Annotated in this window: 58 protein-coding genes, 1 tRNA gene and 1 pseudogene (1 of these 60 only partly in view); 46 read left to right on the top strand and 14 right to left on the bottom strand. The window is 48.2% G+C overall.

What is annotated here, in order from left to right:
* The 4 genes from QXV08_RS00720 to QXV08_RS00735 form a co-directional block, all read left to right on the top strand.
* A partial coding sequence (locus QXV08_RS00720) for a hypothetical protein (protein WP_342821369.1) occupies positions 1-357 on the top strand: 357 nt, incomplete at its 5' end.
* A gap of 1 nt (position 358) precedes the next feature.
* Positions 359-1,876: a radical SAM protein gene (locus QXV08_RS00725; RefSeq protein ID WP_342785750.1), complete on the top strand. Its 1,518-nt coding sequence runs from the start codon at positions 359-361 to the stop codon at positions 1,874-1,876.
* 49 nt (positions 1,877-1,925) lie between these two features.
* The gene (gene metG, locus QXV08_RS00730) at positions 1,926-3,437 is read left to right on the top strand and encodes a methionine--tRNA ligase (RefSeq protein ID WP_342785752.1); all 1,512 of its coding nucleotides are present in this window, start codon (positions 1,926-1,928) and stop codon (positions 3,435-3,437) included.
* Positions 3,438-4,436: an ROK family protein gene (locus tag QXV08_RS00735; protein WP_404990993.1), complete on the top strand. Its 999-nt coding sequence runs from the start codon at positions 3,438-3,440 to the stop codon at positions 4,434-4,436.
* 105 nt (positions 4,437-4,541) lie between these two features.
* Here the strand turns inward: QXV08_RS00735 and QXV08_RS00740 are convergent, their stop codons facing one another.
* On the bottom strand, positions 4,542-5,876 hold the full coding sequence (locus tag QXV08_RS00740) for a hypothetical protein (protein WP_342785756.1): 1,335 nt from the start codon (positions 5,874-5,876) through the stop codon (positions 4,542-4,544).
* Between the two features lie 139 nt (positions 5,877-6,015).
* Here QXV08_RS00740 and QXV08_RS00745 point away from each other — a divergent pair, with 139 nt between their 5' ends.
* Both QXV08_RS00745 and QXV08_RS00750 read left to right on the top strand, forming a co-directional pair.
* On the top strand, positions 6,016-7,014 hold the full coding sequence (locus QXV08_RS00745) for an isoaspartyl peptidase/L-asparaginase (protein ID WP_342788078.1): 999 nt from the start codon (positions 6,016-6,018) through the stop codon (positions 7,012-7,014).
* A gap of 2 nt (positions 7,015-7,016) precedes the next feature.
* Positions 7,017-7,625 carry an HAD family hydrolase gene (locus QXV08_RS00750; RefSeq protein ID WP_342785760.1) on the top strand — a complete coding sequence of 203 codons (609 nt, stop codon included), beginning with the start codon at positions 7,017-7,019 and terminating at the stop codon, positions 7,623-7,625.
* Here the strand turns inward: QXV08_RS00750 and QXV08_RS00755 are convergent.
* Together QXV08_RS00755 and amrS are read right to left on the bottom strand one after the other, a co-directional pair.
* Complete coding sequence (locus QXV08_RS00755; protein WP_342785762.1) at positions 7,592-8,377, bottom strand: ATP/GTP-binding protein; 786 nt, start codon at positions 8,375-8,377, stop codon at positions 7,592-7,594. The genes QXV08_RS00750 and QXV08_RS00755 overlap by 34 nt on opposite strands.
* 6 nt (positions 8,378-8,383) lie before the next feature.
* The gene (amrS, locus tag QXV08_RS00760; RefSeq protein ID WP_342785764.1) at positions 8,384-9,466 is read right to left on the bottom strand and encodes an AmmeMemoRadiSam system radical SAM enzyme; all 1,083 of its coding nucleotides are present in this window, start codon (positions 9,464-9,466) and stop codon (positions 8,384-8,386) included.
* A gap of 52 nt (positions 9,467-9,518) precedes the next feature.
* Here amrS and prs point away from each other — a divergent pair, with 52 nt between their 5' ends.
* The 11 genes from prs to QXV08_RS00815 all read left to right on the top strand — a co-directional run bounded on the left by prs (position 9,519) and on the right by QXV08_RS00815 (position 20,744).
* Positions 9,519-10,421 carry a ribose-phosphate diphosphokinase gene (prs, locus tag QXV08_RS00765; RefSeq protein WP_342785766.1) on the top strand — a complete coding sequence of 301 codons (903 nt, stop codon included), beginning with the start codon at positions 9,519-9,521 and terminating at the stop codon, positions 10,419-10,421.
* Between the two features lie 20 nt (positions 10,422-10,441).
* Positions 10,442-11,452, top strand: coding sequence for an RsmD family RNA methyltransferase (locus tag QXV08_RS00770; RefSeq protein WP_342785767.1), 1,011 nt, complete (start codon positions 10,442-10,444; stop codon positions 11,450-11,452).
* Positions 11,442-12,191, top strand: a complete 750-nt coding sequence (locus QXV08_RS00775) for a ribonuclease Z (protein WP_342785769.1) — start codon at positions 11,442-11,444, stop codon at positions 12,189-12,191. The genes QXV08_RS00770 and QXV08_RS00775 overlap by 11 nt, the downstream gene beginning before the upstream one ends.
* A gap of 256 nt (positions 12,192-12,447) precedes the next feature.
* Positions 12,448-12,738 (top strand): hypothetical protein, encoded by a 291-nt coding sequence (locus QXV08_RS00780; RefSeq protein ID WP_342785771.1) that lies wholly within the window; start codon positions 12,448-12,450, stop codon positions 12,736-12,738.
* A gap of 34 nt (positions 12,739-12,772) precedes the next feature.
* A complete protein-coding gene (locus QXV08_RS00785; protein ID WP_342821379.1) occupies positions 12,773-13,375 on the top strand; it encodes an IS607 family transposase in 603 nt (200 codons plus the stop codon).
* Positions 13,347-14,639 (top strand): transposase, encoded by a 1,293-nt coding sequence (locus tag QXV08_RS00790; RefSeq protein ID WP_342821370.1) that lies wholly within the window; start codon positions 13,347-13,349, stop codon positions 14,637-14,639. Before QXV08_RS00785 ends, QXV08_RS00790 begins: the two co-directional genes overlap by 29 nt.
* A gap of 222 nt (positions 14,640-14,861) precedes the next feature.
* A complete protein-coding gene (locus QXV08_RS00795; protein WP_342786577.1) occupies positions 14,862-15,842 on the top strand; it encodes a deoxyhypusine synthase in 981 nt (326 codons plus the stop codon).
* A gap of 3 nt (positions 15,843-15,845) precedes the next feature.
* Positions 15,846-17,201 carry a tRNA(Ile)(2)-agmatinylcytidine synthase gene (locus QXV08_RS00800; protein ID WP_342786535.1) on the top strand — a complete coding sequence of 452 codons (1,356 nt, stop codon included), beginning with the start codon at positions 15,846-15,848 and terminating at the stop codon, positions 17,199-17,201.
* 144 nt (positions 17,202-17,345) lie between these two features.
* The gene (locus QXV08_RS00805; protein ID WP_342786536.1) at positions 17,346-18,542 is read left to right on the top strand and encodes a pyridoxal phosphate-dependent aminotransferase; all 1,197 of its coding nucleotides are present in this window, start codon (positions 17,346-17,348) and stop codon (positions 18,540-18,542) included.
* A 187-nt stretch (positions 18,543-18,729) separates the two neighbouring features.
* A complete protein-coding gene (locus QXV08_RS00810) occupies positions 18,730-20,139 on the top strand; it encodes a pyruvate carboxylase subunit B (protein ID WP_404990992.1) in 1,410 nt (469 codons plus the stop codon).
* 11 nt (positions 20,140-20,150) lie between these two features.
* On the top strand, positions 20,151-20,744 hold the full coding sequence (locus QXV08_RS00815; RefSeq protein WP_404991025.1) for an HD domain-containing protein: 594 nt from the start codon (positions 20,151-20,153) through the stop codon (positions 20,742-20,744).
* Between the two features lie 56 nt (positions 20,745-20,800).
* Here QXV08_RS00815 and QXV08_RS00820 read toward each other — a convergent pair whose 3' ends face one another.
* Positions 20,801-21,649: a M55 family metallopeptidase gene (locus QXV08_RS00820; protein ID WP_342786539.1), complete on the bottom strand. Its 849-nt coding sequence runs from the start codon at positions 21,647-21,649 to the stop codon at positions 20,801-20,803.
* A gap of 112 nt (positions 21,650-21,761) precedes the next feature.
* Here QXV08_RS00820 and rpiA point away from each other — a divergent pair, with 112 nt between their 5' ends.
* Together rpiA and QXV08_RS00830 are read left to right on the top strand one after the other, a co-directional pair.
* Positions 21,762-22,493, top strand: coding sequence for a ribose 5-phosphate isomerase A (rpiA, locus tag QXV08_RS00825; protein ID WP_342786578.1), 732 nt, complete (start codon positions 21,762-21,764; stop codon positions 22,491-22,493).
* 5 nt (positions 22,494-22,498) lie between these two features.
* Positions 22,499-22,930, top strand: a complete 432-nt coding sequence (locus QXV08_RS00830; protein ID WP_342786540.1) for a metal-dependent hydrolase — start codon at positions 22,499-22,501, stop codon at positions 22,928-22,930.
* 83 nt (positions 22,931-23,013) lie between these two features.
* Here QXV08_RS00830 and QXV08_RS00835 read toward each other — a convergent pair whose 3' ends face one another.
* Positions 23,014-24,495: a hypothetical protein gene (locus QXV08_RS00835; RefSeq protein WP_342786541.1), complete on the bottom strand. Its 1,482-nt coding sequence runs from the start codon at positions 24,493-24,495 to the stop codon at positions 23,014-23,016.
* 63 nt (positions 24,496-24,558) lie between these two features.
* On the opposite strand from QXV08_RS00835, the gene QXV08_RS00840 reads away from it, so the two are divergent.
* The 8 genes from QXV08_RS00840 (at position 24,559) to QXV08_RS00875 (ending at position 31,156) form a co-directional block, all read left to right on the top strand.
* Positions 24,559-25,428 carry an ATPase gene (locus QXV08_RS00840; protein ID WP_342786542.1) on the top strand — a complete coding sequence of 290 codons (870 nt, stop codon included), beginning with the start codon at positions 24,559-24,561 and terminating at the stop codon, positions 25,426-25,428.
* 27 nt (positions 25,429-25,455) lie between these two features.
* Positions 25,456-26,391, top strand: a complete 936-nt coding sequence (locus tag QXV08_RS00845) for an initiation factor 2B (RefSeq protein WP_342786543.1) — start codon at positions 25,456-25,458, stop codon at positions 26,389-26,391.
* Complete coding sequence (locus QXV08_RS00850; RefSeq protein ID WP_342786544.1) at positions 26,388-27,386, top strand: ribose 1,5-bisphosphate isomerase; 999 nt, start codon at positions 26,388-26,390, stop codon at positions 27,384-27,386. Before QXV08_RS00845 ends, QXV08_RS00850 begins: the two co-directional genes overlap by 4 nt.
* Positions 27,387-27,393: 7 nt before the next feature.
* Complete coding sequence (locus QXV08_RS00855) at positions 27,394-27,693, top strand: hypothetical protein (protein WP_342786545.1); 300 nt, start codon at positions 27,394-27,396, stop codon at positions 27,691-27,693.
* A gap of 5 nt (positions 27,694-27,698) precedes the next feature.
* Positions 27,699-28,058, top strand: a complete 360-nt coding sequence (locus QXV08_RS00860) for a metal-sulfur cluster assembly factor (RefSeq protein ID WP_342786546.1) — start codon at positions 27,699-27,701, stop codon at positions 28,056-28,058.
* 85 nt (positions 28,059-28,143) lie between these two features.
* Positions 28,144-29,526 carry a serine--tRNA ligase gene (serS, locus tag QXV08_RS00865; protein ID WP_342786547.1) on the top strand — a complete coding sequence of 461 codons (1,383 nt, stop codon included), beginning with the start codon at positions 28,144-28,146 and terminating at the stop codon, positions 29,524-29,526.
* Between the two features lie 119 nt (positions 29,527-29,645).
* Positions 29,646-31,049 carry a DUF402 domain-containing protein gene (locus QXV08_RS00870; RefSeq protein ID WP_342786579.1) on the top strand — a complete coding sequence of 468 codons (1,404 nt, stop codon included), beginning with the start codon at positions 29,646-29,648 and terminating at the stop codon, positions 31,047-31,049.
* 22 nt (positions 31,050-31,071) lie between these two features.
* Positions 31,072-31,156: transfer RNA gene (locus QXV08_RS00875), tRNA-Leu, on the top strand.
* Position 31,157: 1 nt separating this feature from the next.
* Here QXV08_RS00875 and QXV08_RS00880 read toward each other — a convergent pair.
* Positions 31,158-31,478 (bottom strand): zinc ribbon domain-containing protein, encoded by a 321-nt coding sequence (locus tag QXV08_RS00880; RefSeq protein WP_342786548.1) that lies wholly within the window; start codon positions 31,476-31,478, stop codon positions 31,158-31,160.
* Positions 31,479-31,721: 243 nt separating this feature from the next.
* Between QXV08_RS00880 and QXV08_RS00885 the strand changes: the two genes are divergently transcribed.
* From QXV08_RS00885 to QXV08_RS00900, 4 genes are read left to right on the top strand one after another with little or no spacing between them, the layout of a single operon-like run.
* Complete coding sequence (locus QXV08_RS00885) at positions 31,722-32,414, top strand: hypothetical protein (RefSeq protein WP_342786549.1); 693 nt, start codon at positions 31,722-31,724, stop codon at positions 32,412-32,414.
* Complete coding sequence (locus QXV08_RS00890; protein ID WP_342786550.1) at positions 32,411-33,142, top strand: hypothetical protein; 732 nt, start codon at positions 32,411-32,413, stop codon at positions 33,140-33,142. Before QXV08_RS00885 ends, QXV08_RS00890 begins: the two co-directional genes overlap by 4 nt.
* Positions 33,142-33,912: a mechanosensitive ion channel domain-containing protein gene (locus tag QXV08_RS00895; RefSeq protein ID WP_342786580.1), complete on the top strand. Its 771-nt coding sequence runs from the start codon at positions 33,142-33,144 to the stop codon at positions 33,910-33,912. The genes QXV08_RS00890 and QXV08_RS00895 overlap by 1 nt, the downstream gene beginning before the upstream one ends.
* Before the next feature lie 59 nt (positions 33,913-33,971).
* A complete protein-coding gene (locus QXV08_RS00900) occupies positions 33,972-35,150 on the top strand; it encodes a permease (RefSeq protein WP_342788083.1) in 1,179 nt (392 codons plus the stop codon).
* Here the strand turns inward: QXV08_RS00900 and QXV08_RS00905 are convergent.
* The gene (locus QXV08_RS00905; RefSeq protein ID WP_342786552.1) at positions 35,147-36,028 is read right to left on the bottom strand and encodes an EamA family transporter; all 882 of its coding nucleotides are present in this window, start codon (positions 36,026-36,028) and stop codon (positions 35,147-35,149) included. The genes QXV08_RS00900 and QXV08_RS00905 overlap by 4 nt on opposite strands.
* 169 nt (positions 36,029-36,197) lie before the next feature.
* On the opposite strand from QXV08_RS00905, the gene QXV08_RS00910 reads away from it, so the two are divergent.
* The gene (locus QXV08_RS00910) at positions 36,198-36,986 is read left to right on the top strand and encodes a slipin family protein (protein WP_342786553.1); all 789 of its coding nucleotides are present in this window, start codon (positions 36,198-36,200) and stop codon (positions 36,984-36,986) included.
* Positions 36,987-37,002: 16 nt separating this feature from the next.
* Positions 37,003-38,349 carry an NfeD family protein gene (locus QXV08_RS00915; protein ID WP_342786554.1) on the top strand — a complete coding sequence of 449 codons (1,347 nt, stop codon included), beginning with the start codon at positions 37,003-37,005 and terminating at the stop codon, positions 38,347-38,349.
* Here QXV08_RS00915 and QXV08_RS00920 read toward each other — a convergent pair.
* The gene (locus tag QXV08_RS00920) at positions 38,342-39,811 is read right to left on the bottom strand and encodes a DUF2139 domain-containing protein (RefSeq protein ID WP_342786555.1); all 1,470 of its coding nucleotides are present in this window, start codon (positions 39,809-39,811) and stop codon (positions 38,342-38,344) included. The genes QXV08_RS00915 and QXV08_RS00920 overlap by 8 nt on opposite strands.
* Positions 39,812-40,307: 496 nt before the next feature.
* Here QXV08_RS00920 and QXV08_RS00925 point away from each other — a divergent pair, with 496 nt between their 5' ends.
* The 6 genes from QXV08_RS00925 (at position 40,308) to QXV08_RS00950 (ending at position 45,783) form a co-directional block, all read left to right on the top strand.
* A complete protein-coding gene (locus QXV08_RS00925; RefSeq protein ID WP_342788084.1) occupies positions 40,308-41,270 on the top strand; it encodes a MoxR family ATPase in 963 nt (320 codons plus the stop codon).
* A complete protein-coding gene (locus tag QXV08_RS00930) occupies positions 41,267-42,499 on the top strand; it encodes a DUF58 domain-containing protein (protein ID WP_342788085.1) in 1,233 nt (410 codons plus the stop codon). Before QXV08_RS00925 ends, QXV08_RS00930 begins: the two co-directional genes overlap by 4 nt.
* Entirely contained in the window at positions 42,499-43,140 is a 642-nt protein-coding gene (locus tag QXV08_RS00935; protein ID WP_342786558.1) for a hypothetical protein, read from the top strand. The genes QXV08_RS00930 and QXV08_RS00935 overlap by 1 nt, the downstream gene beginning before the upstream one ends.
* 20 nt (positions 43,141-43,160) lie before the next feature.
* A complete protein-coding gene (locus tag QXV08_RS00940) occupies positions 43,161-43,349 on the top strand; it encodes a hypothetical protein (RefSeq protein ID WP_342788086.1) in 189 nt (62 codons plus the stop codon).
* 52 nt (positions 43,350-43,401) lie between these two features.
* Positions 43,402-44,319 carry a hypothetical protein gene (locus QXV08_RS00945; RefSeq protein ID WP_342788087.1) on the top strand — a complete coding sequence of 306 codons (918 nt, stop codon included), beginning with the start codon at positions 43,402-43,404 and terminating at the stop codon, positions 44,317-44,319.
* A 69-nt stretch (positions 44,320-44,388) separates the two neighbouring features.
* Positions 44,389-45,783, top strand: coding sequence for an FAD-dependent oxidoreductase (locus QXV08_RS00950; RefSeq protein ID WP_342786561.1), 1,395 nt, complete (start codon positions 44,389-44,391; stop codon positions 45,781-45,783).
* A gap of 3 nt (positions 45,784-45,786) precedes the next feature.
* Here the strand turns inward: QXV08_RS00950 and QXV08_RS00955 are convergent, their stop codons facing one another.
* Positions 45,787-46,893: an MFS transporter gene (locus tag QXV08_RS00955; RefSeq protein ID WP_342786562.1), complete on the bottom strand. Its 1,107-nt coding sequence runs from the start codon at positions 46,891-46,893 to the stop codon at positions 45,787-45,789.
* A 492-nt stretch (positions 46,894-47,385) separates the two neighbouring features.
* Here QXV08_RS00955 and QXV08_RS00960 point away from each other — a divergent pair, with 492 nt between their 5' ends.
* The 4 genes and pseudogenes from QXV08_RS00960 (at position 47,386) to QXV08_RS00975 (ending at position 50,606) form a co-directional block, all read left to right on the top strand.
* A complete protein-coding gene (locus tag QXV08_RS00960) occupies positions 47,386-48,393 on the top strand; it encodes an ABC transporter ATP-binding protein (protein WP_342788088.1) in 1,008 nt (335 codons plus the stop codon).
* Complete coding sequence (locus QXV08_RS00965; protein ID WP_342786564.1) at positions 48,377-49,189, top strand: ABC transporter permease; 813 nt, start codon at positions 48,377-48,379, stop codon at positions 49,187-49,189. The genes QXV08_RS00960 and QXV08_RS00965 overlap by 17 nt, the downstream gene beginning before the upstream one ends.
* The gene (locus tag QXV08_RS00970) at positions 49,186-49,986 is read left to right on the top strand and encodes a hypothetical protein (protein ID WP_342788089.1); all 801 of its coding nucleotides are present in this window, start codon (positions 49,186-49,188) and stop codon (positions 49,984-49,986) included. The genes QXV08_RS00965 and QXV08_RS00970 overlap by 4 nt, the downstream gene beginning before the upstream one ends.
* A gap of 265 nt (positions 49,987-50,251) precedes the next feature.
* A pseudogene (locus QXV08_RS00975) lies at positions 50,252-50,606 on the top strand (carboxymuconolactone decarboxylase family protein).
* 6 nt (positions 50,607-50,612) lie between these two features.
* On the opposite strand, the gene QXV08_RS00980 reads toward QXV08_RS00975, so the two are convergent.
* Positions 50,613-51,875 (bottom strand): glycoside hydrolase family 1 protein, encoded by a 1,263-nt coding sequence (locus tag QXV08_RS00980; RefSeq protein WP_342786567.1) that lies wholly within the window; start codon positions 51,873-51,875, stop codon positions 50,613-50,615.
* A gap of 106 nt (positions 51,876-51,981) precedes the next feature.
* Here QXV08_RS00980 and QXV08_RS00985 point away from each other — a divergent pair, with 106 nt between their 5' ends.
* Positions 51,982-52,407 carry a CBS domain-containing protein gene (locus QXV08_RS00985; RefSeq protein WP_342786568.1) on the top strand — a complete coding sequence of 142 codons (426 nt, stop codon included), beginning with the start codon at positions 51,982-51,984 and terminating at the stop codon, positions 52,405-52,407.
* Positions 52,408-52,417: 10 nt separating this feature from the next.
* Here the strand turns inward: QXV08_RS00985 and tsaA are convergent, their stop codons facing one another.
* Genes tsaA through QXV08_RS01005 form a run of 4 tightly spaced genes read right to left on the bottom strand, consistent with a single transcriptional unit; the run spans position 52,418 to position 55,977 of the window.
* On the bottom strand, positions 52,418-52,927 hold the full coding sequence (gene tsaA, locus QXV08_RS00990; RefSeq protein ID WP_342788090.1) for a tRNA (N6-threonylcarbamoyladenosine(37)-N6)-methyltransferase TrmO: 510 nt from the start codon (positions 52,925-52,927) through the stop codon (positions 52,418-52,420).
* 47 nt (positions 52,928-52,974) lie between these two features.
* Entirely contained in the window at positions 52,975-53,685 is a 711-nt protein-coding gene (locus QXV08_RS00995; protein WP_342786570.1) for a hypothetical protein, read from the bottom strand.
* 60 nt (positions 53,686-53,745) lie between these two features.
* A complete protein-coding gene (galT, locus tag QXV08_RS01000) occupies positions 53,746-54,723 on the bottom strand; it encodes a galactose-1-phosphate uridylyltransferase (RefSeq protein ID WP_342788091.1) in 978 nt (325 codons plus the stop codon).
* Positions 54,724-54,729: 6 nt separating this feature from the next.
* Entirely contained in the window at positions 54,730-55,977 is a 1,248-nt protein-coding gene (locus QXV08_RS01005) for a galactokinase family protein (RefSeq protein ID WP_342786572.1), read from the bottom strand.
* Positions 55,978-56,096: 119 nt separating this feature from the next.
* On the opposite strand from QXV08_RS01005, the gene QXV08_RS01010 reads away from it, so the two are divergent.
* Positions 56,097-57,059, top strand: a complete 963-nt coding sequence (locus QXV08_RS01010; RefSeq protein WP_342786573.1) for an NAD-dependent epimerase/dehydratase family protein — start codon at positions 56,097-56,099, stop codon at positions 57,057-57,059.
* Between the two features lie 197 nt (positions 57,060-57,256).
* On the top strand, positions 57,257-57,671 hold the start of the coding sequence (locus QXV08_RS01015) for a pyridoxal-phosphate dependent enzyme (protein WP_342786574.1). Its footprint extends 800 nt past the window's final position; the window shows 415 of its 1,215 coding nt (coding positions 1-415); the start codon lies at positions 57,257-57,259; its stop codon lies off the right edge, out of view.

Raw genomic sequence — 57,671 nt, forward strand, 5'->3', positions numbered from 1 at the left:
GCTTCATTGATAAGTGAATGTGGTGAATCACTAACCGTGCTAGTTGACTCAGTCGACGGTAACGTGGAGGAGTTAAAGAACCTTGTTCTCAGATATGCCGTGAAAAATAGGGATAGAAGGATAACCCTAATACTCCACAAGGAGGCTCACACTAGACCACTCGAATTAATAAGAGATAGTATATTGAATAACCATGTCTACTCATTAATTATATACGAGCTTGAATCAAGAGGCAAGGCCCTGGAGCTACTAGAGAAACACGTCTGCAACGATAGCATCCTTGTTTTAACCACGCGCGATAACCTGGAGGAGCTATCGAGAAGGCTAGATGGTAAAGTATTATTCGAGGTCGTGTAAAATGGGGTACGAGATAGTTCTCACATCCGATCGAACAATGATGAGTAATCATCACGGCAAGGAGTTCCTGGGATTCATAGCTACAGGACCCCCGATAGCTATGCCGGAATCCCTGTGGATGATGCTGGCAGCACCAAAGGTCAAGGTGGATGATGCGGGGAGACCCAGGGAGGCTCCTTATGGAATGAGGAAGATAGAGGCTGTGCTGAGGGATGCAGGCTTCAATGCCGCTATAATCGACCCAGACTACATAGGCAAACACTTGGACTCGATGAAGATACTGATGCTGAGCCACCACGATTACTTCGCATATGGTCCTCCAAGCAGCGAATGGTGGAGTATAACAGGGATGGAGCCGATTAATAGGAGGAGCTTTATCAAGTTCATGAATAGCCCCGTTGTGAGGAAGGCGAAGGAGAAAGGGGTAAAGATAATAGTGGGTGGACCGGCTGCATGGCAGTGGCTCTACGAGCTGGAACTAATGGATAAATGGGGGGTAGACACGATTGTTGATGGAGAGGGTGAGAAGGTTATAGTAGAGCTCGTTGAGAAGGCGTTGAGGAATGAGCCGTTGCCACGCTACGTGTACGTGGGAGCAGGCGACGTACCCGGGGTCAACGAGATCCCTGTTATAAAGGGTGCTAGTGTTAATGGATTAGTTGAGATAATGCGTGGTTGTCCCAGGGGGTGTAGATTCTGCAGTGTTACACTGAGACCACTGAGGTTTATTCCCCTCGAGAAGATACTTTCCGAGATCGATGTGAATATAAGGAGCGGGTTGAAAGGCGTCATCCTGCATAGCGAGGATGTACTACTATATCATGCGGACGGGGTGAAACCTAGACCCGATCCAATATTAAGGCTCCACCGCGAGGTATTAGAGAGGATAGGTGAGAAGAGGAGCCTTGCATGGTCCCATGTAAGCCTTGCAGCAGTCAAGTACGCTGAGGAAAACCACAAGCTCATCTCTAAATTAATGAATGAACTAGTGTTGAATAAGCACCGTAGGTTCCTCGGGGTGGAGGTAGGCATTGAGACCGGAAGCGTTAAACTGGCATATGAGATAATGAGAGCTAAGTCAAGCCCCTATCCTGTCGAGGAGTGGCCTAATGTAGTGGAGGACGCCTTCAGGATCATGCATGAAAACAAGATTATCCCGGCTGCCACGGTAATCCTCGGTATCCCCGGTGAAACACCCGATGACGTTGTGAAAACCATTGAGTTGATTGAGAGGCTTAAACCATATAGGAGTATAATAGTTCCAATGTTCTTCGTGCCCATGGGTGCATTAAAGCATAATACATGGTTTCTACGCGACCACTTGAAACGTGAGCATATCGATGCATTGCTCGCAATGTATAACCACACTATTTACTGGGCGGAGGACATAATGAATAAGTTCTACTTCAGTGAACCATATCATGCTCCATTAAAGCTCCTTCTCAAGTACTTCATTGGATACGTGAGGAGGCAAGTGAACAGGTATGTCGGCAGACTTGAGGAAATAATTAAAAAGTGAGATAACATTAATCAACTCTCAATGAATAGGAATTCAGTGGCGGTCTAACATGAGTGTGTTTTATGTGACTACACCGATATATTACCCTAATGCACCACCACATATAGGGCACGCGTATACAACAGTGTTCGCTGACGTACTTGCAAGATTCCACAGGTTGACCGGTAGCAATGTCTTTTTCCTAACCGGTAATGATGAACATGGATTAAAGATCCAGAGGGTTGCGGAGAGGACTGGAAAACACCCTAAGGAATATGTTGATGAAATGGCTAACCTGTACAGGGAGTACTGGAGAACATTGAACATCTCATACGACTATTTTATAAGGACAACTGACCCCTACCATGAGAAAGCCGTTAAGGAAGCATTTAACTACGTATACGGGAAGGGCTTGATATATAAGGCAAAGTATAGTGGGATGTACTGTGTGGACTGTGAGAAGTATTATTCACCGGGCGAATACACGGAGGTTGAGGGTAAGCCCTACTGTCCAATCCATAACAAACCCTTGGAGTACCTGGAGGAGGAGACGTATTACTTCAAGTTATCGGAGTTCAAGGATTACTTACTGGATGTACTTGAGAACCGGGATATAGTGTATCCATCCCAGTACGCTAGGGAAGTAGCCTCCAAGATAAGGAATGAGGGACTAAGGGATGTCTCGGTTGCTAGGCCTGTTGAAAGGGTGTGGTGGGGTATCCCGGTTCCATTCGATGACAAATACGTTATCTACGTATGGTTCGATGCTTTAATGAACTACCTAAGCGGGATAGGGTATCCTGATGATAAGGAGAAGAACACGCTCTACTGGAGCAACGCGCATCATATAATAGGCAAGGACATACTATGGTTCCATACAGCCGTATGGTTCTCCATGCTGAAAGCACTAGATATGCCTCCCCCGAGGAGGGTAATAGTTCACTCATATTTAATCAACAAGGGCTTAAAGATAGGTAAGAGCGCCGGTAATGTGATATCTATAGAGGAACTAGTGGAGAGATATAATGGTAGCGACGGCGTGAGATACCTGCTCTCAAGGATATTTAACATGGATAAGGACAGCGAGGTCTCCTTCGAGTTACTTGACAGCATCTATAACACGGAGCTCGCTGACACATTTGGAAACCTGGTTAGGAGAGTTGGATCGCTAGCGTTAAAAAAGATGGGTGGCAAGGTATATAAGAGGAGTATTGATGGGAATGCAGTCGATGTAATTAGCAATGGCATCGGGGCATACCTCGACGCCATGAGGAGCTATGAGGTCTCTAAGGCCCTGGAGCACGTGATGAACATAGCTAGATACGCTAACCAATATATCAATGAAACCAAGCCCTGGGAAAAGTCTAATCCAAGCAAGGAGCTGTATACGTTACTGGAGCTGATTAAGGCTGCAACAATACTGCTTCACCCATTCACGCCACTGGCATCTTCGAAACTAGCCTCCGCATTCGGGTTTGAAATAGAGAACCCAGTGAACATGGAGCCAGGGAAAACTGAGAGATACACCATCACTGATGCACCGATACTCTTTAGAAAAATCCAGGTGAAACAAGAGGGATAGATGGTAGGAATGGCCAGGTATCTAGCGGTAGACCTGGGTGCAACTAAAACCAGGATAGCCCTGTGCAGCCGGGACAGGATACTTGATAAAACAGTTTTTCCCACACCTAAAACCGGTGATAATACAACGATAGCTGAGTCAATAGTTGCGAAAGCTAGGGAGAAATGGGGTGGTATACTAGACAGTGTAGAAGCTGTTGGAGTGGCATCAATAGGTCCACTGGATTTAAGGAGAGGAGTCATTGTTAAGCCGCCTAATCTATTATTCAATGAAGTAAAGCTACTAGAACCCCTGGAAAGAATGCTCGGTAAGAGAGTATACGTTGTAAATGATGCCGTGGCCGCTGCTTGGGGAGAGAAGCACTTTGGCTCTGGAAGAAGCTTCGAGAACCTGCTCTACGTGACGCTGAGCACTGGTGTAGGAGGCGGCGTAATAGTGAATAATCATCTCTTACTAGGCAAGCAGGGAAACGCGCATGAAATAGGCCACATCGTGGTTGACTACAACTCGGAACTCAAGTGCGGTTGCGGTGGCTACGGGCACTGGGAGGCCTACGCTGGTGGAAGAAACCTACCAAGAGTAGCGAGGTGGCTGCTTGAGAGGAACCCAGGGCTAGCCTCAGGCAGCCCCCTCGCCGAGAGAATCTCAATGGGGGAGCAGGTGACAAGTATAGATATATTTACACTCTACAGGAGCAACGATCCCCTCGCCCTAGAGGTGGTGAAGCAGTTTGTTAAGGCAACGGGAGCTGGACTAGCTTCAGCGATAAACTCATATGATCCAGAGATAGTCATCATAGGCGGAGGAGTATTCATCAACAATATTGATATACTGCTTGAACCCGTAAGGAGGGAAGCAGAAAGAAACATCGTGACAACCCCGCCCCTAATACAGCCAACAACGCTTGGAGACGATGTAGGATTATACGGGGCATTAGCGCTGGCTATTAAGCCCCCGGAGGAACTCTTGAAGCTACAATCCTCGATAGTTACCCACTGACTTCCTCCCTGCCCTGAAGGGCGAGGCTTTCGGTTGTAAACGCTTCCGCTGGGCAATCCTATATAGTTGACACCTGAATACACCTCGTTCTAGAGGCGGCTTCTACTAGTAGTTAGACCCACGTACTTGTATTATGGTGATTGCCTCTAGGACCGCTGCCAGCAGTAATAGTAGTATACCTGTTAAAACTATTGCAAGATACTTTCTACCGGTTTCCAGCCTTGCAACGGAGGATGCTAGTATAGAGTACGCGAGTAACTCGGTGATTGCGTAGGGGTATAGTAGGATGGAGAGCGTTCTTAAAGCGGTGTCTAGCGGGGAACCGTAAATCGTTAAACCGATTATTATCCCGGCATTACTCACCCCCGATGCTAGGGCCAGCGAGCCCATTGGAATGATTGATGGGATCGATATAGAGAGATTATTGAGGAAAATCATCATTATTAAGCTGTATAGCGGCATGGATGAAGTAATATTCCTCACACCTTCTGACACACCTTTAAATAACCCGCTGTAAACAGGGTAGCCGGCTATACCAGTCGCCATCCCTGCTATAAGCAGTATATAGGTTAGCGTTATGTTCACCGCGAGTATGAATGGATAGCTTTTATCCCTCAGTATGTGGTTCAACGCGAACCATGCTAGGCCTAGTGATAGATTAGAGACAAAGCTGTATGGTACACCCATGTAGGCGAGACCCCATGTAAGCCCCAGTATAAATAACACGGCCCCAATAACACGTGGAGTCAGCGAATCCCTCTCTCCCTCAGTTACCTCCTGTTGCAGTGGGCCAGGTGGATTCGGGTGGGTGCCGTGTACACGTGTAATATGATTATTGAACTCCTCGATGACCCTGTATGATAAATATGATGCGTAGAGGCCGAGCGTGGCCACGGTTAATGCTAGATCTAAAGCAATACCGGCTATCGAGTAGTCCCCTGAGTAATTACGGCCCAATAACACCTTCTCCTCCTCTGCCACATGTCTTCTAACAGCCTTCCTAGCGAGTACTAGTATAACTGGATAAGCACCTGTGAGAAGCACTAGGAGGATGCCTGTACTGGGTGATGGAAGAGTTGAGGATGTGACAGCGTTGCGTATGTATAGTAGGGCCCCGTTGAAGTCTCTTCCACGAGTGAAGTAGTATGTTACAACACTGCTTTCATAGAGGTGTTTCTTGATAGAGTATAGTAGATAGTATGATGAGAGCGCTGAGGAAATAAGGTATGCGAGAATAAATACCGTAGACGGTGCCAGCGTTGCAGGGATGCCCTGTGTGCCTAGCACTGTATTGATGTTGCATAATATGATTAACACTGCTGGAGCAATAAATATACCCGGCAATACATGGATGAAGGGGTTTTCCTTTTTAAATGTGATCGAGGAGACGACCTGGGATAACTCGTCGCTGACGTCGCCCCCCATGGTTACACTGTCCATTCACTCTCACCACGAACCTGGTATCTATCTTTATCTGGAAGCTAGTTAAATACTATATTTAAGGGTTCCCATATATGGGAATACTGGGGTTCATTCATAGCTGCCTTAGAGTTTTAAACTGTATGTAGTAATCTATACCATGATGGTGAAAGACGTGGTTAAGGCCCTTATTCTCCATGGTGGAGCTGGAAGCTGGAGGGATGAATCTATTAGAGTTAAAGCCGAGAAGGTTGTCGAGGAGTGTACCAGGCGTGCTTGGCGGATACTCGGGGAATCTAATAACGCCCTCAACACAGTAGTCGAGGCCGTGAGATGCATGGAGGACTCAGGAATCCTTAACGCTGGCTACGGCTCTACCCTTGATCTACTCGGCGGGAGAAGCCTTGATGCCGGTTTAATGACTTCAACAGGTCTCCTCGGCGCTGTTGCAGCTGTGAAGGCTACGCGTAACCCGATCCTGCTGGCTAGAATAGTCGCGGAGGAGACACCCCATGTACTACTGGCTGGCGGGAGTGCCGATGAATTAGCAGTGTTAAAGGGTTTGCCTCCATTGCCACCGCCGCCTCCACACGTTGTTGAGAGATATGTTCAGGCAGCTAGGAAGCTACTGGGTGGAGACTTGAAGCAGGAGTACTATATGAAGATACGTGAATTCGTGTATAGGCATGATAACTCATATTACACTATGCTCAAGGAACTTGTAAACGTCTACGATACAGTGGGGGCTGTGGCACTGGATGAAAAAGGAGTCTTAGCAGCGGCAACGAGTACCGGGGGAGTTATATTGAAGCTCCCCGGCAGAGTAGGAGACACGCCAATACCTGGGGCTGGGTTCTACGCGTCGAGCAGTACAGCCTGCAGTGCTACAGGGATCGGTGAATACATTATAAGGGTGATGCCGTGTCTGAGGCTAGACATTGAGGTCTCAGGTGGCATGGATCTCGAGGAGGCACTCGGAAAGATAATGTATTATACTGAGAAAACCGTTGGACAGGATGCACTCGGATTCATTGGTGTAAGCAGGGATGGCAGGATATTCTATGCGTACAATACTGATGGCATGCTAATAGGGTACATGAGGGATGGTGAGGAAATATATGTTGCATCACAGCACCCAGTTAAGGTAAAGGTAGTTTAGGGATGAGCTGTATCGAGACAATAGTCATAGATGTAGATGGAACACTGATACCAAACCTAGTAGACTTCGATAAACTCAGGAGGAGAATAAGGGAAGAACTAGGTGTGAACCACGAATTAAGGCCGCTTGGACTATCGCTCTCCAGGCTAGATATACCCGGGGAGAAGAAGAAGCGGGCATGGGAAATGATTGAGGAGGAGGAGTTAAACTCCATAAGGCTCCTTGACCCCAGCTCAGTGAGCACCAATATCAGTGAAGTAAGAAAGATGGTGGAGGATGGATTCAAAGTAGTGATAGCCACCCATAGAAGCAAGAGGACCCTTGAACCGTTGCTGGAGAAGCTGGACCTGGCAAACTATATTAGTGAGTACGTGACACGTGACTACTCTATTGACAGGGTTGAGCAGTTGAATTATTTAAAGGCCAAGTACGGCGAGATAGTTTTTATCGGGGACACTGTGTACGATGAAGAGGCCTCGATCAAGGCTGATGCAAGGTTCTATAGGGTTAAATCATACACGGAACTAGCCAGCATACTGGAGTACTTGAGACTGGAGTGCTCTAGGAGCCGGGAGCATTACAACACCGGATTGGGCTCTTCTGTTAAATAGTCTTCGCCCCCAGCTAGAACCCTCTGTATCGCTGCGTAAAGAGAATCGAATCCCTCGCCTGCAGTGTTGGAGACCGGTACTATATCGAATACCAGTAGTTTCTCGAGGAGCTGGGAGATCTCTGCCTCACCCCATATTATACTGGCCTCCCTATCATTAACTATCATGGAAGCCAGCGTCTCAGGGTCTTCAAACATGTTTAAAAGCTCCTCTAACACTCCTTCTCCAAGTAGATCAGTCTTCGTCAACACGTTTACCTGGGGGTATCCCAGTCTCACATACGTCGATGCCGCTAAGAGTAGCGATGAGAATATATTGGAGCTCCGGGTCATATGCACAGAGTCCATGAGGTATAATGAGACAGCTTTTGCATTACCGATCAAGGATCTCAACACGATTGAGCCGGTGTCCCTGAAGGCGAAGAGCTCCATCTGGCCAGGGGTATCAATCAATATGTAATTCGCCTTCAAGCTATCCACGAGGTCCTGGAGCTCCTGTATATTGGATATCAGCATATCTATAGATGCTATCAACGCGCCGTTGGGACCTAAACCCGTTTTCCTCATGACTTCACGGGCATCCACGTAGTCCCTTACATCTATATCCGGGTCATATGGGACTTCCTCGACAGCTGGGTCGAGGTTTATTATTGCTGCATCGAGCTGGTGTGATGTTAGATATGTGTATAATGCGCTGGTTAACGAGGTCTTACCGCTTCCAGCGGTCCCCAACACCACCACGAAGTACGGCATCCAGGGTCACCAGTACATGTATCCCTTATTACCGTGGAATCTTCCTGCAAAGTTCAATCTATAACCGCATTTAGGGCATTTAAAATCCTCCATGAGCCTCCATTCAACAATATAGAAGCCGTTTCTCTCCACAACAAGGGAGCCGCATCTAGGACAATAGGTATTCTCTAAGGAATGCCCCCATACATTACCTATATAAACATGCTTCAATCCCGCCTCTCTAGCCGCTTCGGCATGCCTCTCCAGCGTCTTAACAGGTGTTGGAGGGATATCCTGCATCAGGTAGTCTGGGTGGAATCTCAGGAGGTGGAACGGCGTCTCCTCCCCGAGGTTCTCGGCAATCCATTTAGCGAGGCCCACCGTATCCTCTATTCTATCGCCGACACCTGGAACAATGAGGCTCGTCACTTCGATCCACCAGCCCTGTCTCTTCATCTCGATGAGGCTCTCATATATTGGTGAGGGATCCGGTACACCCATGTACCTCCTATAGAACTCCTTATTACCGGAGGCCTTGAAGTCTACTGTTACTGCATCCATGAGTTTACCGAGCTTCCTAATGGCCTCAGGCGTCATATAGCCATTTGTAACCATCGTGTTGAACAAGCCCTTCTCCCTGGCAAGCCTGGCGACATCATACATGAACTCGTAGAATATCGTCGGCTCATTATATGTGTAGCTTATTCCATCACAACCGTTACCTAAGGCCTCTTCAACCACTTCTCGGGGTTCATACGGCTTCCCGAAGGCACCATCCCTCCTTGACTGGCTGAGCACCCAGTTCTGGCAGAATCTACAGTAGAAGTTGCATCCAACTGTTGAAATAGAGAACGCGCATGCACCGGGGTTGAAGTGCATTAAGGGCTTCTTCTCTATGGGGTCTGGGTTAGCAGCTGTAAGCAACCCATACACCAGCGTGTAGAGCCTGCCTTCATGATTATATCTAACACCGCATGCCCCATAGGCTCCCGGCACTATGATGCATCTCCTATGGCATAGGTTACAGCGTACCCTCCCGTCTCCAAGGGGCTCCCAGAAATCTGCTTCCCTAACCCATGGTAGGTCGGGGGAGAACTTCAAGCTTCTCATCCTCTTAAATAAAATTGTTTAGACCCGTATTATAATATACTGGTGACTCGTATTGGTTAAGGCTGTTGTAACCGGTAACTACCCTGATGGATTCAATATAGCTAGGGGAGTCAATGCCGAAGTAATCGGTATCACGGAGAAAGTGTTCCCCGATGGAGAGCAATACGTGAGGCTTGATGAGCCGGATAAGATAAGGAATTCCACGATCCTCGTTATTTCAACCATGTACCCTATGCAGGATCAATCCCTTCTGAAACTATTAATCCTAGCCGACGCCCTAGCAAGGAACCAGGCAAGAGAGTTCATCGGGGTAATACCATACCTGGCCTACTCAAGGCAGGACAAGGTATTTATGCCGGGGGAGCCTGTATCGGCCTCGACAGTGTTAAGGATCCTTAAATCAGCCGGTTATAGCAGACTCGTAGTTGTGGACTTCCATAGCAATAGCCTGCTAAGCGATTTCAAGCCGTACCTTGTAAACATCCTTGTCTCAGACCTCCTTGTTAAAGCAGTGATGGATAAGCTGGATAAGCCGGTCATCCTCGCCCCTGATAAAGGTGCCTTGGAGAGAGCCAGGTTTGCTGCTGAAAGCATCGGCTTAGACTACGATTACCTGGTTAAATCAAGGGACAGGGTGACCGGGGTTGTGAGCTATGCTCCTAGAGAGGTGAGCGTTGAGGGAAGGGATGTCGTGATAGTTGATGACATAATAAGCACGGGTGGAACGATCGCCGAGGCATCAAGGATCCTCTTGAAGCAGGGAGCTAGAAGAATATTTGTCGCTGCATCCCATGGATTAATGATCGGCAATGCGTTATCGAGGATTATGGATGCAGGTGTCCAGAGGGTAATATTAGCCAACACGCTTGGCGCAAGGCTGGAGCACCCGTTAGTAGAGTATGTTGATATATCGTCGAGGATAGCCAGCGTGGTGAGAGAGTTAATCCAGGCCTAGGGTAACCGTGGTCCACGGTCATGGAGGCATTAATTAACTACTTCCTGCTAAGAGGAGACAACGAGGCCCTTGGACGGGGAGAGCTTAAAGCATTACTCGAGGCATACGAGTGTAGAGACGCCGCTATAACATGCTACACGATGCTCTGTATAGTTAGACATAGATGCAGGGATGTAGCTGGGAGGATAGTGAGGAGGGCCGGCTACATAAAGGAGGGTGGGCTACTCTTAGCAGTTGACAACCCCTATGATCCACTAGTGATCCTGGAGAAACACTTGCTCGGCGATGGTGAGGTACATGCATCAATACTGAAAAACAGTGTCAGCAACACTGTAGCCGAGAAGTATATCTCATACCTCGGGGAGAAACATGGCGTAAGAATAGTGAACACTGGGAGATCTAATCTCAGGTTATTGTTCAGCGATGGATTAGTCTTCATAGGGTTGAAGACTGTTGAACAGGACTCTAAAGGCATGTACTATAGGAGTGGAAGGCATAGGCCGTATAAGAGAAGCATAGCGTTAACACCTGATGTGTCGAGGCTACTGGTGAACCTTACGAGGATCAGGGAGGGGATGGTGTTATTCGACCCCTTCGCCGGCACGGGCAGTATATTACTGGAGGCTTGGTCCATGAATATCAGGGGGATCGGTGTTGAAGTGGACTGGAAGCTTGTTCATGGAATGGAGGAGAACCTTAGATTCTATAATACAAATGCCATACCTATTCTAGGCGACTCCACAACCCTGGATTTAACCAGCGTCGACGCTATAGCAACCGATCCCCCCTATGGAAGAGGAGCCAGCATGCATGGCCGTAGCTACCTTGAGTTATACAGCATGTTCATTGATAAAGCATGGAGTATACTAAAGAATAATAGCTACATGAGTTTTATGACTCCAGTGGAACTTGAGGAAGTGGTGGGCGAGCTACTATGCCGCAGCGGCTTCACCGAGGTATCAAGGTATTATCAATACGTTCATGGAGGGCTTACAAGAGTGATCTACGTGGTGAGGAAGAATGAGCACTAAAGTATTCTTCCTGGGTACCGGGGCAGCAATACCGGTTACCAGGGGACTCCCCTGCATAGCCCTAAGGGTGGATTCAAACATATACCTACTAGACGTAGGCGAGGGATGCCAGTCAAGGATGCTTAAAACTGGTTTAAGCCCCATCAAGGTGAAAGCTGTCTTCGTAACCCACCCCCATGGAGACCACTATCTCGGGCTCTTCGGACTCCTCCAGACAATGGGTTTAATGGGTAGGAAAGAAGCTCTTAAACTAGTTGTCCCAAGAGAGGTAGAGGAGCATATTAGGGTTGTAGTCGAGAAGAAGTTGATGAGACCGGTCTTCCCCCTTGAGCTAGCCGTGATAACCAGCGGCGAGGTCTATCGTGATGAGAAGATCAACGTGGAAGCATACCCGGTTCAACACGGTGTGGAAGCATATGGGTTCCGTGTTGGAATAGGCAGGAAATCACTATGCTACACTGGGGACACTATGCCCTGTAATACCATTGTTGAGAACTGCAGAGGGGTGGATGTATTGATTCATGAGTCAACGTTTACGAGTGAGATGAGTAGTGAGGCACGTGAGGAGTATCATTCAACATCCAAGGATGCAGCCCTGACAGCCATCGAAGCCGGGGCCTTATCCCTTGTGTTGACACATATAAGTGCGAGGCATAGTGATGAAGAAGTATTGAGGGATGCATTGAGATTCTTCTCGAACACTATTGTTGCCCGCGACTTCTCAATCCTCTACCTCTGATCTCCTCCTGCTTTAAGGTATGGGGTTCACTGGTTCCCTGTATTTACTCGAATTTACAACTGAAAGCCTCGTTTTTTAGGGCGGGGATGGCGAAAGGTTTATAAGCTTTCTATCTAACTATCTATCTAGGGACTATGAAGCTCAAGTGCCCTAGATGCGGGTATGTCTGGGACTACAAGGGAAAGAACACGTACTATGCAACATGCCCTAGGTGTCTAAGCAAGGTTAGTTTGAAGAGGTATAGGGTCGAGTAGCGATGAGTAGCGATGAAGGTTTCCTAACCCTGACCATTGGGATGAGGGTTAGGCCCGAGCCCGAGGTAGTAGACTTACTCAAGCGTTATAGAAGTGCCCTGAACTACGCTATTGAGTGGATAGTGAAGCACTCTACAAGGATTGACAAGAAATATAGAACTCCTAGCCTCTCAACAGTACACAGAAACCTATATGAAAAGCTCAAGAGAGACTTTGGCTTGCCATCACGAATAGCAGTTGACTGCTACAGGGAAGCCTCCGGCTGCTGTTTTGGTTTTCATGAAAGTTTATAAGGGTTAATATCAAAATTCTTACTTGGAGATTCGTGTGCTGAGACCTAAGGAGGTTTGTGAGAGACTGGGAATCTCATACACCACCTTAAGAGAGTATGTCAAGAAAGGTTTGATCAGCCCTGTCCTAACTCCCGGCGGTAAGTGGAGGTTCAGGGAAGAAGACGTTGAGAAGTTAATGGGTTTAGTGAGAGCTAAGAAAATTATTCTATACGCTAGAGTATCTAGCAACACTCAAAAAGATGACTTGGAGAGACAGGTTAAGGTACTGGAGGAATGGGCTAAGCAGAACAATATTTCTGACTACGTGGTTATAACAGACATTGGAAGCGGTTTGAACGAGGATAGAAAGGGATTCAAGAAAATACTCAAGCTGGTTACAGAGAAGAAGATATCGAAAATCGTTGTAACATACCCCGATAGGCTAACGAGGTTCGGCTTCAACACACTTAAAGAACTCCTCGAAGCCTTCGGAGTCGAGGTTATCGCTCTAAACCAAGAAGACAAAGACCCTAAGGAGGAGCTGGTAGAGGACTTAATAACAATAATCTCACACTTCGCTGGAAAGCTCTACGGCATGAGGAGCCACAAGTACGAGAAGGTGATAGAGAATGCAAGAAAACTCCTTGAAGACTGTTGAACTCGTAAGGATGTATTCTGTGCCAATCAATGATGCTAGAGTTAGGGAGCTCATAACGTGGTACGTGAACACACTGCAGAGAGCAGTAGACATTATCTGGGGCAATATAGAGTGGAGGTATGAATTCCCAAGGATAACTAGGAATGGTAAGGTCAAGCTCGGTAAGAAGATAAGGATACCGGTGCTCCCAAAGAGCAATAGCTTCAAGAAGATATTGAGGGACGAGCTTCTAAAAGATTGTCCTTATGCTAAGCACTGGGTTGACGCCGTCATTAGAACAGCGTACTCGATAATGGAGTCTTGGAGAAAGAGGTACGTCAAGGGTAGAGCTAGGAAAGCCAAACCTAGGATTAAGAGGAGGTTTGCTAGGTGCAAGATAACGCTCATGAAGGTAGATTACGCTGGCAAAAGGGTTAGGATAACGCTGAAGCCCGGGGAGTACTTAGATGTCTCTTGGGCAAGCAAGTGGTTCTCTGGGAGAGTCGATGGCTGGAGCGTTGGAGAGGTTATTCTAAAGGACGATAGGGTTTTGATACCATTCAAGACAGTTAAGATGATAAAAGTTGAGAGGGTTATCGGCTGGGACAGCAACGAGCTCTCGCTGGATGGATACGAGCCGAGCATCGGCTTCATACACGTAAATCTTAGATATCTCCAGAGCCTGAAGATTGTATACGAAAAGAAGAAGGCTACGGCTCAGAGCATTGGCAGAAGAGACTTGTTTGGGAAGTATGCTAGAAGAGAGAGGAACAGGGAAAGGGACTTCATAAACAAGCTAGTGTCTCAACTCGTGAAGCAATTCCCAAATACTATTCATGTATTCGAAGACCTCGAGAAGAGCAGCCTTGTAGAGAAGCCCAAGGTCAAGAGTAAAACTAGGAGGAAGAGGAACGCTAGAACCCCTTGGAGAACAATCCACAGAAAACTCTCGGAGAAGGCAATAACCAGCTCCGTATCTCCGAAAAACACCTCTCGAACGTGTCCCAGATGCGGGTATGTGGTGAAGACCCAAGTGGGACACGTATTCAAGTGCCCTAGGTGCAGGCTTGAGATAGACAGACAGGAGGTTGCGTCAATAAACATTAGAAGCAGGTATCTCAGAATGTGGGGGTTTCCCCGCACCAATGAGCCTGAGTTCTCGGTGAGGGCGGAGGTGTGGGTTGGGGTTGCCCCGAACGGGTGGAGACCGATGATATGGCGGGCGATGATGGAAAGCCCGCCTGAGGCTGATGAAGCCAAGGGCCGAGGGCTTGATATTGTTTGATATCAAGCCCTATGAAACCCAAACCCCGACCACATTATAGGCTGCCTGAACCTCGTCAACTAGTATTCTCCTTGATTTAAGTATCCTTAATAATATCTCCTTCTCCAGGGGCGAGCCCACTACCTATGCCACCATCACTCTATGATTGCTCGGGCTCTATTATAGAAACTATAATATGCCCGGCTAAAATTATTGAGTGGGTGGCAGGCAATGGTGGATCACATGCCAGAGGAGTTCAACATAGAGGAGTTGAGAAGCAGGTTGCTCGGCGAGGTTGTAAGAGATATCACTATAACACCTGAGACAACAATATGTGAGCTCGTGGAGAAGCTCGGGGATGCCCATGGCTTCATGGCTGGGCATGTCTACAGGGCGAGCCAGATACTCTATGAGATGACCAGGGATAGTGAGGCAACCCGGTTCCTTGCCTTCACAGGCAACATTGTTTCAACAGGTTTAAGGGGGCTACTGGCACAGTTGATTAGGGACGGGTTCTTCCATGCCGTGGTGACGACGTGTGGTACAATAGATCATGATATAGCTAGGGGCACGGGGCATGCATACTACAAGGGAGACTGGATGTATGATGATGCATTATTAAGGAGTGTTGAGATCCATAGGCTCGGCAACATATTGATCCCCTTGGAGAACTATGGTTTAGCCGTTGAGAAATTCGCAAGGAAACTCCTCGAAGAGATCGGAGCTGTAAAGAAGAAGTGGAGTGTCAGTGAACTCCTGTACGAGGCAGGTAAGAGGATAAGCGATAAAAACAGTATACTACGCGCCGCATACGAGAAAAACGTGCCGGTCTTCGTCCCAGGTATATTCGACGGTAGCTTCGGGTCGCAGATAGTCTTCAACCATGCATCCACCGGTGTCGAAGTAGACTTGATAAGTGATGAGAAGAAGATAATAGACATGGTTTTCGCGGCTAAGAGGCTTGGAGCCTTGATCATTGGCGGGGGGATCAGTAAGCATCACACCATATGGTGGGCCCAGATGAGGGATGGATTAGACTACGCGGTATACATTACTACTGCTGTAGAGTACGATGGGAGCTTGAGCGGGGCACAACCGAGGGAGGCGATTAGCTGGGGGAAGCTCAAGCCTACGGGTAAGCATATAGTAGTATACGCTGATGCAACGATAACGCTACCCCTGATAGTAGGAGGTATGTTATGCCTTGCTAGGAAAGGGGGCTAGGTAGTGGAGGGTATCAGGCTCCACATAGGGTTAGATGACATTGATTCCCCTATGGGTGGCTGTACAACACATATAGCCGTTCAAATAGTCCACGAGCTCTCGGGCAAGGGGAACACATGGTTCACAGACTACTTGAATCTCATCAGGCTGAACCCGGCTGTTCCATGGAAGACCAGGGGAAACGGCGCCGTCGCTATAAGGCTCAGCGTCGCTGGTGAAAGCGATCTAGTGGATGTCGTCGAGTACGTGGAGAACAGGGTCGATGAATACGTGGCTGAATACTCTAACCCCAAGCATCAGCCCTCACTGGTATTCCTTATAGGGGATGTACCAGGGTTCCTGGAGAAGTATGGGGAGAAGGCGCTATATGATTTCATCCCATTAGACTACGCCTTAAGAGTAATTGGGAAGCTAGGTGAGAGGATACGGGTTCACGCTCCAAGAGGTAAGAGAGGCGTGATAGGTGCCTTAGCAGCTATAGGCAATCAGATGCTCAGTGGAGACTATACATATGAGTTGATAGCCTATAGGACGCGTGAATACATTGGTAAACCCAGGATGATCGATGAAAACAGCATAATGGAAATGGATAAGGCGACCCAGGGGAAAACAATACTCAACTACGACTACGAGTCGAAACGCCCCCTGATAATCCCAAGGGGCCCGGATCCCGTTCTCTACGGGATTAGAGGAGAGTATCCATGGGACCTCATAGATGCATCCAGATACCTCAGGGTGTTTGAACCAGTGGAGTACATGGCTGTCTTCCGGACAAACCAGCACACTGATAGCCATCTACACCCGGTGGATACAGTGTGTGATGCACATCCATATATGTGTGTAAGGCTGACTGGTACTGTCTCATCAAAGCCCCGGCGTATACAAGGAGGACACCTCGTCTTCAAGGTATGTAATGAATGCTGCATGGATGTAGCAGTCTACGAGCCAACGAAGCGTTTCAGGGATGTAGTGGAGAAGCTGGAGCCCGGTGACAAGGTGGAGGTGATGGGGTGCGTGAGACCTGGGAGTAAGTCCCATGGGGTAACATTAAACCTGGAGAAGATATGCGTGATGGAGCTGGCTCGGAAAACCATTAAGTTGAACCCGTTATGCCCCAAATGCGGTAGGAGGATGGAGAGCGCTGGGAGAGGTAAGGGGTTTAAGTGCAGGCACTGCGGCTATAAGAGCCTGGAGCTCAGTAAGGAGGAGATAGTGGTGCCCAGAGATATTCAAGCCGGGTGCTACCAGCCACCGCTCCACGTGTTTAAGCATGTTATGCGGCCATTGGGGAGGCCTGTAGTACATAGGGTTTTTACGGGGAGCGAGCTAATCACACCTTTTGTCTGGAAACTATCGTAGGATCACGGGATCAATGCTACCATATCTAACCGGTTGGATCGAATGATTCCTTTATAAGGACATATTCGCGGGGTCCTGGTTAAATGTGTTTATATTTTTATGGCTATATATAGATAGTATGTATTACCCTCGAGGTGTCTAGCCGTGAATATATCTAGACGGGTGTCAAGTCTCCCAGTCAACCCTCAGAGAGTGCTCATCGCTAAGGCGGAGGAGTTATCTAGACAGGGCGTCAAGGTGTATAACTACACGGCTGGACAGCCCGGCCTCCCACCGGATCGCGAGGCCCTCGAATACTTCATAGAGATGGTTAGGAAGGATCCCTTTAAACACTTCAGATATGTATCGACACAGGGGTTGCCGGAGCTAAGAGTAGCTATCTCAGATGACTTAAAGAAGTATGGAGGTATAGATATCCAGCCGAAGGACATCCTTGTGACCACTGGAGGAGCCGATGGATTAGTCCTATCGATATATACACTCCTTGATGAAGGGGATACACTGCTACTACTCGATCCATCCTACAGCGTGTACTGGGATCTCGCTAAGCTAGCCGGCTTAAAGGTGGAGACTTGTAGACAGAGCCTTGAAAACGGGTTCAACCCTGATCCAGAGTGTATAAAGGAGAAGCTAGGCTCGAAGGCTAAAGCGATACTCCTAGCCAGCCCTGACAACCCAACTAGTAGAATACTTAGCAGTGAAGTAGGGAAGACTATTGTAGATGTCGCCTACGAGAAGAAGGCTTGGATAATATATGATGTTGCATACAAGCACCTAGTCTATGAGGGAGAACACCTATGGCTCGAGAAGCTTGCTCCATCCATGGATAATATAGTTGTCGTCGGCTCATTCAGTAAGGACATAGCGATACCAGGGGGTAGGCTTGGATACGTGTACGGGTCGGGCAACACTATATCGGAGATGACTAAGCTGAAGGGTGTGCTAGGTATAGTTGCCCCTGTACCGATGCAGTGGATGGCATATTACTATCTCTCCCAGGGATTCAAGGAGAAATACCTACGCGACGTGATCCCAGTGTATAAGAGACGCCGGGACGCAGCATATGAGGCTTTCAGGAAGAACCTGCCTCATGCAAGAATACACAAGCCTGTTGCAAGCATGTACTTGTTCCCAGATATGTCATACTACATGAAGAAGAAGGGGTTAAGTGACGTGGAGTTCACGATGAAGCTTGTAGAGGAGAAGGGCGTTGCAATGCTACCCGGCTCCATATTCGGTGAAGCCGGTGTAAACCATCTCAGAATAACATTCGTCACAATGGATGAGAAAAACCTTGTTGAAGGCATAGAACGCCTCGCGGAGTTTGTTGGTGAAAGATGATGTATTCTAGTTCATCGAGTGATCTAGTCCTTATAAGTAATTTTTGATATATCTCAACATGTAGTATGTAGTTTAGCTAGGGATCTCTTGCTAAGCTTTCTTCTCGGATACACTAGCCTTTATAATACAGATTTAAATAAATAATCAATAATAATTAACTTGGATTAGAATAAAGGCTTTCCCCTACATGTTTCAGTGGGTGATATTAGTGGTTGAAATAGTTGATACAACACTAAGGGATGCTCATCAATCACTGATCGCAACCCGTTTAAGAACCGAGGACATGATCCCTATTCTCGAGAAGATCGATAAGGCTGGTTTCTACAGTATCGAGATGTGGGGTGGAGCTACATTCGACGTCATGATAAGATATTTGAACGAAGATCCCTGGGAGAGATTACGGCTTATACGTGAAAGAGTCCGCAGGACCAAGCTTCAAATGCTTTTACGTGGACAGAACCTGGTTGGATACAGGCATTACCCGGATGACGTCGTGGAGAAGTTTGTCGAGCTCTCCTACAAGAATGGCATAGATGTATTCAGGGTCTTCGATGCATTAAATGATGTAAGGAATATGAGGGCATCTATAGTTAAAGCCAAGAAGCTCGGCGCTATAGTCCAGGGCACGATAACGTATACTATAAGCCCCGTCCACACCATAGAGCACTACCTGAAGATAGCCGAGGAGCTTGCCGCGTTGGAGGTAGATCATATAACGATAAAGGATATGTCAGGTATACTAGACCCATATACAGCATATACGCTGGTTAAAGCGTTAAAGGAGAGGTTAAAGATACCTGTTGACATCCACTCGCATTTCACAGGCGGGCTAGCTGTAGCCACATATGTTAAAGCTGTTGAAGCAGGAGCAGACTTCATCGATACATCGATAAGTCCCCTAGCATTCGGCTCGGGTCAACCAGGCATACAGACAGTCTATCACGCGCTCCCCCCTGAGAATAGGCCAAAGATAGATCTAAAGGTGGTAGGGGAGATAAGCAGCTACCTGGAGAAAATTATTTTCACCAAGTACAAGGATCTAATAAACATAAAGGTCTTCATCCCAGATCCCAATGTCCTCGAGCACCAGGTGCCAGGCGGTATGATAACCAATTTCATCATGCAGCTTAAGCAGCTAGGGGCAGAGGATAAACTGGGGGAGGTGTTAGCAGAAGTGAAGCGTGTCAGGGAGGATCTTGGCTGGCCCCCACTGGTCACACCCTCCTCGCAGATAGTGGGGGCCCAAGCCGTCCTCAACGTTATAAACGGCCGTTACAAGGTTGTGACTAAGGAGGTCAGGGACTATGTGAAGGGGCTATATGGTAGGCCGCCTGCACCAATAAAAGAGGAGATTATAAGGCTGGTTCTAGGTAATGAGAAACCTATTGAGGTGCGCCCGGCCGACCTATTGAAGCCCATGTATGAGGAATGCTATAGAACCGTTAAGGAGAAGGGGTATTATAGTAAGGAAGAGGATGTACTCACCTACTGCCTATTCCCCGAGGTTGCTACGGAGTTCTTTGAGAAGACTAGGAAGCCGGCTGTAACGGTGAAGGCCACGAGCCGGGATCTATGGGATGAGATACTGGGCTTCTGAGCCGGCGGGGCGTGTTGTCATTGAACACCAAGTATATTCTAAACCTGCGTCACATACCTAGAACCGGCTGGCTTCTGAGAGGTGTGCCCCCCGTTATCGCGGAGAGCGTTGCCGAGCACATCTTTCTTACATCGATCATAGCGATGGATATAGCTGAGAAACTATGGTCGAGAAATATCAGGCTCGATAAGGCACGTACTCTATCCATGAGTATAATACATGATGTACCAGAAGCTGTCACAGGCGACATAATAAGACTTGTCAAAGCTAACGCGGAGGAGCACTTCTCGATAATAGAGTCCCAGGCGATCAAGGAGCTAGGCATACAGGAGTATGAATCCCTTTACAACGAGCTCTCAAGCGGTGAAACCCTTGAATCCATAGTGGTTAAAATAGCCGACGATATCGCAACCATCCTCGAGGGAAAGAGGTTGATGGGGATGGGGTATCATCAGGTTGAGGAAATAATTGTTAATGTAGAGGCACATCTAAGGGGATTGATTAATGCGAAGACACCTATGGAGGTAAGAGGCATCCTCTGGGAAATAGTGAGAGAGTACCTGGAGGCATCTCCAGCTGGTGGTGCCTACAGTAATCAAAAGTAGTTTCAATGCCCCGACCTCTTCCCCGTCCTGAAGGGCAATGCTTTCGGTTGTAGCATTTATTTAATACTGTTTTTCAATGCGTCTACACCGTAGCCGAGGTGGGCGATGAGCTCTATGTAGCCTAGTAGCTCACTGGCAGTGTTCGCTGTGAACTCAACTCTGTATGCATCCATCCTTTTAAATATCGGTAGGGGTTCGAGTATATCAGCTATAAGGGAATCCCTGAGCGTTAGCTCGGCCTTGAACGGCGTGCTCCACTTGAGGGGTTTGACCTCTCCTTTCTTCAGCTTCTTCACCGCTTTAGATACTCCATCTCTGAGAGCCTCTGTAACCTTGTCTATGCCAGGGTATGATGCGCTATACCTTGACACTCCCTTCTTCAGGGGCACGAAGATCGTCCAGGGGGAATATTTTTCAACCTCGGTTCTGAGGTGTTCGTCCCCGGCTAGGAGTACCACGGGGACATTGTGTTCTCCGGCGTACAGACTATTCAAGATGAACTCACTGACCCTTTCACCGTTAACCCTTATCTCCGCGAAGGTTCTACCACTCATTGTGTGATCCAATATCCCGTGGGGGGTCCCCGCTGCCGCATGGTACCCGATGAATAATGCTGCATTGAAGCTTGAGTCCAGTAGTGTCACCATGCTGAATTGACGTGGGTAACCCTGTACCAGCTCAGCCCTGCTGTCCAGCTCCAAGTAATCTATGTTCGTCATTAATCCATGGCTATCAGCAACATATATTGTGTCAAAGCCGTGGGTAGCCAGTTCATCTATAACAGTGTTTAATAGCCTTGTCAAGACTTTTACAGCTCTATTGAATTGCGTGTTACCTGGGTTAAGCATCGTTAAGGAGGATACTCCCGGTAATCCCTCGAGATCGACCGAGATATATGCTTTCATATGCACGCACCCTTGCCACGCTCTATTACTCAATAAAGTAATTAATCTTACTCTATAATTTATATTCAACGTACATCGGCTTTCAACCAACCGGGGGCACCTGGTGCTCGATATGGATGCTTCAAGCATTATTGAGCAGGCGAAGTTGAATGCCTGTGACTATGCCTGTAGACATCTATATGGGAAATATGGCGACGCCTTGGTAGTAGGGGTTGGCACTGGTTCGACTGTGAAACTGTTGATCACTAAGTGCAGGGATTTCTTCACCGAGAGAATACTGGTTCCCTCATCCCACGACACACTCCTCCACCTGGTGTCCCTCGGACTTAACATGGTTGTCGATCCAGCTGGAGTCGAGGACATCGATCTATACATTGATGGAGCCGATGAGGTTTCGGGAAAACTAGACCTCGTCAAAGGAAGGGGCGGGGCCTTCCTAAGGGAGAAATCCCTTGCTGTACGTAGTAGGGTTAGGATGTATGTGGTTGACTACACTAAGTATACTGGGCTCAACCACATATACGCTAAACCCATTCCCATAGAAGTTGTACCTGTCTCGGTGAAATATGTTATCAGGAAGCTACAGGAGCTGGGGTATGGCGAGCCATTGCTGAGGATTGGTGCTGGGAAGGATGGCCCAGTGGTCTCCGACAACGGGAACTTTATCGTTGACTATAGGCTTTTAAAGCCTGTTGAAGACCCTTTATCTCTTCACAACACGCTTAAACTAGTGCATGGAGTGATTGAAACAGGTATATTCCCCTCAAACCTAGTTGACATCGTTGTGGTCGGGGAGCCAGCCGGGGTCAGGGTGCTTGGAAAAAACACTGAGGGGAGGGAGTAGGGGTAGTGAAGGGGATTACACACCTGCTCCTCGGTGCTGCAGTAGGCTTATACATAGGTTATGATGCATTATCCTCCATTACGGCCTCCATGGTATCCGGGGCATCGGCTCTGATACCGGATCTCGACCTACACATGGGGCACCGTAAAACATTACACAATATATTCGCGCTAGCGGTGTTCACGATCATTGTGTCGATAATCCTGGATCACATCGGGGTGAGAAGCGAGTTGATCCCTAAGGCGGTGGCGCTTGGATGGCTCACGCATATATTAAGCGATGTTCTCAACATCCAGGGAGTACGCTTATTCTACCCGTTCTCAGAATACTCGATCTCCCTGAAGATAGCTAGAAGCGATAGTATGGTGCTGAACATACTGGTATCCCTCATATCCATAATACTAATCGTGCTGAGAATCCTCCGGTTCACATATTGAGTTAACAACTATTCACTTACCGCCTTGACTCGTATAGGCTGGATGGATGATTATGGGATATGTTGAAAAATCCTTGGTTTGCTCTATTGTTTCCTACCAGCCGTCTTAACTGCGAGGATCCCTATTAATATAGTTGTGACTAAGGTAACTGCTATACCTAGTGTTATATATGTATATGCCTGGTTGTAGAGCGATTGAGCCTTCTCGAGCTCCGTCTTTACACTGCTTACCTCAGTGTTTAGAATAGTGTTCTCGGATCTACATGCCGCAAGCTCCTGGTTCAACTCATTTATCGTCTGATTCTGGGATATCAGGGTAGTGTTCAACTCGTTGAGCCTGCTGGTTAAATCATTTACCTCATTGGTTTTCTCAGCTATTACCTTGAGGAGTATGCTTGAGCCCACGGGGGTCAGGGAGCCCATGGACCATAGGAGCGAGGCCAGCTGGCTACTAGTGAACACCATGTCCAGCTGTGCACCACCTCCAACTGTAACCAGGTACCCATCTCCACTCTTACCTCCGGGGCTGAATACTGCTAGCAGTGAACCCTTATAGGTGTTCGAGATATCCAGTAGCATGGACTTGAATCCAGAGTAGACCGCGTCAACGAGCTCCGTGGAGGGGTTGCCGTTTGCGACATCCCTCAGTATAATCATCTGTGGCACGTAGACTAGAATACTTGTTACATTGGGATTCGTGAGGAAGAGGTTTGCCATGGTACTGAGCGACATCATTGTCTGGTTGAGCCACCAAGCTGTAGCGTTAACCGGGAGCCTCCCAACTATTTCGCGGCTCACCATGAACCATTGTGCAGTATACTGTATTATCTTGTTCAACCCACCGCTAACCCCGCTACTCATCTCAAGGCTCCCGGGGAAGAAGAGCGTTATGTTGTCTGCGCTGGCGTTTACAACGTAGAAGCTCACCGTGTAGTTCCCCGCTGAAACCACCCCGGTATCGTTCACTAAGACCAGTATCCTGGGAGGCGTTAACTCATTGGTGAGCGATGTGTTCAGGGACCACGTGTAACCATGCTTCACGATCTCTACTGTGAGAACGTTGCTGGATAGGTTAACGTTGACGTCGGACCCTAATTCATCCCAGTAGAAGCTCGTGTTGGCTCTAATGGATATTATCCTGGGCGGTATGTATTTCCTTGACGCATTGAACAAGGGGTTGAACGCGTATGGGTGAATGCTTGGATCCACGAATGGATTATTCACTAAACCCGTGTTATTCCATAACATGAGCACCCTGGATTGATTCACCAGGGTGTATGGTGCAGTGGATTCAAGGCCCCCGATTGGCTTAGCACCTGTTGTAAGCCAGTAAAGATATTGAAGCGGATCCATGTCTTGATCCGGCTCTACAGTGTACACGTTGACCTGGCTCCCGTTACCATATACATCCCTGACGAGAGCTAGCACTCTCTCCATGTCCGAGCCAGGGAAGTATATGTATATTATTTTAGAGGGAGTGCTCTGCGAGAACACGTATAGTATACTTGTAGACTCCAGTAAAACCAGGGTTAGCAGTATAATCGAGAATAAAGCCCGGATACCCATCATCATACACCATGATTCAACAATGTATAAGGCGTCTGGGTTATAAACATTCTTGGTGAGATAATGAGGCTATTGGTAACCGGGCTACTCCCACATGACTCCGGCAAGACGGTTATAGCACTCAACCTCTCTAAGGCCCTCTCTAAGAGGCTGAGGGTATTCTACTTCAAGCCGATTGCAGGGCATAGCGGGTGGTATCAAGCCGAGACCGTGAAGCACTCTCTTGAGGCAGGGATACTAGTAGGCCATGACGCCTACACTGCAGCCAGGGAACTAGGGTTACTAGACAGGGTGCGCTTGGTGAACCCTGTGGACCTACTCACTATGCCGCCTGATCCATTAAAATATATTAAATCAATAAGGCTCTACCTGGGCATCCTCGCCGACGTAGCTTCCCAAACCGTTTTAATGAGGATCAGTCGTCCACTAGAAGGCATCGATGAGTACTTCATTGTAAGAGAGAATGCTAAGAGGTTGAATAAGGTTGCATTAACCGTTCTTGAAGGGTTGATAGAGAGGTTCTCAGCCAGGGGTAACGTGGTGTTCCATGATGCTGAACCAGGCTTGATCATGAAGCTATTCGGTAACAGGGAGGCACTCAACTGGTTGAACAATATATATGGGCTCCTCAGCGAGTATGATGTGGTGGTCACCGAGAGCTATAATAATGCGGCTGCACCAATAGAGGCATCACTCGACAGTGACCTAGTTCTTGTAACAGCCCCTACAAGGCTATTGATATACAGGGGCACCCGTTACAGGCAGGGGGTTGAGGCCTTCTCGATGGGGAGGCCGCCATGGCTGGTGGATGTAGGCGGTATCGTGGAGGTTCTGGGGGAACCATTGAAAACCATGGATATACCTTATGTTGACACCAGTGAATTCAATAGCTTTATTGATCTCCTAGTAGAGTTTATTACCTCCTATCAATAACTAGTCTTCTCTAAAAGGTGCTAGGTAATGTCTGAGCTTGAAAGACATGGATTTACCCGGAGAGCAACTGGATCCGAGCTATTATTTCAAATAGCCTCGGCTTTAAAGGAGTCGAGTAGTGATGTGAAGTCGTTTGCAAGGACCTTTACAAGGATCTATGAGGATATAATCAATGAGAGGCCGAGCTCTATGGCATCCCTCAATGCTTTAAGGATGATCGGTGAATATTTCCTGGAGAACGGGGTTAACGGGATCCGGGACTACATTGATGGTATTGTCGCCAGGTACGATGAGAGCCTCATGAGAGCGGCTGAGGTGGCGGCTAAAAGAGTCGTTGAGGGGGATGCGTTGATCACTAATAGTAATAGCCTAGCTATTCGAAGGTTCTTCAAGACCCTAAGCGATAACAAGGTCAAGGTGAAGGTATATGTTACTGAGTCCAGGCCGGGTCTCGAGGGATTGTTAATGGCTGAGTACCTGGAGAAACTAGGCTTCGAGGTCTACTTGATCGTTGACTCAGCCGCCCGCTTCTTCATGAAGAACATTGATAAGGCGGTGTTGGGGGCTGAAGCAGTTGCTGTAAATGGCGCCGTAGTGAGTAAGATTGGGACAAGCGTTATCGCCCTGGACGCGCATGAAGCCAGGGTAAGGGTATTCGTTGTAGCACCTACATTGAAGTTCAGTATTGAGACCATATACGGGGAGTTAATCAAGCTGCCCGAGGGAGACTGGCATCTCTTAATGGATGAGGACACTAGGAGAACCCTCCCGGAGAACTATAGAGCTCTCGCTCCCCTCTACGATGTAACCCCAGCTGAGTACGTGGACGGCATAGCAACCGAGAAAGGATTGTTTGCCCCGCAGGCGATACCGATAGTTATCAGGGAGGTCTACGGGGGCTTTCCACCCCTTGTAAAGCCCCTTGAGAAAATAGCGATGGAGGTAAGGAGGTACCTGGGATGAGCGATGTTAATATACCTCCCAAGGTCCTCGAGATAGCTGATGGAATAAAGACGATGAGGATCCGGGGAGCTGGTAAGATCGGGCGGGCAGCAGCCGAGGCTTTAAGAATAGCGGCAGAGGAGTATAATGGGCCACGGGATGCATCCCTATTTAAGAAGTATATTGGGAGAGTCGCCGATATACTCATATCGACGAGGCCTACCGCTGTAAGCCTACCTAACGCAGTCATGTTTGTTCTTTCCAGTCTAAGGGATCAATACGGCTTCGAAGAGGCTCGTTCAGCCATAGTGGGCGCTGCTAACAGGTTCATTGAGGAAAGCCTGAACGCGGTTAAAAAGATAAGTGAAATGGGTGCTAAGAGGATAAAGGAGAACTCCATCATACTTACACATTGTCACAGCAGCGTCGCAGTGAATACTATAACTGAAGCGTATAGGCAGGGCAAGGTGGTGAAGGTCTACAGTACCGAGACACGTCCATTCTACCAGGGCAGGATAACCACGACGCAGCTCCTGAATAACGGGGTGCCTGTTGTCCAGATACCTGATAGCGCTGTGAGGTATGTTATGAATGATGTGGATTACGTGGTAATAGGGGCTGACACGATTGCAAGTAATGGAGCAGTGATAAACAAGATTGGTACAAGCCAGGTAGCTTTGGCGGCTAAGGAGGCCAGGGTACGCGTCTACGTTGTAGCCGAGTCATATAAGTTCTCACCTATAACACTCGTCGGGGAACTCGTACCAATAGAGTTCCGTGATCCAAGCGAGATAGTCCCCGAGGAGTGGTTGAAGCAGCATCCAGGCGTTAAAGTATTGAACCCCTCATTCGATGTCACACCCCCCGAGTACATTGACGCCATAGTAACTGAAGTCGGAGTTATACCGCCTCAATCAGCGATACTCGTGCTCATGGAGAGGCTTGGCTGGGCACTGGAAAAGATTAAACAGGGTTTATCGATATCTACATTAAGGTTTGAGGACTTGTTGGAGTAAGATGTGTATGCCCAATATATTAAAGATGAAGCAGGAGATAGTGAGGCTAATAGATGAATCAAGTGAGCAAGCCTATAAGATAGCCTTCTATTCAGACCCTGATGTAAGCAGGATACTGGAGAGGCTAATAGCTGAGTGGGAGAGGAATAATCAGAAGGGGATACCCCTCGACTACGCGACAGAGGAGGAAGTAGAGGCAATGTATAATATAGCTGTCAAGATATCCAAGACGCCTCCCCAGGCATTAATGTCAAGGTATCTCAGCGGGATAATGCCTTCTAGTAGTGGGGAAAAGAAGAAGAGGTGACACCTGTGAGTGAGGAGTTGAAGAAGAAGATAGTCGAGGTATTAGAAACCATAACAGACCCTGAGATAGGGATCGACGTCTACAACCTAGGGTTAATCTACGATATACAAGTTGTCAACGATAAGACGGTTAAGATAGCGATGTCCCTTACAACCATGTTCTGCCCCCTCGCCTCCACGCTCCCATTAATGATAATTGATGCATTGAAGGAGAGACTTGGCATAGACGCCGATATAGATATAGTATATGACCCACCGTGGACACCCCTCAGGATGACTGAGAAAGGCAGGGCATTGTTCAAGGAGAGATTCGGCTACGATATAGTTGAGGAATATGCTAGAAGCCAGCAGGAAGCAAGAGAGTAGCTGAATCTTTTTAATCAAGCCTGTTAAAACACATTTTTATTTTTAAAGATTGTTGGATCATGTTGAGTAGGCATGGTGGATTAATGTGTCTTGGAGTATTTTAACACTGCTCAGGGATAACCCTGAGCTATTAAAGGAGCATGTTAAGAAGAGGTTCATGGATCCCAGCCTCGTTGACGAGGCATATAAGTTGGATCTCGAGTGGAGGAAGCTGTTATCACAGGTCCAGGAGCTCAGGCACAGGCATAACGTTATAAGCAGGGATATCTCGAAGCTGCCTGAGCCGGAGAGAAGCGCCAGGATAAACGAGGCGAGGGAGCTTCTATCCCAGATGGAGGAGCTGGAGAAGAAGTTGAAGGAGATCGAGGATTTAAGGGAGGAGGCGTTGCTGAAGCTACCGAACATAGTCCATGAGACCGTGCCAGTCGGCCCCGATGACACGTATAATGTGCCTATTAGGTTCTGGGGTAAGCCAAGGGTGTGGAGCGGGTATATTGAGCAATTCATGCAGCAGACTGAGAGATACGGCTTCAAAGTAGAGTATGAACTAGTAAACTGGAAGCCTGTTGGACACGCTGATATGCTTGAATACGTGCTGAGGCTTGGCGACACAGTTAAAGCCGGTGAGGTTGCTGGGAGTAGGTTCTACTATTTATTCGACGACATAGTCTTCTTGGATATGGCGTTACTGATGTACGCTATAGACAGCTTGACGAGTAAAGGCTATAAACTAGTTCTACCACCCTACATGCTGCGTCACAAGGTAATGTCCGGTGTCATAGATCTCGCGACGTTCAAGGACGCGATCTACAAGATAGAGGGAGAAGACCTCTACCTTATAGCTACGGCTGAGCACTCGCTTGCAGCGCTCCACGCGTTCGAGGAGATACCTGAGGAGGAGTTGCCATTGAAGTATGTGGGTGTATCCCCCTGCTTCAGGAAGGAGGCTGGAGCCGGCAACAGGGATTTAAAGGGTATATTCAGGGTTCACCAGTTCCATAAGGTCGAGCAATACGTTTACGCCAAGCCCGAAGAGAGCTGGGGGTTGATGGAGGAGTTGATCGGGAATGCTGAAGAGCTCTTCAAGGGGCTCGAGCTCCCCTATAGAGTGGTCAACATAGCCAGCGGTGACCTAGGCGCCCCAGCTGCTAAGAAATACGATCTAGAGACATGGATGCCTGCACAGGGGCTCTTCAGAGAGATGGTCAGCTGCAGCAATACAACTGATTGGCAGTCCTACAGGTTGAAGACGAGGCTTGTACGTAGGAAAGGGATGGTGAAGGAGTATGTGCATACATTGAATAGCACGGCCATAGCGAGCACGAGGACTATTACATCCATACTCGAGAACCATCAGAACGAGGATGGAACAGTAACTATACCGAGGGTCCTGAGGAAATACCTCGAGGTATTCAATAAGGCACCCAGAGACTACATTCATCCGGTGAAAAGGGAGAGGGCTCAGTAAATCCTCTACACTGGTTTTCCCCTCATCAATCATGCTATGTTTACCAGGGATCCATGTAGTACTGTCTCTCCCCGTGTTTAACCCGGTTTGTTAAACCAGTGGTGACGGCCTTGGCCAGGGTGAGGATCAGGGGTATATATGCTACAGCGTTAACTAAGCTGTTAATAGATAAAGGGCATTCAATAGTGCAGCCAAGTGAGAAGATAGCGTCCAGGTTCAACATAGGCATTGATAATTCCCCGAGCGATGTCACGGTTAAGGACACGGATGACGGTGATGGAGTAGTTGTGATAGGGTTTCCCAGTGAGGCTAGAGAGATATACGATGACATAGTCTCAGTCATTCCATACACCTTTAGATCGATCTCACAGGTAGAGCTCCACTCAATATACCTTGCTAGAGTAGAGAAGAACACAGGGGATACCTGTATAGTTGACACCGGGGATTTCAAGGCTGAGCTAACCTCCTGCAGGGAGAAGCCGGGTGATAAGGTTGTAGTGGGCGTTGCGAAGACGGCTGTATACCCTGGGGAGAAGATAAGCGTGACGAGGAGCTTTAGGCTACTGGGTAAACTAGTAGCATTAATCCATGGGATGCAGAAGATAACTTTCTCCGAGCACATCAGGGATCCAGGTTTAAAAGCCAGGCTGACTACTCTAGCAGTATCACGTTTAATGGGTAGTAATCTAGGAGTCCACTTCAGGAGTAGCGCGAGGTTCGCTGAGCCAAGTGAAATACTCGGTGAGATAGAGCTCCTACTAAACGAGTACAAGAAGGTGATGAGTAAGGCTAGTGAAGCAGATGCACCCTTAAAGCTTTACAGGGGTGAGCTAGTAGGTGTCATAGGCTTCACCAGTCTCTCGAAGAATATACTGGATGATATAAGGGGTACCGTGATCCCGACTATTAGGGGTCATCACTCATTGCGCTCCATGGGTTTAGGCGACATAGTAGAGGCCATGGAGCACTGTATTGTAAATGGATGCAACGGGGATTCAGTCTCGAGGTGTATATGGGAATATATGTTAGCCAGGCTGGCTGAAGGCGGGGTAATACATATAAGGCATGTTAAGCCAACTGGTGAAGCACTGAATTTAACACCAGGCAGGATCCACAGGATTGAAAGGAGCGCGGAAGAAGTGAGAGTGATTATTAAACGCGTTATATCGGGTAGCGGCTTATACGATGGACTAGGTGTTGAGAAAAAACCCGGCGACCTCGACTACATGGTTATCGAGCCCGGGAAACCCTATATAGTCCACAACTACTACAGGGATGCTACATGGCTCGGCTCATACATAAACGTGAACACACCCCCCGAGCTCTCGGTCAACATGGTGAAGTACCATGACCTCCTCGTAGATGTTGTAGTGGCGCCGGGTAAGGAACCCGCCGTGCTCGACAGGGATGAATTGGAGAAAGCATTCTCAGCCGGGTTAATTGATCCCCAACTCTACGAGTACGCGTTGAAGACACTTGAGGAGATCGCCGGGGATCCAACTCGGTACCTTTATAATCCGTGACTTCTTTCAGTAAAATAATGGTGCGGGGGTGCCCGAGCTTGGTCAAAGGGGTCGGGCTCAGGACCCGATGGCGTAGGCCTGCGTGGGTTCAAATCCCACCCCCCGCACCTAGCTCTGACCTCCTCCCAGCCCTAGAAGGGCGAGGGTTTCCCTCGGGCGGTTCACGGGTTCCCCGCATCTGTTCGGGGCTACATCTGTCATCTGCGGGCAGTCGGGGCGATCAGAGACCCTCATCTTTTCTAGGGCTCTCCTCTCAATATTTAGAACCGCTATAGCGTCTCTATTACCTTCGAAACCGCAAGTAGGGTATTTCACTCTCCTGTAGCCGTTGCTAACCATTTTAGAGTTGCATTTTGGACATGTTGTTGATGTTCCCTCTGGCTCAACAACCACTACTGGGACACCGTGCTTCTCTGCCTGCTGCTTCACTAGTATTGCATTCCTCTATACCCCACTATAATCAGCCTTGCCCTGTGGTTCCTAGATAGCTTCCTCAAAGAATCTACCAGGTTTGTCAAGTCCTCTAACGCTACAGCTGACTCGCGTTCTACCGCGTATCTAACTATCTCAAGACTGTTGACCCGGAAGACCGTGAGCGGGAAACGGTTTAAGGCATTGTTTTTAAAGCAGGGAGATCCTAATCTATATTTCAGCTAAGGGTGTTTCACTCTCATGTATTTCTACAACTTGTTTAAGAGGCGTGAACATGCCGCAGTGGTGACCGTGGTTTTCCACACCATGAGATCCAGCGATGTTAAACGAGCCACTGGATTGCTCAGTAAGTTAAGGAGGAGAGTTGGTGTTCTCGATGCATACATTGTTTACTATGGTGAAAGAACAGGTGTAGCATCAAGTATACCGCTCCATTATCCTGAGGAGTTATATAGTAGGGGTTCAGCCCTATATGATGGTAGTAGGCTTGCATCATCCTCGCTTGTAGTCTTCATCGACGCTGGCTCCAAATGCTTCACACCGGATAAGGTAGTCGATGCCGTTGACTCCATCTTAACAGGTGAGGCAATCACATATATGTCTGCCCCCTCAGGTAGCCAAGGCCTCTTTACAGGGTTTAAATCGATTATAAGGGAGCTGGGCGGGGAGTCCACACGACTTGGCTTGATGGCATCACCTGCTTACTCTATAGTTGTTACACTGGCTAAGTACGTGAAGAGGTATTCCTTCTGGTCCATAGAACCCTTCATCGCGTTTAATGCCACGAATACTAGTGGAAAAGCTATAAGAGTCAATAATGAATGCGTGGATTTAGTTGACCTAGACTGGCTGGAACCACTTATAATAACTGATCTAAGGAGCAGGCTTGCAAGGTATCTTCAACCAGCCAGCGACATGGGTGATGAATCGTGAGGATAGCACTAGTTACAACTGCAAGGTTTAGCAGACTTGCACTAGAGTTATTGGGAAGTATTAAGACTCCTACAGCCCTCCACGTGTTCAGCATGGATCCGGAGGTTGAAGCCGTTGCCAGGGAGGTCAAAGCCGTGTTCCACAAGTTCAATAGTATAGAGGAGTTATACGTGTACAAGGAGCTAGAGTCCTGTGATATAGGTGTCATCGCGTTGGATAGAGATAGCGATAGCATAGCTGTAGCCAGGATCCTCGGAAAGATGGGGGTGCCATTGATTTTCATAGTGTTGAATACCCGAGGCAATAGGGAGCTCGCTAAGGGCGAGGGGGCTGGATACGTTATAAGCCTGGATGAATATATAGTAGGCAACATTCTCCCTGTGATACTAATGGATTCATGGGTTTCAATGAGGATCATTGACGCTTTTAACCTTGGCGTAGCTGTTTACAGGGTGTGGAAAAGAGGGGTGCTGGGTGTTAAGCTCGGCGACTTCCTCGATAAATTAAAGGGGAAGCCAGCCATGCTAATGGTGTATGATAAAGCCGGTCGAATAGTGATGAATGGAGAACACGTGGTCGAGCAAGGCGACGCATTGATACTCATCGCTAAATACAGTGAGCTACTGGAGTACATTAGCTCTATAGAAAAGATCTTCTCGAAGTATGAGGAATACGTTGCCAGAAGATACTCGGAGCAGTTCTCCACCATGCCTAGGACCATGGGGTGATGGATGTGGACTACATTATAGACGTTATACTGAAAGGCCTCGAGACGATGGCGCCGAGGATCATAGCTTCACTAATAGTGCTACTTGCATCCTGGCTACTTGTTAAGATACTTGAGAAAATACTATATGGTGTGCTCAGGCAGGTTGAGAGGAGATATATTGATAGAATACTTGAAATCACCAGAGTAGTCGTATATGGTTCAGCAGTAGTGATCGTTGCCGCCATATTGTTCCCCGAGACTCAGGCTTTCTCCATCATACTATTGATCATAGGACTGGCAGTGATAGCGATGCTCCTAGATGTGCTTAGAAACCTAGGAGCCGAGTTCTATGTTAGGTCGAGGGGTATTATTAAGAAAGGCGACTGGATAGAGGTAGATGGTGTATTCCTCAGGGTCATAGACATGGATACCCTGGGGATTATAGGTGAGACACAGAGAATGGAGAGAGTGTTCATACCGTATACGAAGCTAATCAACACCATTGTAGTAAATCGCTCGACACCAATAGGTTTATCAATCAAGGTACGTGTCACAGCTCCAGCCACCTATAGTGTTGAAGTCGTGAGAGACGTGATACTTAAATCCATCAAGGCCGTAGCAGAGGACCTGGTCTCGGAGCCCGTGATTAATCTAGCATCAATGAAGAGCGATAGATTGGAGTTCATGGTGGAGATGCACATATGGAACTATAGGAAACTGGGAAGCATAGTCGAGGAATTGTCCAGGAGAATCAGGGAAACCATACCTGACGCCATGGTTGAAACCTAACCCAAGGAATCACTGAAGAGTGATCTAGTTTGACCACCATTGATGCTAGGAGGCGGTGGTTGAACAGGTGGATCTATCACTCCATCCTATACAGTCTAGCCGTGACGCTCCCCTCTATCTTCTACCAGGCATACGCCATCAGGGTACTAGGGTTCACGGTTGACGAGGTTGGATCCCTTACCTTCATAAATATCTCGGCGATAGCACTTGGAAACCTCACCGGCCTCCCACTGGTCTACAGGTACAGGGATAGGAGGGTAACCATATGGAAGACGTTTACATCGCTTAACCTGTTATCTTGGAGCCTCTCCGGTTTCACCGATATGGCAGGGGTTAAGCCATTACTCCCACTGAGCATAGGAGTGGCACAGTACACGGGCTCCATTGGTGGACTAGCCTACTCAGACACTATAGCCGACGTTGTGTCAAGGGATGAGTCCATAAGGTTGTTCAGCAGGGTGAATATGTTCACAACCACGGCTGCACTCATCGGTCTCATCTTAAGCATCATCATCTTCCGCGTCATTAATAACGTGAAGCTAGCCTACAGAATATGCTATGCTGTCTCCCTGCTAGCTGCCTTAATCTCTATAGGCTTCCTGGCATCGCTGTGGGAGATGAGTAAAAAGCCTCCCCAGAGAATAGGGCCCTTGGTAATAGCGTCCAAGTTCAAGAACGTCATGAATGCTTATGCCCCGAGGAACTATGTGTTATTCATGCTCCTCTTCACGTTCTCCGTTAACCTTCCATCCGCGCTCTGGAACTACTATCTCATCAAGGTATTCCATGGCGACGAAACATGGATATCCCTGGGCAATGTCTCAAGCACACTGGCATCTATACTGGGCAACTATGTGGTGAGTAGGATGCATTACAGGATGAAGCCTAGGAGGGTGATGATCCTTGCAGTTCTCCCTATTTCAAGCCTCCCACTCGTATATCTTTTCTCGCCGACCCTACCTCTGCAAATACTCTTCAACATATACTCTGGTTTCTCATGGGCTTTCTTCAATAATATGTCCAACATCTACAACTTATACCTGGTCGGCATAGATGACAGGATATACTTCCTAACAATGCTCGGCATCGCTAACAATGTGTCGGCATCGATAGCGTCTAAGACCGGCTCCTTCATAGCCTCAATGGGTTTAGAGTACATGAGGCTGGTCTTCATTGTCTCCTCATGTCTTAGACTCTCATCGTTCTTCTACGCTGTTAAGAGGGTGAGGGATCTCTAGCCACCGTAGAGTGTTGACAACGCTATCGATGCACCAACCAGTATTGTTCCAGCTATCTCCTCCATCGTTACTCCTTTCCTTGTTACCTTGGAGCTTATCAACTGGTTTAACACAGGCACTAGTGAAGTCGCTATTGTCGTCTGTGCTACATTCAGGTATCTCATGGACTCCAGGTATGCCGTCCCCCCTATAATATATCCTGTCACCCCTGTAATCATAGTGAACTTAAGCCTTCTCGGCGCCTCGGTTAAGAGTTCCCTTAACGAGTATATTCTACTCGAGTAGACTAGTAGTATTAGACCCGGGATAATTAATCTAGTGGCGGTTAAGGCTAGCACGTCAAGGCCCATGTGTCTGATATAGATCCATGAGAGCAGGCTCCACACAGCCCACGAGATATTCGTGAACAATGCCGCCAGCAACCCCGTCTTATTCATGGTTAAAACCGTTACCTGTCTACGTACAGCAATGTATAACCCTGCTATAGCCAGGAGCGCGGCCAGCAGCGTCGCATATATGCCTGCACCAGGCTCAATTAATTGTTTAAACAGCTGGGTTGTAATCACGTAAGTGTAGCATGTTATCACGGCTAACCCGGGACCCAGCCTCCTTATCGATAATATGTAGAGGGAGTCACCGATCAATATACCGGTTACACCGATCACGGCACCTGCTACGAGGTACCTGTATGGATCTAGGAGAATCACTCTAGCTGTAAAGGGAAGTATTATTAATCCCGCCAGCAACGCCCTTAACCCGTTGGCCGTGAAACTATTATACCTAGCCTTATCCATAGCTATCAGGCTCGGTGTAAGCGACCACATTAAGATGCTTATGCTTAAATATATTAAACCTATAAGCATATCTGTTAAACCCATATCAACCACCAGTCAGCATGCCATACTTAATGATAAATAGGGTACGACATAAAAGAACCCACCCTATCAATAATTCATTGAAAACACTAGGCTGTGAAGGGTTGTTCATAGAGATAGATATAGGTTTATTAAGAAGTTGAATACTAGCTATTACTATAGAGGTGTAATAATGGAATTATTCACCTTAATACTCTTACTAGTCATAATACTATTCATCGGCGTACCGCTTCTCTCATCAGCAATAAGAATAATAAAAGAGTATGAGAGAGCAGTCGTCTTCAGGCTTGGCAGACTAGTGGGTGCCAAGGGACCGGGGATAGTATTTATCATACCCTTCATCGACCAGCTTCTAAAAGTAGATTTGAGAATCATAACGGTTGACGTGCCTAAGCAGGAGATAATAACCAAGGACAATGTCAGCGTGAAGGTTGATGCTGTAATATACTATAGGGTCTTAGACCCTGTGGCAGCGGTTACAAAGGTGGCTAACTACCATTACTCGGTGAGCATGCTGGGGCAGACTGTTCTAAGGGATGTACTAGGGCAATCAGAACTGGATGAACTACTCCAGAAAAGAGATGAGTTAAACAAGAAGATATCCGGTATACTGGATGAGCTGGCAATGCCCTGGGGTATAAAGATCTCGGCTGTGACATTGAAGTCTGTTGAGCTACCAGAGGAGTTAATGAGGGCTATGGCTAAGCAGGCTGAGGCAGAGAGATGGAGGAGAGCAAGGGTCATAGAGGCGGAGGGTGAGAGACAGGCATCCCAGATACTGGGTGAGGCGGCGAAGATGTATGAGGAGCACCCGGTAGCTTTAAGGCTGAGGGAGCTACAGACCCTGATAGAGATAGCTAGGGAGAAGGCCCTCGTCGTCGTAACCGAGTCTTCGGCTTCATCAACGGGCTCTATGATTGGAGTATATAAGGCTCTGAAAGAGAAGGAAAAAACTAGCTAGGATAGGTGTATTTGGATTGGTTAGAAACCAATTACTATTTTTTACACTAGTCATCGTAGTGACACTACTCATTCAAGCCATCTCCATCAGTGGTGATAATGGTCAAGCATACACAAGGACTATAAATCAAGCCATAGTACTCGATATAACCCCGCCCTTCGACACCATAGACACTGGTGTAGCTGAGTGCTTTATAGATGCCTTAAGGGAGGCCGAGTCCACTGGCTCACTCTTGATCTACCGTGTAAACTCGTATGGCGGCCTCCTGGACGCTGGCTTCACAATAGGTGATGCAGTATTATACTCTAAGACGCCCACTGTAGCCTACGTGGAGACCAAGGCTTTAAGTGCTGCCACACTGATAATACTGCCGGCTAACATTGTTGCCTTACAGAGGTATTCAACCATAGGCGATATGCAGCCCGTGATGGTTGATCCATTAACAGGTCAGATACAGTTCATCAATGAATCCAAGATACTCAACCCAATAATAGAGAGGGCTAAGACCTATGCGAGCAGGGGTAATAGGAATCAAACCATAATTGAGGAATTCGTAACCCGTGCATTAACCATTAACTCCTCCCTCGCCATTGCTAGCGGGGTGGCTGATCTAGAGGTGGAGAACTTCGATGAACTACTTGCTACATTGAAGGGGGTTCATGTGAGAATCAGTGACACTGAGTACGTGTTAAACATAGATAGGGGGATGGTGAAGACTTTCTCCTGTAGTATAAGGTCTCGCATGATATCCATTCTCTCGAACTCATATATAGCGAACATACTTACCACGATAGGAATGCTCGCCACGATCTTCGCTCTCGTCTCAGGCAAGCTCGCCATACTCCCGTTGACGATAGGGATGCTACTCCTAGGCCTCGTGGGCACCGGGTTCAGTGCTAACATGGTTTCAGCCTTCCTCATAATGCTTGGAGCATTACTGCTAGCTCTAGAGCTCTTCGTTATACCCGGGTTCGGCGTGGTTGGTGTAAGCGGGATAATATTATTGACACTGGGACTCGCACTACTACCGGTCTACGTCCCCACAGGGGTCTCGCCGAGTAGCGAATATATTACTGTCTTAAGGCTATATATATTAGTGATCTCCCTGTTTTTAGGCGGGGTATTCGGCACCGTTATATATAAGGTGGCTAAGGTGAGGCGTAAGAAGCCCGTGGAATTTCTCCCGGTTAATAAGAAAGGCAGAACGGTTGACGAGTTAAAGCCTGGATCCATAGGCTTTATAATGGTCGAGGGAGAGTACTGGAGGGCCGTGTCAGACGAGTATATTGCGCCAGGCGAGGAGGTAATTGTGGAGGAGATGCGGGAGGACGGTGTTCTAAGGGTTAGAAAAAAGACTAGTTGAGGACTATGTATATCCTTGCCCCTTGATCACTGTCCTCCAGCTTGAATGATACTATCCCCCAGTACCCCTTTAAATCAACCCTGTTTCTCCCCTCCTTCAACCCTACACTGGTCTCCTCTATGAGCTCGGGGGGTAATCCCGCGTCATAGTGTTTAATTAACAGCTTATTCGGCTTACCCGTGTAAACCACTAGATAAGGCTCCCTGTACCCTGTTAAGGGTATGCCACCGAAGAAGCCGTCTCCAACCATCCACCCATATACCCTGAATACTATGGATGGGGGCTGACTACTCAATAATTCATCCTCACTGACTATAGTTAACCCCTTGAAGCCCGCGTCAACTGGTGCAGCGTCTTTACCTCCGAGGTTAGGTGTTGTCGAGTACCCTATTATAACCTTTCCCCCCTTCTTAGTCATGCTAGTCACCCTAGCTCCGAGGGCCATCACTATCCTCGCCTGGGGAGGCGCTATATACACTAGTACAGAGGGGCCTACTACCGTATTATAGTATTTGACAAGGGCTTGATCGCTCTCCCTGTAGCCGTGGAGGAAGCCATGAGTATAAGCGTTGAATGGCGCCAGAATCCCCCCTGCAACCGGTAGCGCGTTGCTTCTATGCGGTGCATAAGGGTTCCTACCGAAGTCGAAGAGCCTTACGAACCTGGGCTCATCTATCCAGGGCTCCACCGGGTTCCCTACTAGTACCCCGCCACGGAAGAAGTGGTAGTACCTTGTGTAAGCGCTTAACGCGTACCCGCTTCCACGTATCTCCACGCCTCCTCCGTCAACCGATATTCTGCTCCAGGATTCCACTGCGTATTTGATGAGCCTACCGCTTGATAAATCCACACACTGAATACCGTCGATGCCCGTCATCCAGTTGGGCTGCATGTCGAAGCATGCGTAGTCGAGGAAAAGCGAGCCCTTTAACCCGGGTACATCGCTGATCCTCTCCAGCTTCCCGCCTTTACGCGGCAGGGAGTACAAGCCTAGGTTCACGTGTCCATCGGCCCTGCCCAGGAGCAGTCTATCGTTCACTGGATCATATATTATCTGGGATATCTCGCCAGCCCACTTGTACTCGTCATGTATGCTCTCGCTCCAGAGTAGCCTGATGCTTCTCTCATTGATGTTATAGGAGTGGACATGACTATACTTGTTCCTGAAGTCTATCTCGCCTGAAGCATTCATCTTGCCCTTGAATACAGCGGGGTTGTGGACCCAGCCACCGAAGAATATCTCGTCGTCGACTACATCCACGGCATTATAGGTATCACCTCCTGAAGCCGGGCCAGGCCCAAGATGCTGAAACCTGTATATCTCCTCGATATCGTCACGGGTGAAGTGGGCTTCTCCTTCCATTGACAACGTATAATATAATACCCCTTTGTAGTAGGTTAACCCGAATACTCCACCGCTACCCCATTCAGGCCCATACCTGGGTGGGTGAATATATGTCATCCTAAGTGACCTCCGATATTAGATATACCACATATTAAGTCTTAAACCCTGATGGCTGGGAGACGGAGTGAAGAGGTGATATATAGGTAAGGTATATTGTGAAGATGGTAGTTATGCCTGAAACCTGAAAGCTACAAGACATTGTCTCGAGATATACCAGCGTCAAGGGTTTGACATGTGTTTCTGAGTTGTAGGCTGCCTAGCGTTCTCCCTGCCTTATAACTTTATACACCTATAAGCCTAGCGGTGACCCTCAGGCCCCGAGACCCATGGCTGGCCGTGGAGAGGGGCTAGGGAAAGCCGTGTAAACCAGCCCACGGAGACCCGGAAAAACCATGAGCAGGAAACGGTAGCGTTCAGTAACTACGATCTTCTTGGTTTTCTTAAGGTTATATTAATATAGAAAAATATTTCTAGGACATGCGGATATGGTGTGAAAGCATTAATTTACATGGTTCAAGATATAGCTATGATGTAGCATGGAGGTTTCTCAGTAATGACTAGCACTGGTGTCAGCAAGGAGGAGGTTGAATACTATAGGACACTATTGGATAAATGTATCAATAATATACAGAGGAAGATCGTGGGCAAGACGAGGGAGCTCCAGATAATCCTTGCAACCCTTTTCTCACAGGGTCATGTACTGCTTGAAGGCGTGCCTGGGACAGCTAAGACGCTTATGGCTAAAGCACTCGCCGCCACACTTGGATTAGAGTTCAAGAGGGTGCAAGCTACACCCGACATCCTTCCCTCGGACGTGATTGGCGTGAACATCTATGACCCGAAAACCATGGGCTTCGTCTTCCGGAAGGGGCCAATCTTCACTAATATACTCTTATTTGATGAGGTGAATAGGGCACCTCCTAAAACACAGTCAGCATTGCTTGAGGCTATGCAGGAGAGGCAGGTGACGGTTGAAGGTGTCACGTATAAGCTACCGGAGCCCTTCCTAGTGATCGCGACCATGAACCCCGTGGAGACCGAGGGAACCTTCCCCTTGCCTGAGGCACAGGTTGATAGATTCCTCGCCAGGATCGTGATAGATTACCCCTCGATAGATGAGATGGTGGAGGTCTTGAAGAAGTATGATGAGATAGCTGTGCTAGATGATTTAAAACCCGTCCTCGACAGGGAGACCGTGCTCAGATTGATGGCTTTATCCAAGAGGATATACGTGGATGACAATGTGTTGAAGTATATAGTCGCTATAGTTGAGGCTTCGAGAAGACACCCCATGGTCAGGCTTGGTGCCTCGCCAAGGGGCGCAATAGCACTCCTACTCCTCTCCAGGAGCCTTGCCTTGATGCAGGGAAGGAGCTATGTCATACCTGATGACGTTAAGCAGGTTGCATACGCTGCATTATCCCATAGGCTGATACTTAGGAGTGAGGCGAGGCTGTCGAGGCTCACGCCTGAGTCAATTATAGATGATGTCCTTGAGAAGGTGGAGCCTCCTTGAAGATAACGAGTACAGGTATAGTGTACCTTGCACTCACTGTAATCTCCATAATATACTCCATCGCATCCATGAACCACTTCTACTACTTGTTATCACTGCTAGCTGTCTTCATCTTCATCAGTGAATACTACTTGTTCAGGGATGCCTTATCAGTGATCAATGGGATAAAGGTCTCCAGGAGAATCTCTAGTAGAAGCATTCTGGAGCTTGAGAGCGTTGAGATCGGTGTGGAGTTGAGTAATGACACCGGTAAGAGCATACCGAGGGTACTCGTCGTGGAGGATCCCCCGGGGTATATTCAGCCGGAGGTGAAGCCTGTCTTCACGGTTTTCCTCCCAGCATACTCGAAGAGTATTCTGAGCTACCGTGTCAAAGCCCTTGCCCCAGGTAGGATTGACCTCCCTGGTCTCCGCCTGATTTTCGCTGACCCGCTTTCATTCTTCTACGCTGTCTTATCAATCGAGCTACGCGACCACATTGTTGTCCAACCCCTTTATACAAGGGTTGATGAAGTCCTGAAGAGTATTGAGAGAATCACGGGCATCAATGTAAAGGGTCGTTCTTTCAGTGGAGAATATGATCTAGCCAATATAAGAGAGTACTCCCCCGGCGACGATGTTAGGAGGATACTTTGGAAGCACTACGCTAAGACTGGAAACCTGATGGTGAGAGAGGACTACGGTGATGTAAAGCCCTCCATCCTCCTAGTTATTGACATGCGTAAGAGGCTCTGGGAGATAGGCTCAGGTGTGAACACCCTGGCCCACGTGCAGCTGAGGCTCGCTCGATCTCTGTTGGAGAGCATGTCGACGATGAAGGCCCGCGTGGATGTTGCGATGTGCACGGAGACGTCGCCGAAGATATACTTCGACGCCTGGAGAGACCCTAGTGAGGCATTTTACTCCCTTCTCAGCACCCTGCAACCGGGCGGGGGCTGCGGCATCCCCTTGTCAACCATTAAACAGGTGCTTGCCTACATTGGCGGTAGAAGATATGATTCAGTTATCATTGTCACTAACCCTGTAACACTGGTTGAGGATGGCATTGACTCAGTGAGGGAGGTAGCATCTCTGGCACCCGGTGGGGCAGTAGTGGTCTTACCCAGGTTCGACTACGATGTATACGCTGGATTAAGTGGGAAGGAGCTCGCCGTGGTTGTAGGGAAGCTGGTGGGTGAGGCAGGTGTTGAGGCATTTATCGCCGAGGAGGATCTAAGGGTGGTTGCATAGTGATCTACCTGTTTATTACGCTGATACTGCTCCTGCCCCTTGTGCTACTAGATCTCCTGCTAGGCCTCGGTGTAACCCCGTTCATGCTACTAGTGATCTCCATTCTCTCAGCTATCATCCAGCCTGATCCCTCATTAATCCTCTCACCGCTTCTGCTCGTGGCAACCGGCTTCCTCGAGTACGTGTATAGGATCAGGGGGCCTGGTGTAGGGGTTAGGGCGGTGTTCCTCGAGACTTACTCCACTCAGCTTTTCTTCCTGGTCTTTGGTGCGTTGATATCACTACTGCTCAACACTAGTAGCTTGCCGGGCCTCGATGAATGGTCATCATCGTTTATCTATTTAACAATATACTTCGCCACTTCACTACTCCTGATACGGGGTGGGGGAGATGCATTAGCGTGGATTAATGGGTTATTGGAGCATAGTGTTGAAGGAGTTGAGGATGCATTATGGCATGCATCCCTGATTCTAGCATTCATACTCTCAATCAATGTCTACATGGAGATACACGTGTATGCACTGGTTTACCTTGCTCTACTTGGGCTAGCGGTCTACTATAGGAGGAGATTAATCCCCGGTAGACTCATGCTTCTGGCTTCACTACTATATGCTTTAATATTTATACTTGTTTTAAGGTAGTGTAGCAGATTGGTGATTACGTGGTGTCTAATATTGTTAAAGCAGCATTCGTGATCCTACTTATTGCATCAATAGTCTTCCTAGCTGTATCAGTATGGCTACTCTATACTGGTGAAGCACTGCCATCTCTCCTCTCGTTGGTGATAGGGTTGACCCTCCTCTCAACCTCTCTATCAGTGCTCAGAAAGTTGCTCACCGTGGCTGACTGAGTGTTTTATACCTGGTTTACTCTAGATTATACCTGTGTGAGCGTGAAGGGTCTTGGAGGTAAGGCTTCTAGCCTTCGATAGTATGGGAGTTAGATCGATGTCTACATTCATATCAACTCGTGACGTCAGGATACATATTGATCCAGCTGTCTCACTAGCCCCCAGGAGATACGGGTTGCCTCCACACCCCAGGGAGGTTGATAGACTGGTTAAGGCTGGGAGGGAGATCGAGGAGGCAGCGTACAAGGCTGACGTTATAATCATAACGCACTACCACTACGACCATCATGACCCAGGCTTCCTCATACCTCTCGAAATATACCGTGACAAGATCGTTTATGTGAAGGACCCTGTGAACAATATCAATGTAAGCCAGAGGATCCGTGCATCAAGGTTCCTTAAGCAGGTTAAAGAGCTGGCTAGGGAGGTTCATGTAGCCGAGGGAAGCATGGTTAGATTCGGGGATACAGTGATAAGGATGAGTCAGGCTGTACCCCATGGACCAAGCACTAGGCTTGGATACGTTGTAGAGGTGAGTATTAGACGCGGAGACGAGGTATTCCTGTACACAAGTGACGTGGAGGGACCCTGCCTAGAGGAGCATATGGGCTTCATACTTGGGGAGAAGCCGGGTATCATAGTGGTTGACGGAGCCCTCTCATACATGCTTGGCTACAGGTATTCCGTTAAGAGCCTCGAGGCCAGCATCGATAACTTGAAAAAGATTATTGATGCCGGTGCAAAAACAGTCATCGTGGATCACCATCTCCTCCGCGACCTCAAGTACATGGAGAGAATGGCTGAGGCCGTTGAATACGGGTTGAAGCATGGTGTAAGGGTTATCACCGCTGCTGAGTACATGGGTAAACCAATCGAGCAATTAGAGGCATTAAGGGATAAGCTCTACGAGGAGGAGCCCGTCAAGGAGCCCTCTATCCCTGAGAACCTGAGGGATCTCTTGGAGGAATAGTGTTGGAAACAATATATAACCGAAGTATATAGTATATGGATAACTATATATGTGTTTGGTGAGTCTAACATGAGGAGATATGATGTAGTCGTGGTAGGCGGCGGGGCAGCTGGGTTCACAGCTGCCTTAACAGCTAAGATGCTCTACCCTGAGTTAAGTGTCTTAATGATAACTAGGAGCGATAAGACCCCCATAGTCTGCGCGCTCCCATATGCTATAGCCGGTAACAGACCCCTTGAAGACTACTTGATGCCATACAATTACGCATCCATGTTGGGAGTAGAAATATTAGTTGACGAGGTAGTTGAAGTCGACACGGAGAACAGGGTTGTTAAAACCAGGAATGGTGTAGAGGTGTCCTTCGGCAACCTGATAATAGCCACAGGCTCCAAGCCCGAGGTCTACAGGGTTGAAGGAATGGCGCTTCAAGGAGTGTATGTTCTAGGGAAGAACTATGATAATGTGGCTGAGCTGAGGAAAGCAGTGAACCGTGACGGAGTCAGGGTAGTGGTTGTAGGAAGCGGGTTGACAACAGTCGAGCTGGCTGATGCTCTCAGCGGTATCCCAGGGCTCACAGACCATGTTAAGAGAAGGGTCGTGGTGGTCTCTAGGAGAAGATATGTTTTATCAAGATACTTTGATGAGGAGTTCGCTGAGATAGCTGAAAAGGAGCTTGTATCCAAGGGCGTGAAGATATACACTAATACAAGGGTTAAGAGAATACTTGGCGAGTCAAGTGTTAAGGGTGTAGAGCTTGACAACGGGGAGATCGTGGAGACTGATGTCGTCATCATGGTGCCTACATGGGTTCCCGATACAGAGCTAGCGGTTAAAGCAGGCCTCGACGTGTTGATGCAGGGCGTAATCGTCAACGATTACATGCAGACAGGGAAGCCATACGTGTACGCTACAGGAGACTGCATAGTGAAACGGGACTTCCTCACGAGTAGCATGAGGGATATAAAGCTAGCTACCCTGGCTTGCGAGGAGGCTAGGAGGGCTGTATCAGCTATTAAAGGCGTGGCTTTGAGCCCTAGCAGGATGGGGAGGATACCGGTCACAGTAACCAGGATAGGCGGCATAGTAATGGGTGCTGCAGGCTACATAGAGACCCATGCATTGAACCAGGGGATGTCATACATTGTTGGAAGGGCTAAAGCAGTGAACAGGCACCCGGTATGGTTCCCCGGTGGATGCGAGGTACAGGTGAAGCTCCTCTTCCTTCAGGATGGTAGACTAATAGGTGGACAGGTGGCTGGAGCCTGCAATGAGGTAGCAGAGATAACGAACACTATAGCGGTAGCTATACAGGGCTCCCTAAGGATAGAGGACTTAATCATAGGGCTCCAGCATGGCTCACACCCATTGCTAACATACTCACCAGTAATGCATCCATTAATAAACGCTGCTATCGATGCATACATGAAGATGAAAAGGTGTGGTTGCCCAGGAGTAAGTAATTAAATGCTACTTCCTCCTGGATGTGCCTAGGATTAAGAATCCCAGGCTACAGAAGAGTATGAAGAGTGACGTGTAGCCTATCATGGCTATATTGTTGAAGCATCCCCCGAGAACCAGTATTAACGCTCCTGCAACACTTATACTGGTGGTGAAGACGCCTGATGCAAGCGACTGTAGTTTACCTGGTAGCTTCCTCGAAATCGATATTACTAACCCCTGCTCTAGGAGGGGGTATATTGGGAAGGCCCATAGTATTGCTACTACTAGTGGATCACTTATATGGAGGAAGAGGACAATGAATAAAGCGTACTCGAGGATAGCTGTTGCAGTAAGGATGGATGGGTTACCCTTATCGGATGCCCTGCCTAGTAGTGGCCATATTAATGCCCCGGTTAAAGCTGGTATAGTGTTGACCACTAGCCCGAATAAGACGGGATCTCCCAACATGGATCTAACAACTAGCACGTAATTGCTGAAGAAGAATCTTGTACCTGTGAAGGCTAGGAGTGAAACCGTGAAGAGCATCCAAACCCTCCTCACGCCTTCAACCACATCTCTGAGCCCTGCTCCAGGGTAGGCTACTTCACCAGGGTATGATGCATAGATAAACATGTAGCCTGTGAAGGCTAGGATGCCTAGGAGGGGCATGCCTGTGGAGTAGGGTAGGTATTCAGCCATGTATCCTCCGAGGACTCCTCCAACCGCCCATCCAAGGGAGTTTGAGACACCCATTAACGAGTAGGCTGAGCCAGAGGAGTTGGTATAGTGGAGGAGGCCCCCGTATATGCTTGGCTGAGCCATGCTTGTCGCTACACCATAGACTAGTATTAGCAGGGGGATGAACTCTACACTGGTGAAGCCTATTAATGCAAGAGGTATTGAGGATAATGCACCGAGCAATAGCATCCTCCTCCTACCAATGACATCGCCTACCATGCCCCCCACAACCGAGAAGAAGCCGGGCACAGTCTCAGAGGCTATGAGGAGGCTCATGAAGACGTAATCCAAGCCTACATGTTTATACACTATGTCACGTGAAACCGTATAGTAGGCTCCCCCAACCACTCCAAGCATGAATGACGCTGCGTAAAACACGTAGAGAACTTTTTTCACCCCTAGCCCCTCCTATAGGCACATCAATATACGTGGATAAGGCTTAAAGCATTATATAATGATCCTACCCATGAAACGGTTCCAGAACAATGATGGGTTGCCCTAGAGGAGCCAGAACCCCCATCCTTCAGGGCGGGAGCCGTCAGCCGCTCCGAAGGGATCCTTCGTCATTCATGGTGAGGAGGAGGCCAGTACCTGATGCACCCCAGCAGTATTTAAAATATTTACATTAAGCGAGCACATGTCTTGTCGATTATTATATTAATTGATTAAATATACTCCGTTCCATGGAGCCATGAGGGTTGACTGAAAGCTTATTAGGCTTAGTGTTTAGAGTAGTCAGGTGGTAACGTCACCAAAAGCCCCGCGCTAAGCGGGGTAGGGGTAACACGCCCGAGACCAGGCGCAGGGCTAAACCCGGCGAGAACCGGGAATATACCTCACCCTTTTAGGGCGGGAAGTAGATCAGGGTGGTTTCGGAGGGTTTAAGGCTTGCATGAGTACACTATAGTTGCTGAAGGGCTTGTTAAGAGATATGTGACGAGACAGAGGAAAGGGCTCTTCAAGTCTACTCCCCAGGTTATTGAGGCGCTTAGAGGAGTGAGCTTTAAGGTGAGGAGGAGAGAGGTCGTCGGACTCCTGGGTCCTAATGGCGCTGGTAAGACAACTACCGTGAAGATACTTGCAACACTCCTCATACCTGATGAGGGGGATGCATGGATTAACGGGTTCCACGTGGTTGAGGAAGTCGATGATGTGAGGAAGAGTATAGGTGTAGTGTTTAGTGTGGAGAAGGGGTTCTACGCTAAGTTGACTGGGAGGGAGAACCTGAGGTACTTCGCCGCGCTCTACGGGCTCTCCAGTTCCGAGGCCGAGAAGCGCGTCGAGGAGTTACTGAGGCTCCTCGAGCTGGATAAGCTTGGAGCATCTGATAGGCTCTTCGAGGAGTACAGTCTCGGGATGAAGGCTAGGCTTGGATTGGCGAGGGCCCTGTTAAGGGATCCACCGGTGCTTATACTCGACGAGCCAACCCTTGGACTAGACCCTCCTTCAGCCAGGAGGATAAGGAGCCTAGTTAGGGAGATGGCTGGTAACGGTAAGACGATACTCTACACAACCCACAATATGTTCGAGGCTGAGCTGGTCTGCGACAGGATACTCTTGATAGATAAGGGCAGGATCATTGCTGAGGGAACACCAGGGGAGCTCAAGGAGAAGATGGCTGGGAAGAGAACTATTGTAGCCCATGTCAGAGGAGACAAGATGCTTGTCTCGAGGACGATTGAGGGATTAGAGGTTGAGAAGGTTTCCGTGGAGGAGAGCGAGGAGGGACTCACGGTGAGGCTCCTCACAAGGTCGCCTGAGGAGGTTGCAGGTATATTATTAAGGGAGCTGGTTGCGAGAGGTGTGGAAGTATACACTTTGAGGATTGAGGAGCCAACTCTTGAAGACGTCTTCATATACTTTACAAGTGGTGGGGGGCATGAGGGAGCTACTTGAGATCATTAGGGCTGAATACATGTTTGTATACGGCGACGTCATAAGGAGGAAGAGCGCTCTTATATCTCTCCTTGCATATCCATACATGCTTACAGCGTTCATACTGGGCATAGGCTATGGATTAGGAGGGTTAAACACTTTCACTGAGAGAACCGGTGCAGACCCCATTCTCTTCTATATCTCTGGTAGCTATATGATGCTGAGCATTATGGCTGTAAGTGACGACCTGCTATGGCGCCCCGACTTCGACCACTGGATGGGCACTCTGCCCTATGTACTCTTATCACCTGTTAAAAGAGTATACAGGTACGTAGCGATCCCCCTGCCTCGTTTAACACTAGTGGTACTCCTCGGCTCAACCAGTGTTGTACCAGTATTCATACTCCTCCACGGTGTCCCCGGGCTCGTCGAGAGCCTCGCCGTAGTAGCCATGAGTGTAGTGGCATCCCTATCCTTTATACCTGTCTCCCTGTTAATAATGGGGTTACTGTATAGATCCACAGGTGAGAACTGGCGAGTACTCAACATCGTGAGACCCCTCATAATGATACTGCTGGGAGTCTACTACCCCAGGTACATGATGCCCTGGGTAGCCCGTTTAATAACCTACCTGATCCCATCGAGCAGTGTTATTGAGGTTGGGCAGAGGCTCCTAACCAGTTTTGAGCTCGACTCCTACTCCTGGATACTTATAGGGCTTGCAACAGCTCTCACATTGATCTACCTGCCTATAGGTGTTAGAAGCATTGTTAAATGGGAGGGCAAGCTCCGTGTAGCAGGGGTGAAGACGGAGTGAAGGAAGTGATCACACAGACGCTCACAGCCTACTTTAAGGCTGAGATGCTGAGGGAGCATGGTTTCTGGATAAGCCTAATAGGCTTCACTCTCTGGGGATTCCTCTTCATAGGGCCCATAGTATTGTTCTCGCCGAGCAGCCTCGATAAGCAGGTTACAGCGGGCTATACGCTGGTAGCTATGCTAGTGTTCTCCTCCTATATGACTGCTACATGGGATTGGAGCAGTCACTTAAGGTGGATGCTTAGGAGCGGTGTCCTGGAACAGGCTATCGTGGCTGGTAGAAGCATATACCTATACTTTATTGGACTCCTCCCAGTCAGCTTGATGTGGCTTGTGATAGAGGTCGGGGAGATCTATTTATTACTAACACTATTCTATGCTCCACCATACCTCAGCGTCTCCGATCCACTCCTATTTTTCACAGCGCTCGCGATGATACTAACCGTACTGGTAGCGCACAGCCTGCTACTGGGGGCATCCATACTTGCGTCTGGAACCAGTAATATAATAGTCGAGTTCCTCTCCTGGATAATACCTATAGCCAGCGGCGGGTTAACACCCCTTGCCTCAATGCCCCAACAGGTGCAGATAGTAGCGTTGGCAACGCCATACTCGTATCCAGCCGAGCTACTCAGACACATCCTCCTTAAAGCACCAGTAGTAATGCCTACTGATAAGCTTATCCTCTATGGCCTACCCTATGCTCTAGCATACTTGATTATAGCGTTAGCCGTCAATCACTACGCGCTTGCCAGGATCAGGAGAAACGGTGCACCCTCTATAGGGATGTACTAGATTTACATCTGAAAGCCTCGTCCTTCAGGATGGAGAGGAGGTCGGATATCAGGCTTGGTGTTTAGAGTCCTCGGGGAGGAGCTCTGGAAGAAATGCAGGGGATCTCTGGTCACCCTGACTGCGCTGCATACGAGAGATGTAAATCCGAGTAAATACAGGGAACCAGTGAACCACCTCTTTCAAGGTGTGGAAGGAGGTTAGTGTTGAGTAAATATTATAAGTAAATAAAGTAAATAATTATATATACGAATACTTGTAACAAAATATGGTGAACCACGTGTCTTACAAGACTGAACTCGAGAAAATAGTCTCCACATTAAACGAGCTCTCCTCCAAGGCACCCGAGCTCCAGGAGTTCCTGAAGTACGTGCATGAAGCTGAGTCGACGAAGACCCTTGATACGAAGACCAAGGAGTTGATCAGCCTGGGTATAGCTATCGCTGTGAGGTGCGAACCCTGTATAATATGGCACACTAATGCGGTGGTGAATGCCGGCGCAACAATGGATGAAATACTCGATGTGATAAAGGTAGCTGTATGCATGGGCGGCGGGCCCGCCCTCATGTATGCCTTAGAAAGCATATAATGTAGCGAAGGAGTTCCTAGCTGGGAAGAAGTAGTCCTAGTCAACCCTGTTTTTCACCATACTTCTCCAGTAGCTCATCACTTATCCTCTTAGTCCTCGCTATCTCACCGTAGACATGCGCGCTTCTCCTGGGTTTCCTCTCGAATGTCGAGTAGTCTACCTCGATTAAGCCGAACCTCTGCTCGAAGCCCTTATCCCATTCATAGTTATCCATGAAGCTCCAATAATAGTAGCCGTGTATAGGTATGTCCTCGGATAAAGCTTTGTAGACGTACTGGAGGTGTCTCACGATCGAGAGTATTCTTAACTCATCGTCTTTAACGGCTACACCGTTCTCCGTGATAACTATATCCCTCCTGTATCTATCATAGACCTCTTTCATCACCTCATAGATTCCCCTGGGATATATACAGTACCCCATAGTGGTCCACAACCCTGTGTCAAGGGGCCTCACATCCATGAACATCTTCAAGGGGTTAAACACGTGTTTAACCACGAACCCACTATAATAGTTGACGCCGATGAAATCCATACCGCTCTCCTCAACCCTCTTTACCCCTCTCAGTGAAACATATTCTCCCTGGAGTATTCCCTTCAGGAACCCATGGTTATATGCCTCCCTAGCCTTCTCACATGCATTGAGATCCCGCTTGCCATCACTAGCCGGCTTGAATGACGCGAGGTTCTGGGCTATCCCTACCCTGCCCTTCCCCTTGAGGACCTCGTAGGCCTCCTTATAAGCCTTCACGATGTTCACTGCTGCTTTATCAGCTATCTTCAGGCTTCTGTAGCCAGGGGGCCACACTCCCATTATATAGCCCTGGAGAATGTAGACGTTTGGCTCGTTGAAGACAACCCAGTATTCCACCCCTTTAACACTATCAACAATTACTTCAACATACCTCCTGAAGTAGGACAGGTTCTCCTCTCTGAGCCATCCCCCTTTATCAATAAACCATTTGGGGCTCGTGAAATGGTGTAGTGTGACCACGGGGGTTATCCCGTGCTTTCTTAGGAGCTCCACGATCTCCACGTACCTGTTCAAAGCCCTCTCATCGAACAAGTTCTCTTGGGGGAATACCCTGCTCCACTCTATGGAGAACCTGTATCCATTGTAGCCGAGCCTACTCATTAACTCTATGTCTTCATGGTAGAGCTCCCAGTGGTTGCATGCCTTACCTGATTTAACTCTTAGCCTTCCAGTTGTCTCCCAATGCCACCAGTCATTATACATGTTGTCTCCTTCAATCTGATGGGAAGCCGTTGCCGTTCCAAATGTGAAGTCCCGGGGGAATTCTATCAAGGATATCTCCTCTTATCTTATCTGGAATATCTAGGTGGGAGCTATAAAAATAAAGCTTTATAGATAGCATTACTAAGTGATATGTATTGGGAAAAAGGTGGCATATATGTCGCTCTTTAGACGTAAGAGAAGCGTGCCTTTAAGGGTAAGCGATATCATGTCGACTCCACCGATCACAATAAAGGAGACGGAGCCCGTGGAGAAAGCCGCTAAACTAATGTTCGAGAACAACACCTCAAGCGTCATAGTGGTCAACAGTGATGGCTTGCTAACAGGTATCGTGACAGCTAAGGATATAGTGGCAGCTGTTGCACTAGGTAAGATAGGCCAGGACATACCAGTGGCAAGGTTCATGAAGGAGAACCCGTTAACCATAGGCCCTGATGCACACATAACTGAAGCCCTTGAGAAGATGAGGGAATTCAATGTAAGACACTTACCAGTCGTAGATAAAAATAATAAACCTGTTGGAATGGTCAGCATTAGAGACATCATGGATGTTCTCTTAACACTCCTCAAGATAATTGAGTAGAAACCGCTCCTCAAGGCGTCAAATCCAATCCGGTTTTCTCCCTAATCCTCTCCTCAAGCACCCTGAGCCACTCAGGTACCTTGAAACCCTGCACCACCCTGCCCTTATCATAGGGCTTTATATCAAGTACGGGGGTACCGTCGAAGAGATCGAGGCCCCTGACGTAGATCCTGTTCTCCTCTATCTTCTCCACCTCCACAATAATTAACGCTATTGGATTGGGCCTGTGGGGGCTATCAGTGGCGAACACGCCGAGCTCCGGGAGCTCCTCTAGTTTGAAGCCTAGCCTCAGGAGTTTCCTCGGCTTAACGATCAAGGTGTTCCTGGCTTCACTAGGTACTTTATGAAGATATGCCACTATTATTATATGAGAGAAGCCCTCTAATCCCTCGAGGCCCTCAGCATACTCCGGTAACACCTCAATATATCCCTCCACAATGCTTTTATCTAGGGCTTTCTTGATCTCTTCATCCAGTGTGCCCGTCCTCACAAATCCAATGGGCTTCAACACTATGTCCATGATAACCCGCCTTAGAGAGAGGGGTTTTCAGTTGTAACAGTATTTATTCAACCACCCTTAAACCTGCTGCATGAGTAGGCCAGTGCCTGCAGGAATATTAAGGCGTTATTTAAGAGCCCGATGAAATCGCTTCTCCTATATAGATCCAGGAGCCTTGCTGCATCCTTTGAAAACCCTTCGCACACCTTCCTTATCTCTCTACTAATAGTCTTGGATCTAACCAATGCCTCGAGCCTGCTTACGGCTTCCTCAAGCCTCTTTACAAGCTGCTCTAGTTCATCTAGATCCCCTTCAACTATTGAAAGCATGATACCGTTTAAAGCACTGGTTACCTCCTCTATTAGCCCCTTTATCTCTCCAGGGATCAATCCCCATGTACCCGTTTTCGCTATAGGGGTATGCACCTGGTATACTGATACCTCGAGAGGGGTTTTACCGAGGAGCTTGAAGGCTTCTCCTACTGGTGGTTGACCTGGTCCAACCTCCATGTTGACTATTGTTCTACCGGATAACAGTATATGCATCTCGGCGTCCTGGTAGACTATGTCGAAATACTTGTATCCTGGCTGATTAATTAATGCCTCCAGGTGCTCCCTTAACGCATTACTGTAGTCTTCCTTAAAATATTTACCCGGGAACTCCGCCAACAATGTTAACTCGAGCACTGAAAGCAGCTTCTTCAACGGTATCCTCTTAGACGTGGACTCCAGCCTGCTACCTACGAGTAGTTTTACGCCGTAGAAATCCACATTATCCATCATTACACCGTTTTGTCTTTCCCCTCTGCTATGCGTACACGAGGTTAAAAACTTAACTAGCTACGTGTGTCCACACTTATTCTCCCTAATAGCCTTCCCCAATAATTCTGCAACATACTCCGGGGTGGAGTCGTAGGTAAAGTTCCCCCCACCAGTCTCCATGCCGGCGGCATACTTGAGCTTCCCGGTTGTCCTGTACATGCCATATATCTCGATATGGAGGTGGTAGAATGGATACCTGGTGTGCATGGGGTTCTGGTGGAGAACCATCGTGTAGGGCATTGGTTTCCCGAGGACCTTGTTCAATCCACATAGAACCGTCTTTAATACATGGGCTAGTGCAGTCACCTCATCACTGGTTAGATCCGTTAACTCACCCACATGTCTCCGGGGGTATATGTGGACCTCGAACGGCCAGTGTGCATAGAATGGTATGAAGGCCACCCAGTTGCTTGAATCATATACTATTCTAGCCTTCTCCCCCTCCTCCTCCCTGATTATCCTGCAGAAAAGACACTCCTTGTTCTCACCATAATATCTCCTAGCGTTTTCAATCTCCCTCTGCGCCCTGACGGGCACGAAGGGGAGTACATATATCTGTGAATGAGGATGTGTTAGGGATACACCTATTTCACGCCCCTTATTCCTGAAGAAGAGGAAGTAAACGAGCCTCTTATCCTGCTTCTCCTCCCTGTACTTATCGATAACTAGGTTGAGCACTTTGGCTATGTGTTCAACGGGGAGATCACTTATATCATCTAGATCATGGAGAGGGGTCTCAACAACCACCCAACACCTCCCATACGAGGGCGCAGTCCTGTAGAAACCATGCTTCCCCGGCTCTAAAGGAGTATCGCTGAGCATGGGGTACCGGTTCCTGAGTACTAGTGCATCCCATCCATACCCTGTCTCAGGCGCGCCGGGGCAGAAGGGGCAGAAGCCCTCGGGCTGCCAGGGCCTCGCCTCCCTTATGCTTGAAACCATGACCCACTCTCCGAGGACAGGGTCCCATCTCAGCTCCTGGATCCTTCTCTCCACTGGTGATCACCTGTCTCCATGCGTCTTAACTCCCTCATCTATCTCAACTATCCATCCACGGGGTGCACAGCAATCCAGGACTCCTTTAAGTGCTTTCCCAGCAGTATCCCTATCCCTACATAAAGCTATAACAGAGCCGCCTAGCCCAGCCCCCGAGAGCTTGGCCCCCAGTGCTCCATGCTTATTCATTTCCTCAACTATCCTATCTATCTCTGGCAGGCTTACATCATATAGCTTGCTGAGTAAGTAATGCTGGTGATTCATTACTAAGCCTATTAGCTCTAGTCTCCATGTATTACTGGAGAGAATAGATCTCACCCTTCCAGGCTCCACTAATTCGCTACCGAGAACCTCTACAACCTCACTAACCGTGGGCTTAAACCCCTTCAACACCTTAACCGCCAGCATCGTGGATGAATGCATTCTAATCGTGAACTCTATCCTCCTAGCCCCAGCCCTGTTCACGTTTTCAAGGTATGGGGTGAGCTCATCTAGTGTGAGCTCCTCCCACCTCGGCTCCCAGTACCTATACCCAAGCTTGCTCTTCAAGCCCGGGGGAACAATGCTCATTAACTCGTTTAAAGCCTTATCTATCTCACCTTGTACACGTGGATGGATATCGGCTGTCGAGTGCCTGATCCCAGAGTCCACTACGAGCCAAACCCCCTCTCTGAACCCGAGTTCTTCGACATTATACGGGGGCCTTGTATGTATCAATGTTACGCCGCCGAAGGCTGAACCATACTGGTCTAGTCTCCCGCAAGGTATACCCATGACCTTGTTCTCGGCTTTGAAAGCATACTCAGCTATATCCCTCCTGCTAAGCCCAAGCCCGTTGAGCTCGCTTATACCCCAGGCGACAGCTACCTCGAGGGCCGCACTGCTCGCCAGCCCTGATGCAACGGGTATATTGCTTGCAATATATGCCTTAAACCCCTTGATCCTGTATCCTTCCTCAGTGAAGACCTTGAATACCGCCCTAATATAGTCGCCGAACCATTTACCACCCCTCAGTGTTATCTCCCCAGGCTGGAATTCATCCACCGCGTTAAGGTTCTCGGAGTAAGCCACGACTCCATTATTGCTGGGCGCTAATGCAATGTATGTCCTAAGGTTCACCCCTATAGCTGAGACCGGTAAGCCCTTATAATCCTGGTGGGTATTCAGGAAGTCTAGTCTACCAGGTGCTGAGACCACTATCGATGGCTTTTCACCATAGAACTCCTTGAACGCCTTACTTATTTTATCAATCATGAAACCATCCTCCCGGATTCTCCATGATGAGGGCCCTTGGATTTTAAATCTTGATGTAATTCTTATTAAATCCATGCCTAATTAATGAACTCATATGATGCAGGGGAAAGGGATTAAGCATGAGATACGTTGTCACAGGAGGAGCGGGCTTCATAGGTAGCCACTTAGTCGATTACCTTGTCTACAGGCTTAAAGCTGATGATGTGGTGGTGATCGATAATTTATCCTCAGGCTCGCCCAGGAATATAGAGAAGCATATTGAGGCAGGAGTAGTGAGACTCGTTAAGGCGGATTTATCTAAGCGCGGAGAGTGGGAGAAGAGCCTTGAAGGAGCCGATATAGTTTTCCACTATGCCGCCAACCCTGAGGTCAGGATATCGAGTGTGGAGCCAGGCATACACTTCGAGAACAACGTGGTCGCGACATTCAATGTACTGGAGGCGATGAGGCTCGGCGGCGTGGGTAAGCTAGTCTTCGCCAGTAGCTCAACGGTTTACGGGGAACCCTCGGTTATACCCACCCCTGAGGACTACCATCCGTTGAAACCTATCTCCATATATGGTGCATCAAAACTAGCATCCGAGGTACTCATACAAGTGTATAGTGAGCTATACGGGTTTAAAGCACTGATACTACGCTATGCAAACATAATTGGAGCGAGGAGCAACCACGGGGTCATAGTGGACTTCATAAACAAGCTAAGGAGGGATCCCTCCAGGCTGGAGATACTTGGGGATGGAACACAGAGGAAGAGCTATCTCCATGTAAGCGACGCTGTTGACGCCACAATGCATCTCGCCGTGAATAAGCTTGACAGCATGCATGGAGTAGATGTTTACAACGTGGGCAACCATGATTGGGTAACCGTAACCGAGATAGCAGATATAATAGTCGAGGAGATGGGCCTCGGGAGAGTCGACTACGTGTTCAAGAAGACCACACCAGATGGAAGAGGGTGGCCTGGAGACGTTAAATTAATGCTCCTCGACATAAGGAAGCTGGAGTCAACAGGGTGGAAACCCAGGCTCTCTTCAAGGGACGCGGTTAGAAGAACCGTGAGAGAACTCCTCGGCAAGACCTGAGCCAACCCAGACCTCAAAGACACCGGTATATTTTCATCCAGGCCTACATTCACGCTCTGCTATAATACCCGGTGCCTAGCCCTGGGAACACTGCTATTCCCACCCATAGCGCCCGAATCACGTGTTCAATATCCCCCGGTGAAATAGATAAAAATGCTTCCCTATAACATGTTTAATAAACATGTTTATTAGAGGTGGTGATTTTGAAGCTGGTTGAGCCGGCTGCGCTCAAGGCCCCTAGTATGACGCTTAAAGAATACATTGATACACTAGGCCGCATTATCTCCAAGTGGAGGACGCCAATAATCCATGTCAGGAATGACAGAGTGCTTGAGGAGGATGTAGCCGTATTCAACGCTCTAGCTGAGTTCGGGGTTAGATATATACCTGTTTCAGATACCCCTGGTGAAGCTGGGGAGGTATCCCTCACCCTCTTAGACCCTTTCCACGAGGTTCAGGGAAACGGTTTAAGAGTATATGATTCAGTCGTGGAGCTTGTGTCAAGGGATACGCCTACACCGCTGGTTAAGCTGAGGTCGCTGAGCAATAGCGATGTAAGGGTGTGGGCTAAGCTAGAGTGGTACCATCCATTCAGCCTAAGCATAAAGGATA

It is taken from the genome of Desulfurococcus sp. (genome assembly GCF_038881575.1).
Lineage (GTDB): Archaea > Thermoproteota > Thermoprotei_A > Sulfolobales > Desulfurococcaceae > Desulfurococcus.

What these genes read in the sequence shown, in the direction of transcription:
- QXV08_RS00725 (WP_342785750.1), top strand. Translation starts at nt 359, where the DNA reads ATGGGGTACGAGATAGTTCTCACATCCGATCGAACAATGATGAGTAAT.
- metG (WP_342785752.1), top strand. Translation starts at nt 1,926, where the DNA reads ATGAGTGTGTTTTATGTGACTACACCGATATATTACCCTAATGCACCA.
- QXV08_RS00735 (WP_404990993.1), top strand. Translation starts at nt 3,438, where the DNA reads ATGGTAGGAATGGCCAGGTATCTAGCGGTAGACCTGGGTGCAACTAAA.
- QXV08_RS00740 (WP_342785756.1), bottom strand. Translation starts at nt 5,876, where the DNA reads ATGGACAGTGTAACCATGGGGGGCGACGTCAGCGACGAGTTATCCCAG.
- QXV08_RS00745 (WP_342788078.1), top strand. Translation starts at nt 6,016, where the DNA reads ATGATGGTGAAAGACGTGGTTAAGGCCCTTATTCTCCATGGTGGAGCT.
- QXV08_RS00750 (WP_342785760.1), top strand. Translation starts at nt 7,017, where the DNA reads ATGAGCTGTATCGAGACAATAGTCATAGATGTAGATGGAACACTGATA.
- QXV08_RS00755 (WP_342785762.1), bottom strand. Translation starts at nt 8,377, where the DNA reads ATGCCGTACTTCGTGGTGGTGTTGGGGACCGCTGGAAGCGGTAAGACC.
- amrS (WP_342785764.1), bottom strand. Translation starts at nt 9,466, where the DNA reads ATGAGAAGCTTGAAGTTCTCCCCCGACCTACCATGGGTTAGGGAAGCA.
- QXV08_RS00770 (WP_342785767.1), top strand. Translation starts at nt 10,442, where the DNA reads ATGGAGGCATTAATTAACTACTTCCTGCTAAGAGGAGACAACGAGGCC.
- QXV08_RS00775 (WP_342785769.1), top strand. Translation starts at nt 11,442, where the DNA reads ATGAGCACTAAAGTATTCTTCCTGGGTACCGGGGCAGCAATACCGGTT.
- QXV08_RS00780 (WP_342785771.1), top strand. Translation starts at nt 12,448, where the DNA reads ATGAGTAGCGATGAAGGTTTCCTAACCCTGACCATTGGGATGAGGGTT.
- QXV08_RS00790 (WP_342821370.1), top strand. Translation starts at nt 13,347, where the DNA reads ATGCAAGAAAACTCCTTGAAGACTGTTGAACTCGTAAGGATGTATTCT.
- QXV08_RS00795 (WP_342786577.1), top strand. Translation starts at nt 14,862, where the DNA reads ATGCCAGAGGAGTTCAACATAGAGGAGTTGAGAAGCAGGTTGCTCGGC.
- QXV08_RS00810 (WP_404990992.1), top strand. Translation starts at nt 18,730, where the DNA reads ATGTTTCAGTGGGTGATATTAGTGGTTGAAATAGTTGATACAACACTA.
- QXV08_RS00820 (WP_342786539.1), bottom strand. Translation starts at nt 21,649, where the DNA reads ATGAAAGCATATATCTCGGTCGATCTCGAGGGATTACCGGGAGTATCC.
- rpiA (WP_342786578.1), top strand. Translation starts at nt 21,762, where the DNA reads ATGGATGCTTCAAGCATTATTGAGCAGGCGAAGTTGAATGCCTGTGAC.
- QXV08_RS00835 (WP_342786541.1), bottom strand. Translation starts at nt 24,495, where the DNA reads ATGGGTATCCGGGCTTTATTCTCGATTATACTGCTAACCCTGGTTTTA.
- QXV08_RS00840 (WP_342786542.1), top strand. Translation starts at nt 24,559, where the DNA reads ATGAGGCTATTGGTAACCGGGCTACTCCCACATGACTCCGGCAAGACG.
- QXV08_RS00845 (WP_342786543.1), top strand. Translation starts at nt 25,456, where the DNA reads ATGTCTGAGCTTGAAAGACATGGATTTACCCGGAGAGCAACTGGATCC.
- QXV08_RS00850 (WP_342786544.1), top strand. Translation starts at nt 26,388, where the DNA reads ATGAGCGATGTTAATATACCTCCCAAGGTCCTCGAGATAGCTGATGGA.
- QXV08_RS00855 (WP_342786545.1), top strand. Translation starts at nt 27,394, where the DNA reads ATGCCCAATATATTAAAGATGAAGCAGGAGATAGTGAGGCTAATAGAT.
- QXV08_RS00885 (WP_342786549.1), top strand. Translation starts at nt 31,722, where the DNA reads ATGTATTTCTACAACTTGTTTAAGAGGCGTGAACATGCCGCAGTGGTG.
- QXV08_RS00895 (WP_342786580.1), top strand. Translation starts at nt 33,142, where the DNA reads ATGGATGTGGACTACATTATAGACGTTATACTGAAAGGCCTCGAGACG.
- QXV08_RS00905 (WP_342786552.1), bottom strand. Translation starts at nt 36,028, where the DNA reads ATGGGTTTAACAGATATGCTTATAGGTTTAATATATTTAAGCATAAGC.
- QXV08_RS00910 (WP_342786553.1), top strand. Translation starts at nt 36,198, where the DNA reads ATGGAATTATTCACCTTAATACTCTTACTAGTCATAATACTATTCATC.
- QXV08_RS00920 (WP_342786555.1), bottom strand. Translation starts at nt 39,811, where the DNA reads ATGACATATATTCACCCACCCAGGTATGGGCCTGAATGGGGTAGCGGT.
- QXV08_RS00925 (WP_342788084.1), top strand. Translation starts at nt 40,308, where the DNA reads ATGACTAGCACTGGTGTCAGCAAGGAGGAGGTTGAATACTATAGGACA.
- QXV08_RS00950 (WP_342786561.1), top strand. Translation starts at nt 44,389, where the DNA reads ATGAGGAGATATGATGTAGTCGTGGTAGGCGGCGGGGCAGCTGGGTTC.
- QXV08_RS00965 (WP_342786564.1), top strand. Translation starts at nt 48,377, where the DNA reads ATGAGGGAGCTACTTGAGATCATTAGGGCTGAATACATGTTTGTATAC.
- QXV08_RS00985 (WP_342786568.1), top strand. Translation starts at nt 51,982, where the DNA reads ATGTCGCTCTTTAGACGTAAGAGAAGCGTGCCTTTAAGGGTAAGCGAT.
- tsaA (WP_342788090.1), bottom strand. Translation starts at nt 52,927, where the DNA reads ATGGACATAGTGTTGAAGCCCATTGGATTTGTGAGGACGGGCACACTG.
- QXV08_RS00995 (WP_342786570.1), bottom strand. Translation starts at nt 53,685, where the DNA reads ATGGATAATGTGGATTTCTACGGCGTAAAACTACTCGTAGGTAGCAGG.
- QXV08_RS01005 (WP_342786572.1), bottom strand. Translation starts at nt 55,977, where the DNA reads ATGATTGATAAAATAAGTAAGGCGTTCAAGGAGTTCTATGGTGAAAAG.
- QXV08_RS01010 (WP_342786573.1), top strand. Translation starts at nt 56,097, where the DNA reads ATGAGATACGTTGTCACAGGAGGAGCGGGCTTCATAGGTAGCCACTTA.